The 57671-nt window shown below is 41.0% G+C and carries 56 protein-coding genes and 1 pseudogene (1 of these 57 running past the window's edge); 31 read left to right on the forward strand and 26 right to left on the reverse strand.

Annotated features, from left to right (window positions below; all coding sequences use genetic code 11):
* Positions 1-91 precede the first annotated feature (91 nt).
* From A1QC_RS07940 to A1QC_RS07965, 6 genes are all read right to left on the reverse strand, one after another.
* Positions 92-1048 carry a ParB/Srx family N-terminal domain-containing protein gene (locus A1QC_RS07940; protein WP_017024610.1) on the reverse strand — a complete coding sequence of 319 codons (957 nt, stop codon included), beginning with the start codon at positions 1046-1048 and terminating at the stop codon, positions 92-94.
* A 290-nt stretch (positions 1049-1338) separates the two neighbouring features.
* Entirely contained in the window at positions 1339-2781 is a 1443-nt protein-coding gene (locus tag A1QC_RS07945) for a sensor histidine kinase (RefSeq protein WP_017024611.1), read from the reverse strand.
* Between the two features lie 5 nt (positions 2782-2786).
* Positions 2787-3470 carry a response regulator transcription factor gene (locus A1QC_RS07950; protein ID WP_017024612.1) on the reverse strand — a complete coding sequence of 228 codons (684 nt, stop codon included), beginning with the start codon at positions 3468-3470 and terminating at the stop codon, positions 2787-2789.
* Positions 3471-3661: 191 nt separating this feature from the next.
* On the reverse strand, positions 3662-4042 hold the full coding sequence (locus tag A1QC_RS07955) for a diacylglycerol kinase (RefSeq protein ID WP_017024613.1): 381 nt from the start codon (positions 4040-4042) through the stop codon (positions 3662-3664).
* 67 nt (positions 4043-4109) lie between these two features.
* Positions 4110-5762 carry a phosphoethanolamine transferase gene (locus A1QC_RS07960; protein WP_017024614.1) on the reverse strand — a complete coding sequence of 551 codons (1653 nt, stop codon included), beginning with the start codon at positions 5760-5762 and terminating at the stop codon, positions 4110-4112.
* 135 nt (positions 5763-5897) lie between these two features.
* Positions 5898-6944, reverse strand: a complete 1047-nt coding sequence (locus tag A1QC_RS07965; protein WP_017024615.1) for a glycosyltransferase family 9 protein — start codon at positions 6942-6944, stop codon at positions 5898-5900.
* 207 nt (positions 6945-7151) lie between these two features.
* Between A1QC_RS07965 and A1QC_RS07970 the strand changes: the two genes are divergently transcribed.
* A complete protein-coding gene (locus A1QC_RS07970) occupies positions 7152-7940 on the forward strand; it encodes a ferredoxin--NADP reductase (RefSeq protein WP_017024616.1) in 789 nt (262 codons plus the stop codon).
* Between the two features lie 113 nt (positions 7941-8053).
* Here A1QC_RS07970 and A1QC_RS07975 read toward each other — a convergent pair whose 3' ends face one another.
* A complete protein-coding gene (locus tag A1QC_RS07975; protein ID WP_017024617.1) occupies positions 8054-9163 on the reverse strand; it encodes a BamA/TamA family outer membrane protein in 1110 nt (369 codons plus the stop codon).
* Between the two features lie 494 nt (positions 9164-9657).
* On the opposite strand from A1QC_RS07975, the gene pstS reads away from it, so the two are divergent.
* The 4 genes from pstS to pstB (A1QC_RS07995) all read left to right on the forward strand — a co-directional run bounded on the left by pstS (position 9658) and on the right by pstB (A1QC_RS07995) (position 13520).
* On the forward strand, positions 9658-10704 hold the full coding sequence (gene pstS, locus A1QC_RS07980) for a phosphate ABC transporter substrate-binding protein PstS (RefSeq protein ID WP_017024618.1): 1047 nt from the start codon (positions 9658-9660) through the stop codon (positions 10702-10704).
* A 100-nt stretch (positions 10705-10804) separates the two neighbouring features.
* Complete coding sequence (gene pstC / locus A1QC_RS07985) at positions 10805-11761, forward strand: phosphate ABC transporter permease subunit PstC (RefSeq protein WP_017024619.1); 957 nt, start codon at positions 10805-10807, stop codon at positions 11759-11761.
* Positions 11761-12630 carry a phosphate ABC transporter permease PstA gene (gene pstA, locus A1QC_RS07990; protein ID WP_017024620.1) on the forward strand — a complete coding sequence of 290 codons (870 nt, stop codon included), beginning with the start codon at positions 11761-11763 and terminating at the stop codon, positions 12628-12630. The genes pstC (A1QC_RS07985) and pstA (A1QC_RS07990) overlap by 1 nt, the downstream gene beginning before the upstream one ends.
* A 5-nt stretch (positions 12631-12635) precedes the next feature.
* Complete coding sequence (gene pstB / locus A1QC_RS07995; RefSeq protein ID WP_017024621.1) at positions 12636-13520, forward strand: phosphate ABC transporter ATP-binding protein PstB; 885 nt, start codon at positions 12636-12638, stop codon at positions 13518-13520.
* A gap of 131 nt (positions 13521-13651) precedes the next feature.
* Here the strand turns inward: pstB (A1QC_RS07995) and A1QC_RS08000 are convergent, their stop codons facing one another.
* Positions 13652-14434: an IclR family transcriptional regulator gene (locus A1QC_RS08000; protein ID WP_017024622.1), complete on the reverse strand. Its 783-nt coding sequence runs from the start codon at positions 14432-14434 to the stop codon at positions 13652-13654.
* Between the two features lie 148 nt (positions 14435-14582).
* Between A1QC_RS08000 and pta the strand changes: the two genes are divergently transcribed.
* Both pta and A1QC_RS08010 read left to right on the forward strand, forming a co-directional pair.
* The gene (pta, locus tag A1QC_RS08005) at positions 14583-15605 is read left to right on the forward strand and encodes a phosphate acetyltransferase (protein WP_017024623.1); all 1023 of its coding nucleotides are present in this window, start codon (positions 14583-14585) and stop codon (positions 15603-15605) included.
* 60 nt (positions 15606-15665) lie between these two features.
* Positions 15666-16424: a sulfite exporter TauE/SafE family protein gene (locus tag A1QC_RS08010; RefSeq protein WP_017024624.1), complete on the forward strand. Its 759-nt coding sequence runs from the start codon at positions 15666-15668 to the stop codon at positions 16422-16424.
* 78 nt (positions 16425-16502) lie between these two features.
* Here A1QC_RS08010 and A1QC_RS15815 read toward each other — a convergent pair.
* The 8 genes and pseudogenes from A1QC_RS15815 to xsc form a co-directional block, all read right to left on the reverse strand.
* Positions 16503-17419 (reverse strand): annotated as a pseudogene (locus tag A1QC_RS15815) (cache domain-containing protein).
* Between the two features lie 14 nt (positions 17420-17433).
* On the reverse strand, positions 17434-18774 hold the full coding sequence (locus tag A1QC_RS08020) for a TRAP transporter large permease (RefSeq protein WP_017024625.1): 1341 nt from the start codon (positions 18772-18774) through the stop codon (positions 17434-17436).
* A gap of 10 nt (positions 18775-18784) precedes the next feature.
* Positions 18785-19327 carry a TRAP transporter small permease gene (locus A1QC_RS08025; protein WP_017024626.1) on the reverse strand — a complete coding sequence of 181 codons (543 nt, stop codon included), beginning with the start codon at positions 19325-19327 and terminating at the stop codon, positions 18785-18787.
* A 230-nt stretch (positions 19328-19557) separates the two neighbouring features.
* Positions 19558-20502, reverse strand: coding sequence for a TRAP transporter substrate-binding protein (locus A1QC_RS08030; RefSeq protein WP_050990316.1), 945 nt, complete (start codon positions 20500-20502; stop codon positions 19558-19560).
* Between the two features lie 194 nt (positions 20503-20696).
* Entirely contained in the window at positions 20697-22160 is a 1464-nt protein-coding gene (locus A1QC_RS08035; protein WP_017024628.1) for an NAD(P)/FAD-dependent oxidoreductase, read from the reverse strand.
* A 30-nt stretch (positions 22161-22190) separates the two neighbouring features.
* A complete protein-coding gene (locus A1QC_RS08040; protein WP_017024629.1) occupies positions 22191-22601 on the reverse strand; it encodes a nuclear transport factor 2 family protein in 411 nt (136 codons plus the stop codon).
* A 19-nt stretch (positions 22602-22620) separates the two neighbouring features.
* Entirely contained in the window at positions 22621-23418 is a 798-nt protein-coding gene (locus tag A1QC_RS08045) for an FRG domain-containing protein (protein ID WP_017024630.1), read from the reverse strand.
* 251 nt (positions 23419-23669) lie between these two features.
* Positions 23670-25481 (reverse strand): sulfoacetaldehyde acetyltransferase, encoded by a 1812-nt coding sequence (gene xsc, locus A1QC_RS08050; protein ID WP_017024631.1) that lies wholly within the window; start codon positions 25479-25481, stop codon positions 23670-23672.
* A 300-nt stretch (positions 25482-25781) separates the two neighbouring features.
* Here xsc and A1QC_RS08055 point away from each other — a divergent pair, with 300 nt between their 5' ends.
* The 6 genes from A1QC_RS08055 (at position 25782) to pstB (A1QC_RS08080) (ending at position 32295) form a co-directional block, all read left to right on the forward strand.
* Positions 25782-26741, forward strand: coding sequence for an AAA family ATPase (locus tag A1QC_RS08055; protein ID WP_017024632.1), 960 nt, complete (start codon positions 25782-25784; stop codon positions 26739-26741).
* 18 nt (positions 26742-26759) lie between these two features.
* A complete protein-coding gene (locus tag A1QC_RS08060; RefSeq protein ID WP_017024633.1) occupies positions 26760-28475 on the forward strand; it encodes a cobaltochelatase CobT-related protein in 1716 nt (571 codons plus the stop codon).
* Positions 28476-28624: 149 nt separating this feature from the next.
* Positions 28625-29446, forward strand: a complete 822-nt coding sequence (locus tag A1QC_RS08065) for a phosphate ABC transporter substrate-binding protein (protein ID WP_017024634.1) — start codon at positions 28625-28627, stop codon at positions 29444-29446.
* A gap of 104 nt (positions 29447-29550) precedes the next feature.
* A complete protein-coding gene (pstC, locus tag A1QC_RS08070; RefSeq protein ID WP_017024635.1) occupies positions 29551-30522 on the forward strand; it encodes a phosphate ABC transporter permease subunit PstC in 972 nt (323 codons plus the stop codon).
* A gap of 23 nt (positions 30523-30545) precedes the next feature.
* Complete coding sequence (pstA, locus tag A1QC_RS08075) at positions 30546-31409, forward strand: phosphate ABC transporter permease PstA (RefSeq protein WP_026025758.1); 864 nt, start codon at positions 30546-30548, stop codon at positions 31407-31409.
* A 136-nt stretch (positions 31410-31545) separates the two neighbouring features.
* Positions 31546-32295, forward strand: coding sequence for a phosphate ABC transporter ATP-binding protein PstB (gene pstB, locus A1QC_RS08080; protein ID WP_017024637.1), 750 nt, complete (start codon positions 31546-31548; stop codon positions 32293-32295).
* Positions 32296-32635: 340 nt separating this feature from the next.
* On the opposite strand, the gene A1QC_RS15540 is transcribed toward pstB (A1QC_RS08080), so the two are convergent.
* From A1QC_RS15540 to narQ, 3 genes are all read right to left on the reverse strand, one after another.
* Entirely contained in the window at positions 32636-32797 is a 162-nt protein-coding gene (locus A1QC_RS15540) for a hypothetical protein (protein WP_017024638.1), read from the reverse strand.
* Between the two features lie 186 nt (positions 32798-32983).
* Positions 32984-33610 (reverse strand): response regulator, encoded by a 627-nt coding sequence (locus A1QC_RS08085; RefSeq protein ID WP_017024639.1) that lies wholly within the window; start codon positions 33608-33610, stop codon positions 32984-32986.
* Entirely contained in the window at positions 33597-35345 is a 1749-nt protein-coding gene (gene narQ / locus A1QC_RS08090) for a nitrate/nitrite two-component system sensor histidine kinase NarQ (protein WP_017024640.1), read from the reverse strand. Before narQ ends, A1QC_RS08085 begins: the two co-directional genes overlap by 14 nt.
* Positions 35346-35643: 298 nt before the next feature.
* Here narQ and napF point away from each other — a divergent pair, with 298 nt between their 5' ends.
* The 6 genes from napF to A1QC_RS08120 all read left to right on the forward strand — a co-directional run bounded on the left by napF (position 35644) and on the right by A1QC_RS08120 (position 40349).
* Positions 35644-36129, forward strand: a complete 486-nt coding sequence (gene napF / locus A1QC_RS08095) for a ferredoxin-type protein NapF (RefSeq protein ID WP_017024641.1) — start codon at positions 35644-35646, stop codon at positions 36127-36129.
* A 14-nt stretch (positions 36130-36143) separates the two neighbouring features.
* Positions 36144-36422 (forward strand): chaperone NapD, encoded by a 279-nt coding sequence (locus tag A1QC_RS08100; protein ID WP_017024642.1) that lies wholly within the window; start codon positions 36144-36146, stop codon positions 36420-36422.
* Between the two features lie 50 nt (positions 36423-36472).
* Positions 36473-38965, forward strand: coding sequence for a periplasmic nitrate reductase subunit alpha (gene napA / locus A1QC_RS08105; RefSeq protein WP_017024643.1), 2493 nt, complete (start codon positions 36473-36475; stop codon positions 38963-38965).
* Positions 38966-39060: 95 nt separating this feature from the next.
* On the forward strand, positions 39061-39546 hold the full coding sequence (locus tag A1QC_RS08110; protein ID WP_017024644.1) for a nitrate reductase cytochrome c-type subunit: 486 nt from the start codon (positions 39061-39063) through the stop codon (positions 39544-39546).
* A 65-nt stretch (positions 39547-39611) separates the two neighbouring features.
* The gene (locus tag A1QC_RS08115; protein ID WP_017024645.1) at positions 39612-40187 is read left to right on the forward strand and encodes a NapC/NirT family cytochrome c; all 576 of its coding nucleotides are present in this window, start codon (positions 39612-39614) and stop codon (positions 40185-40187) included.
* A 24-nt stretch (positions 40188-40211) separates the two neighbouring features.
* Complete coding sequence (locus A1QC_RS08120) at positions 40212-40349, forward strand: TIGR02808 family protein (RefSeq protein ID WP_017024646.1); 138 nt, start codon at positions 40212-40214, stop codon at positions 40347-40349.
* Positions 40350-40438: 89 nt separating this feature from the next.
* On the opposite strand, the gene A1QC_RS08125 is transcribed toward A1QC_RS08120, so the two are convergent.
* Positions 40439-40972 carry a glutathione peroxidase gene (locus A1QC_RS08125; protein ID WP_017024647.1) on the reverse strand — a complete coding sequence of 178 codons (534 nt, stop codon included), beginning with the start codon at positions 40970-40972 and terminating at the stop codon, positions 40439-40441.
* A 161-nt stretch (positions 40973-41133) separates the two neighbouring features.
* On the opposite strand from A1QC_RS08125, the gene nirB reads away from it, so the two are divergent.
* The 4 genes from nirB (at position 41134) to cobA (ending at position 45947) form a co-directional block, all read left to right on the forward strand.
* On the forward strand, positions 41134-43737 hold the full coding sequence (nirB, locus tag A1QC_RS08130) for a nitrite reductase large subunit NirB (protein WP_017024648.1): 2604 nt from the start codon (positions 41134-41136) through the stop codon (positions 43735-43737).
* A gap of 50 nt (positions 43738-43787) precedes the next feature.
* A complete protein-coding gene (gene nirD, locus A1QC_RS08135; protein WP_026025760.1) occupies positions 43788-44111 on the forward strand; it encodes a nitrite reductase small subunit NirD in 324 nt (107 codons plus the stop codon).
* Between the two features lie 151 nt (positions 44112-44262).
* On the forward strand, positions 44263-45078 hold the full coding sequence (gene nirC / locus A1QC_RS08140; RefSeq protein WP_017024650.1) for a nitrite transporter NirC: 816 nt from the start codon (positions 44263-44265) through the stop codon (positions 45076-45078).
* A 113-nt stretch (positions 45079-45191) separates the two neighbouring features.
* Positions 45192-45947, forward strand: a complete 756-nt coding sequence (cobA, locus tag A1QC_RS08145) for a uroporphyrinogen-III C-methyltransferase (protein ID WP_017024651.1) — start codon at positions 45192-45194, stop codon at positions 45945-45947.
* A gap of 97 nt (positions 45948-46044) precedes the next feature.
* Here the strand turns inward: cobA and A1QC_RS08150 are convergent, their stop codons facing one another.
* Together A1QC_RS08150 and A1QC_RS08155 are read right to left on the reverse strand one after the other, a co-directional pair.
* Positions 46045-46428 carry a cytochrome b562 gene (locus tag A1QC_RS08150; protein ID WP_017024652.1) on the reverse strand — a complete coding sequence of 128 codons (384 nt, stop codon included), beginning with the start codon at positions 46426-46428 and terminating at the stop codon, positions 46045-46047.
* Between the two features lie 85 nt (positions 46429-46513).
* Positions 46514-47884 carry an amidohydrolase family protein gene (locus A1QC_RS08155; RefSeq protein WP_017024653.1) on the reverse strand — a complete coding sequence of 457 codons (1371 nt, stop codon included), beginning with the start codon at positions 47882-47884 and terminating at the stop codon, positions 46514-46516.
* A gap of 483 nt (positions 47885-48367) precedes the next feature.
* Here A1QC_RS08155 and A1QC_RS08160 point away from each other — a divergent pair, with 483 nt between their 5' ends.
* The 5 genes from A1QC_RS08160 (at position 48368) to A1QC_RS08180 (ending at position 52584) form a co-directional block, all read left to right on the forward strand.
* The gene (locus tag A1QC_RS08160) at positions 48368-49375 is read left to right on the forward strand and encodes an ABC transporter substrate-binding protein (protein ID WP_017024654.1); all 1008 of its coding nucleotides are present in this window, start codon (positions 48368-48370) and stop codon (positions 49373-49375) included.
* Positions 49372-50202, forward strand: coding sequence for an ABC transporter ATP-binding protein (locus A1QC_RS08165; RefSeq protein ID WP_017024655.1), 831 nt, complete (start codon positions 49372-49374; stop codon positions 50200-50202). Before A1QC_RS08160 ends, A1QC_RS08165 begins: the two co-directional genes overlap by 4 nt.
* Before the next feature lie 15 nt (positions 50203-50217).
* Positions 50218-50991 (forward strand): ABC transporter permease, encoded by a 774-nt coding sequence (locus A1QC_RS08170; protein ID WP_017024656.1) that lies wholly within the window; start codon positions 50218-50220, stop codon positions 50989-50991.
* A 13-nt stretch (positions 50992-51004) separates the two neighbouring features.
* On the forward strand, positions 51005-51484 hold the full coding sequence (locus tag A1QC_RS08175) for a nucleoside deaminase (protein ID WP_017024657.1): 480 nt from the start codon (positions 51005-51007) through the stop codon (positions 51482-51484).
* Positions 51485-51594: 110 nt separating this feature from the next.
* Positions 51595-52584, forward strand: a complete 990-nt coding sequence (locus A1QC_RS08180) for an isopenicillin N synthase family dioxygenase (RefSeq protein ID WP_017024658.1) — start codon at positions 51595-51597, stop codon at positions 52582-52584.
* A 49-nt stretch (positions 52585-52633) separates the two neighbouring features.
* Here A1QC_RS08180 and A1QC_RS08185 read toward each other — a convergent pair whose 3' ends face one another.
* Genes A1QC_RS08185 through A1QC_RS15545 form a run of 3 tightly spaced genes read right to left on the reverse strand, consistent with a single transcriptional unit; the run spans position 52634 to position 53790 of the window.
* On the reverse strand, positions 52634-52918 hold the full coding sequence (locus A1QC_RS08185; RefSeq protein WP_017024659.1) for a GIY-YIG nuclease family protein: 285 nt from the start codon (positions 52916-52918) through the stop codon (positions 52634-52636).
* 4 nt (positions 52919-52922) lie between these two features.
* Positions 52923-53579, reverse strand: a complete 657-nt coding sequence (locus A1QC_RS08190) for a YceH family protein (protein ID WP_017024660.1) — start codon at positions 53577-53579, stop codon at positions 52923-52925.
* A gap of 34 nt (positions 53580-53613) precedes the next feature.
* Positions 53614-53790 carry a hypothetical protein gene (locus tag A1QC_RS15545; protein ID WP_158006024.1) on the reverse strand — a complete coding sequence of 59 codons (177 nt, stop codon included), beginning with the start codon at positions 53788-53790 and terminating at the stop codon, positions 53614-53616.
* 231 nt (positions 53791-54021) lie between these two features.
* Between A1QC_RS15545 and A1QC_RS08195 the strand changes: the two genes are divergently transcribed.
* From A1QC_RS08195 to A1QC_RS08205, 3 genes are all read left to right on the forward strand, one after another.
* Complete coding sequence (locus A1QC_RS08195) at positions 54022-54339, forward strand: DUF496 family protein (RefSeq protein WP_017024661.1); 318 nt, start codon at positions 54022-54024, stop codon at positions 54337-54339.
* Between the two features lie 82 nt (positions 54340-54421).
* Entirely contained in the window at positions 54422-55084 is a 663-nt protein-coding gene (locus A1QC_RS08200; RefSeq protein ID WP_017024662.1) for a DUF2057 family protein, read from the forward strand.
* 371 nt (positions 55085-55455) lie between these two features.
* Positions 55456-57243 (forward strand): polysaccharide lyase family 7 protein, encoded by a 1788-nt coding sequence (locus tag A1QC_RS08205; protein ID WP_017024663.1) that lies wholly within the window; start codon positions 55456-55458, stop codon positions 57241-57243.
* A 161-nt stretch (positions 57244-57404) separates the two neighbouring features.
* Here the strand turns inward: A1QC_RS08205 and A1QC_RS08210 are convergent, their stop codons facing one another.
* Positions 57405-57671, reverse strand: the end of a protein-coding gene (locus tag A1QC_RS08210) for a DEAD/DEAH box helicase (RefSeq protein ID WP_026025763.1). Its footprint extends 1068 nt past the window's final position; 267 of the gene's 1335 nt are visible here — the last part of the coding sequence; its start codon lies off the right edge, out of view; its stop codon occupies positions 57405-57407.

Consider the following 57671-nt stretch of genomic DNA (forward strand, 5'->3'; position numbering starts at 1 on the left):
TTCACGTAAATATCATTGATATGACTGATACTTACCCCAAGTAATCCAAATAAATATCGATTCCTAAAATTGCTAAAGGCGATAACCCTCTTTACTGCATTTCGGACTGCTTAAACGCCAACATCATTTTAATCTTGTTAATTTGTTTCTTTTCTTTCTTCTGTTTGATCTTATTAAGCTGCCCCATCTGCTGTGCAGTGAGCCCAGAACCACCTATATTTTCACCTTTCAGTGAAATGATCATATTATTAATCTGCTCAAAGGCTGCGATATAACCCGTTTCGGTATCTAGTTTGTTGATAAAATCAGGGGTATTGGGGGCATCTGTCAGCATTGGAGCTAACGCTTTGGCCCAATAAAACTCAAGAAATGGCACGGTAACATCCGGTTTATCCCAACTCACTCCTTTTGCAAAATACATCATGGAACGTAAAGTATCATCTTGGAATTTATCGAGGGCTAATTGTTTTGGTAACGATTCTGGTGAAATAGGCTCTCCGTTCACACCAAATAACCAGGTATATTTATCATCCTTCATCTGCTGCCAAAAGGTCGGCATATCTTTTAAGTTACGGTAATCTTTCGTCACAATAACGCGAATAGGAAAATTCGCACCGCCCTGTGGCATCGCCCAAAAGGTTGTGAATGTGTGATGGCCATCGGTGAGATATAGTTGATCATTAGGCGCAATCACTACGGTTTTAATATCTTGTTTTTCCGTTCCTATCGCTTCTAAACATTCAAACGTCTGCGGTTGATTCGCTTTAGAATTCTGATCAAAGGACTTCACCCCTTTTTGACCGTTCGCCTCACACACATCATCAAACATTTTCTCTGGATTTTTTTGGTAATTCGCCAACTTATACCGTACTTGGTCACCACCGATTAAGGCTTGGGTTGGGTAAAGATCACTAAGTGAAACTTTCACAACATCATGGGTTTTAAGCTCGTGAATATCTGGCATTGCAGCATAAGCAGGTAAAACAAGAAAACTATAAGTGAATACAATAAATAGAAAACGAGTAAAGAAACGGAGCAAAATAAACATAAGGCCGACAGTAATTAACGTTGGTGAATTGTAGAGTATATACGTATGCTCAAGATGAACGATATTTATTACTCTGGTAACCGGTGAGTCTTCGATTGCTCTATATCCATCGTCATTTGAACGTAAACCAATAAAAAACCTAGCTCATATGAACTAGGTTTGGATGTAACCATACATCAAGGGGGTATGAAGGTTGTCATCAGTTGGATGACTGACAACAACGTGATTATCCCCTATTCATAACAAAGAAAAAGAGCATTTTTTTACCTGTGCTTTTTCCTCTTTAATTATCATTTACACTCTGTTGGGATCGGCCCAATGATGAATTCAATTCTACACGGATTAGAATAATCAATACTTAACTGATAACCATTAAGTTGACATAAATTATCCACGATCGATAAGCCAAGCCCGTATCTATCATCGGAGGTTCGAGATTGGTCTGCTTGGTACATAGGTTCTAATATATGCGCCATATCCTCTGATGAAAGCGCTTTTTCAACCTCATTATTGATTTTTAGCTGTAAATTGCCATCTTGTTGATTCAATCGCACCTTCACTAGCGAATCTGCTGGGCTATAAAATAAAGCGTTATCAAGCAAGTTAGTCAAAATAGTATGAATTGAAAAATGATCCGCCAGAATGATGTCTGTAGTTAAATCAATATCCACTCTCGATTCGATGGAATCAAATTTAAAAGCGAGTTCATTAATGACATCTTGGATCAAATCATTAATGTCTACTTCGTGTTGTTCCACTTGTATCAATGAAGAAGATGTTCTTTGTAACAACAGCAAGTTATCAACGATCTTCTTCATCCGTTGAGATATTTTCAACATGTCTTCTTTGTACGTTTCGCCAATACGTGGATCATTGGGATAACGAATATACACTTCACTTAAACTCATAATTTCGGCAATCGGAGTTTTCAGCTCATGAGCAATATCACCGGTTAAGCGCTTCTCATTTTGCAAAAAAACCTGATTGGCTTTAATAAACGCATTGAGTTCTTGTCGAATTGGTTCAATTTCTTCTACGATTTGCACAGGCTCTGCAATCGTCATTGCTTGCTTTTGATCTAAATCGATTTTTTTAATTTCTTGGTTCAAATATTTAAGTGGTTTCAACCCCTTATCAACAATTCGGATTGCAATGTATCGCATCAAAAAAATAGAAATAAAGAATGTCACCACCAATAAAGCATCAAGCAAAGTCAGCATGCGCTCTAGCGAATCGGTAGATTGATACAAAGTAAGATAAGCAGGATGTTCGTGAATGGGGGAAAGCTGTTCAGACTCTGGTAAAAAATAGGAAATGGATGCTTTGCCTATTTCCCCATTTGGTAATTTTACATCCAACAATTGAGTAGTATTAAGCGGCAACACCACTTTCAGTAAGTTAATCTCAGGATGATCGGTTAAAGATGGTGAACGTTTGATCACTTCATCTTTAAACCACAACTCATAATAATGCATGTCACCTTTGTCTTGAAACTCACCCATCATTTCGTCATCAAAGTCGAGCGTATCACCCTTTACTTTTACCAATGACTTTAAATAATTGGTTTTGTTGGTAAGAGACTTATCAAATTGCTGATCCACCCAGCTGTCTAAACTTAAGTCGATAGACAAATACACAGCAAAAATGATCACACCAAAAACAATCGATATGGAGTTCACTAAATTGCGCTTAATTGAGGTCGTGCGCTTAGCTGGAATGTTGCGCTTCATCATCCAATTTATCCTTCTACGGGTTCATCAACATAGTAGCCGAAACCACGTTTGTTTTTTATCGGTAAGGTTCCACCTTTTTCACGCGACTTTTTACGAACAGAAGAAAGATGTGACTCAATGGTGTTTTTAGATAAATAATCAAAGGTTCCCACTACGGCTTCGCTGATCATTTCAACATTCACCACTCGACCTTTAGCCGCAAACAGACATTCAATGATCTTAAACTCATTTCGAGTTAGCTCTATTTCTTGATCAAGATAAGTAAATCGTTTGGTTTCTAAGTCCAAACAGAAACCGGCCGCTTGATGGCGGTTATCAATTTTCGTCATTTGACCGCGGCGTAAGATGGCAAGGATACGAGCATGCAATTCTTCAAATGAAAATGGCTTGGTTAGATAGTCATCTGCTCCTTGCATCAACCCATCAATCTTATCTTGTGGTAGAGTTTTAGCAGATAAAATAAGCACTTTTGTTTCAAGCGCCTGCATACGAATAGTGCGAAGAATACTCATACCATCAACATTAGGCAGCATCAGATCCAAAATAATTAAATCGTATTGATTCGACAATGCCATGCTCAAGCCCATCGAGCCATCGCCCGTTTCATCAAGCGTAAAACCTAAGTTATTTAAACCAACCACAATGCCACGACGCAGCGGCTCTGAATCTTCAATGATCAATAATTTCATGTGAATGCTATCCGTATATTTAACGCTATTATTAATGAACCTAACTTGCGATGGGTACTCGTAGCGGCAAAAAAAGAAACGATAAAAAAGGCCTACCTTTCAGCAAGCCTTTAAATTATATACCCAAAATAGTTGCAATGAGACGGCAAGTAAGAAAGGTATAGATGAATGATCACTTTGGTATTTAGTCGCTATCCCCAAAGCTGAAATAACACCACACCCCACACCATTACCGACATTAATAAACTCAATGTCACAATGCCTGAGCCGATATTTTTGGCAAGCCCAGATAAATCGTGATATTCCAAACCAATGCGATCCACCACCGCTTCTATGGCGGTATTGACCATTTCAGCAAACAAAACAAACATCATAGACAAAATTAAGCACAATGATTGAACCGGTGAAACATCTAAGTAACACGCCAAAGCCGTTAGCGGAATAAACAACATCAATTCTTGTTGAAAAGCCGCTTCATTTTTAATCATCCACTTAAAGCCATTGTAGCTGTGCTTTAAAGTGAAAATAATGCGCATAAACCCGGTACGTTTTACTATGGTTTTATCATTCATGTTTTAAGTCTATCTATCTTGTTATTTACCCCTTTCATTTGGGGTATCGATTATAAAAATAAGCAAATCACGTCTTCACCTGACACGTTGAGAAAACATCCATTTGAGTTTGTTTTTCTTGCGTATCCACACCATAAAACCCAATCAAGCTATGAAAGAAGTTATCTTGCGAGTAGTGCGTTTTTTGTGCTTCTCTTTTTAGGCAGTCGACGTCAATGTGTTTTTGAGTCGCATACTGCTGAGGAACCCACATCATCCAAGGAACCATTTTTTGCTCTTTTGGTGCAAGTGCATAAGGGGTGCCATGCAAATACATGCCGTTTTCACCCAAGGATTCACCATGATCCGACATGTACATCATCGCTACATTGTACTGCCCAGAATACTGTTGAAGCGTTTTAACTACCTGCGACAGAAAGTAGTCAGTATATACCAGTGTGTTATCGTAAACATTTGTTATTTCTTGGTCAGTACACTGTTCAATATCTTTGCTATTACACCAAGGTGCAAATTTTGCTTTTTCAGCTGGGAAGCGTTGGAAATAAGTCGGCCCATGACTACCAATACTATGTAATACAATCAATTTGTCTTTATTATTTGATTGAATGAATTTATTGGTGTGTTTTAGCATCACTTCATCAAAACACGTTTCCCCATTGCACAAGGTGGAGTCTTCTTTTGGATCAATCTTAATCAGCTTTGTTCTTTTAGCGACGCCTTTATCGCCACCGTCATTGTCCACCCATAAGGTTTCTACGCCCGATTTAGCAATAATATCTAACGCGTTATCTTGCGCATTAGCTTTCGCTTTATTGTAGTGAATGCGTTCCATATTAGAGAACATGCAAGGCACTGATAACGCTGTATAAGTCCCGCATGATGAAACATGATTAAACGACACCAAGCCCAATTTCTTCGTGTATGGCTGAGTATCACGATGATAGCCATTATCTTCAAAGTTCATTGAACGAGCGGTTTCACCCAATACGAAAATAACCAACGTTGGCTTTTTATTTTTACTTGGTGCGAGTTTGGCATCATCACCAAGGCTGACATAAGGCAATGGTTTTGTTAGGTAATTCTTTTGAATATATTGATAGGTGTTATACGCATGGCCTGGAATGATCATTTTATTCAAATATGAATTATTACGACCAACAGCAGCATAATCTTTATAAGAAGTTACTGCGATTAAAGACACGCTCACCAAGGCTAATAAAACTAAAATAATACGTGATGAGATTTCTTTCCATAATGTCTCTCTAAATTCGACTTTAACCCAACAGATTAATAATGATGGCGAAATACCAAATACTAAAATATACAAAAATGAGCGTAGATTTAAGTAAAAGGAAATCTCTGACGTGTTTGTACCGACCACGTTTTCGATCATCGAAACATCAAATAATATGTGATAAGTCAATTCGGCATACAAAGCAACCGCTGAAGATAGCGTGAGAATCACCATAAATGGCTTCATTAAATATGGTACAGCAAGTAACGTAAACACCACGATAAATGCGCAGAATAAAACTAATGGTGCCGTATACGGAAACCATACATCGGGAATATCGGAACTTAACGAAAATATCTTACTCACAATCGGATAATTCAGTACAAAGCCGTAATATAAAGAAAGTAAAACAATAAATGTGGTTACTTTGATTGTTGGTCGACACGATGAATGATCACCGAGTAAACCTGAAAAGAATTTGGTCATTTTTTATACCTGTAAACAGAATGCGGCTATGTTATGCACTGAAGTTGAAGATTTGCTGAAGATGAACTGAAACTTAGAGCAAGCCAAAGCTTGGCAAGATCTAAGCTCCTAATCTTATTGATTTGCTGTGAATGTTTAAAAGCAGTGCTGGAAATATCTCGGCGCATCAAACTCATCAATACCTTGAATATTGATAGAGGTTCGCCCCACCACACCATAAATATTTGGATCGGTGCGATTAAATAAACCAATGCAATTTGCCCCTGCCGCATCGGCTAAATGCAAAGGGCCTGTGTCGCAAGAAAGGAAAGCATCTGTATGCTTTAAAAAGCTCGCTAAGTGGCGCATATTTTTACTTTGAAATATTTTAGCTTCCGTAAGTAAAGGTTCCGTTATATCTGGGCTTAAAATTTCGACCCATTGCACTGGTTGTTGTGATTTTTGTTCAAACTTAAATAAAATTTCTTTCCATTCCGCATCCGAAAGTTTTTTGTTTCCTCTTGCGCCTCGAAAGTAAGCCACACATAAACGATCGCCGTTATACACGCTTTCTTTGGCTACACGACCTTCTTCTAACTCTTCATCGCTGAGTGCCATTTGATGACATATTGGCCAATCGGTTTTTCCCGTTAGCTTTTCAATCAGGTACAACTTGTTAAAGGCGGTATGCGTATGCTGACCTGATTGGTGGTAAGTATGAGTGAATGTGGCATCACGGCGCTGATGAAACGGCGACACTTTATTTTTAGCCGTTAACATTGAAGCCATTAACGTATCTTCAACTGAAGGGGTTGGGGTGAGAAGCAAATCAAAACAGGTTTCTTTCAATTTCTGAATATGGGAAACCGTTTTTATGCCTTTGGAAAATGAAAATTCTGAAAAACAAAATTCATCCACGCCCAATCCTTCAAATAACGATTGCTGCCATGGTTGAGAAAGTAAGAGTGTGATTCTTGCTTTAGGGTAAGCCGAACGTACCTGCTTAACAAATGGGATCAAAAAGAACATGTTGCCGATTCGCTTGTTATTACGAACGATAACGATGCTTTTCACTTCATCCACTGAAAGCAAATGGGATTGATTTTCCTTGTTATTATTCATCATGCGATACAACAACGGCTCTAAGTTTGCCATTTTGCGTCTGCGGTATCGATCAAAGTCACGCAGTGAATTCTTTATCATAATGATTGCCTCAAGTTAGAATCAGTATTTTTGTGGTACGTCGGTAAAATCTGTCAGTATTTTATTTTTCTAAACTGAAGATTGGCTGAAGACGAACTGAATCTTGCCGCAAGCATCATTATTTCGATGTTGAACGTTGGAGAATGTTTAGCCAAGGTGTACTCTAAATTGAAGGTTACAAATTAATACCAATGTAAGGAGAGCCGAATGAAAGAGATCCCTTTAGGTTTTGTTGCTGGCACCGTCATCAAACGCATTGATTGGGCTGAACATTTGTTTTCCCTTCATGTACACGCTCCCGCAAGTGCCTTCCCTTCCCCCCCTTTTACTGCTGGTCAATTTAGCAAGCTTGCCGTGAGAAACGAAAACGATGAATGGGTAAGGCGCGCTTACTCTATGGTGAATAAACCCTGCATTGAAGGTGATGACGCGGTATTTGAATTCTTAGTGATTGAGATCCCAGACGGAAAACTCACACCGTTACTGGGCGATTTAAAACCAGGTGATGACGTTTTGGTTGGCACACTACCCGCCGGTTTCATGACATTAGATGAAGTGCCCGACACCACCAAAGATCTATGGATGCTTTCAACTGGAACCGGTATCGGTCCTTTTATTTCCATTTTGGAAGAAGTCGAGCAATGCCAACGCTTTGATCACTTAGTTCTGGTGCATGCGGTCCGCACTCAAGAAGAACTCGTTTATAAAGACAAAATTATCGATTTAATGAAAGCTTATAAAGGCAAGCTACGCTATGTGCCTATTGTTTCACGCGAATCAGTTTCTGGTGCATTATCGGGTCGGATCCCTCAACAACTTCAAACGGGGGGCCTTGCCACTGCTGCACACGTTCCGCTCACAGAGCAAAACAGTTTCTTCTACTTGTGTGGCAACCCAAACATGGTTCACGACACGCGTGATGCTCTGCAACAGATGGGCTATAAGAAACATCTTCGCCGTGAAGCTGGGCATTTCAGCTTCGAAAATTATTGGTAAATCTTGACGTTATATGGCTTTCAATAAAAGATAAGCGCAATAAAAAAGTGCCACTCAATGAAGAGTGGCACTTCTTAATTTCAAACTATGAGTATAAGATACGGATCAATACGTTAGAACGATTCATTCACATTAAAGTAAGTCATGGATTCATTTTCACCTATCGCGAAATCTAGGCGTAAATTGACTCGATCCTTCACCCGAAAACGATAACCGACACCATAACTCATTAAAGCATCTTCACCTAAGCCATCCAATTGATCAGCCGAAGTGGCTGCGCCAATCCAAGTCACCATCCCAACTCGCCCGAACAAGGGCAAACGGTATTCTACTTGGGTATACACAACTTGGTTATCACGATAACGACCTTCAATGTAGCCACGTAAGTTATTCGCGCCACCGACTTCAGGCAAGTAATTCCAAGGTACATCACCATGAGTAAACTCCCCTTTTACCTGCCAAGCTAATACACCGGGGATCGGTTGCAGATCAATGTAATTCGATACCGTTGTGGTGTAAGTCGAAAACTCATTATCCCCTAACATATCCGAGTAATAACCGGCATCTAATTGCAGTAGCCAACCTGAATAAGGGTTCAATATGTAATCACGCGTGTCGTAAGTTAAGTTCATGGTTAACCCTAACGCTTGATTGTTTGTCAGCTCATTAGATTTAGTTACCGGTACGTCATTCATTTCAACATTACTGGCTGACACACTTTGGTAGTCAAAACCTAAACCAAACAATAAATTAGGACGTAACTTAAACGAATATTTAGGCGCGAATTGAAATGTCTTATTTAAAAAATCATGCTTATTGTCGTCATTTTGGCCGGCATCATAGCCTTTACCGTAATACACATCGGGCGCATTCAGGTACTTGGCTAATAACTCAAACCTTTGCTGACCATCATTTAAAAAAGTCGTATTGTTAAGCGTCACACCTACCGAAAGATTACTGGATACAAAGCTATTAATCGTGATGTTAGAAGGTTGATGGCTCAAATCAGCATCACTTGCAGTGTGGTATAGACCCACTGCAGACACCCCAATACCGAACTTCTTTTCAGGAGTATAAAACGGCCCTGGAAGCACTGAGAAATCAATCGCTTTAGAGCTATCATAATCACCACCAGCGCCTAAGCCATTCAAAATCCCATCGACTTTAGGCATATCGTGTTCAGGGATCTGCGGAAAGAGAGGAACAACAGCAAAGGCTGGCATAGATACCAACCCCAGAAGACCAAGTAAGTGTCGCATTATCCGCATAAAAATGAGTACCAGTGATTAAAGTCAGTATTGGAATGATGGATATATTTATCGTACTGAGTATATACCACACACAAAGCCGATGATTGTCTTACAAATACTTCCAAATAAAAAGAAAATCTTAATTCCTCTCATTATTCACCGTACCCATCAATCTCTGCCGGTAACTTAAACAAAACATACTCACCAAGATAAATGTAACAAAACACATCAAATAAAAATAAACAAAAAGTCTGAGAACACGGCTTACTAAAAATTCAGCCGCTTCCTCATCACTTCACAAAGCATGGGGAAATAACAATAAATAAAGCAAAAACAATCATTAAGTTACTCACTTCATATATGAAACTTATGATTCCATATTTAAACCCCCTCTGTAACAAAACTGAAATCTATTGCAGTTAACTTACCCGTATTGAAATATTTACTTACAAATTGGGATATTAAAAATGAAGAAATACGCTTTGATTTTAGCTTCGTTAACCGTGGTATCCGCTTCAACAATGGCGGCAACGACCATTAACGGTGCGGGTGCAACCTTTCCGTATCCGGTTTATGCCGAGTGGGCAAAAGCTTATAACCAAGAAACTGGAGTACAACTGAACTATCAAGCGATTGGTTCCGGCGGTGGCATTAAGCAAATAGAAGCAAAAACCGTAGATTTCGGCGCATCGGACGCCCCTTTAAGTAAAGATGAATTAGATAAAAATGGCTTGGTGCAATTTCCTGCGGTGATGGGATCGATTGTTCCGGTTATTCATGTCAAAGGCATCAAAGCGGGTGAACTCAAACTCTCTGGTGAGGCATTAGCGGATATCTACTTAGGCAAAGTGAAATACTGGGATGATGCTGAACTAAAATCGTTGAATTCAGACCTGACACTGCCTCATCAAATGATCGTGGCAGTACACCGCTCAGATGGCTCTGGCACCACTTATAACTACACCGATTACTTGCAACGCGTAAGCAAAACGTGGGCTGATCAAGTCGGCATGGGTAAAGAAATCGCTTGGCCAAAAGCGGCAACCAACTTGGGTGGTAAAGGTAATGCAGGCGTGGCGAACTTAGTCAAACGTACACCGGGCGCCATTGGTTATGTGGAATACGCTTACGCTGAACAAAACCAATTGGTTTACACCCAAATGCAAAATAAAGATGGCCATTTCATTAAGCCTGATTTAGCCGCATTCCAAGCTGCAGCAGCCAGTGCCGATTGGAAAAATGCACCAGGCTTCAAGTTAATGCTCAATGATCAACCCGGTGCACTATCTTGGCCACTGACAGCAGCAACCTTTATCTTAATGCATAAAGAACAAGCCAACTCTGACAACGCCAAGCAAGTATTGAAGTTCTTCCAATGGGGCTATCAACATGGCGATATGGCGGCCAAGTTAGGCTACGTACCAATGCCAAGCAATGTAGTTGATATGGTCGAAACCATGTGGTCACAAGACATTCAAGCGAGCGATGGTTCAGCGATTTTCACTAAAAAATAAATCATGGCCTTATCAATAAGGATGGTGTCGTTGCATCATCCTTACTTAACCTAAGTTACCTGTATTCATCCTATTTGTTCATTAAGATCAGGACACTACTTTGAGCGTTTCACACTTAGAAACTTCCTTAGCACCAAAATTCTTTACTCATAATCGAGTTGAGCGTTTATTTAAAAATGCCAGCTATACCAGTGCCTTGTTGATCATGCTGATTATGATCGCCCTCTTTGCATCTTTAGTTGGCGGTGCATGGCCAGCTATTTCTAAATTTGGTTTTGGCTTTATAACCAATACCGACTGGGATCCAGTTCAATCTTTGTTTGGTGCCGCCAATGCCTTATACGGCACTATGGTTTCCGCCATCATTGCCGTATTACTTGCCACCCCTGTCGGCATTGCCATTGCGATTTCGTTATCAGAACTTGTGCCTAAGTGGATTGCCAAACCGATTAGCATGGCGATTGAATTACTGGCCGCCGTACCAAGCATCATTTATGGCATGTGGGGCTTATTTGTCTTCGCTCCTTGGTTCTCAGAAAACATTCAAACTTGGATGCTCGATAACCTCAGCCCATTACCTGTTATTGGCGTGTTATTTGATGGCCCACCGATTGGTTTGGGCCTGCTTACCTCAGGCATCATCTTAGCCATTATGATTCTGCCAATCTTCACGTCACTCATTAAAGACGCACTTTCAACCGTGCCTAATGTATTGCGTGAATCGTCTTACGGTATTGGCGCGCATTCTTATGAAGTGATTTTAAAAGTGTTACTGCCTTCGATTAAAAGCTCAATTTTAGGCGCTTTTATTCTGGCGCTTGGTCGAGCACTGGGCGAAACCATGGCGATCACCTTTGTGATTGGTGGCTCTCAAGACATTAATGCGTCGCTATTTATGCCTGCGACGTCCATTTCAGCCACCATCGCCGAACAATTCAACGAAGCCACCGATCCAACCCACATTGCTTCGTTGTTAGAGCTCGGTTTGGTGCTCTTTGTGATCACCTTTATGGTTATGGGTTATGCCCGAATTCAGCTTAGAAAAGGCAACAAATAATGACTCGTTCTCAATGGCGTACAGCCAAAAGTAAAGCTTTTCGCGCTTTGTGCTACAGCGCAACCGGGCTAGGTTTAGTGATTTTGAGCGTCATCGTATACAGCTTACTGAGCAAAGGATTACATGGCTTACATCTCACCACTTTTACTGAATCCATGCCAAGCCCGGGCGGGGAAGGTGGCCTTGCCAATGCCATCGTAGGCAGTTTGATGATCAGTGGTATTGGCATCCTGATCGCGATCCCCATTGGCTTGTTAGCGGGAACCTGGCTTTCTGAATACGGCAAGCACTCAAAACTGGCCGATACTATCCGCTTTTTAAATGGCATGTTAATGAGCGCCCCCTCGATTCTGATTGGCTTATTTGTATACCAAATTTGCGTGAAACCAATGGGCAGCTTTTCTGGTTGGGCAGGCTCAATTGCCCTTGCCATGATCGCCCTACCCATGATCATTTCCACCACTGAAGAAATGCTCAAGTTGGTGCCAAAGAGCATTCGTGAAGCCGGTGCAGGGCTTGGCATGCCTAAATGGCGCGTCACATTATCCCTCAGCTATCGCAGCGTAGGGGCTGGCATCTTAACGGGTGTGCTGTTGTCGTTCGCCCGCATCTCTGGTGAAACTGCGCCACTGCTGTTTACCGCGCTTAATAACACCTTTATGTCGCTGGATATGAATGGCCCAATGGCAAACTTGCCTGTCACTATTTATCGCCTTGCCATGAGCCCTTATGACTCGTGGAACGATTTAGCTTGGACCGGTGCGTTGATCATTACGGTCGCCATTTTAATGTTAAATATTACTTCCCGAGTGCTGCCTGCCATGTTGGCGAAACGTTCGCACATTAAAAGCTTGCAGAAGAGAGGATAAACCTGATGAAAGCCATTAAATCAAATCCGACGATCACCACAAACGGTCCATCAATTGTGATTAACCACCCTGCCATGAATAAAGACATGAAGACTGAAAATACTATGACCTCACCTATTGATGTAAATACGCTCGCAAAACGCATGCACGTTCAAGGATTGAATTTCTTTTATGGCAAAGGCAAGCAGGCATTATTTGATATCAATCTGCCCATCTATGACAACCATGTCACTGCGATCATTGGGGCTTCTGGCTGTGGAAAATCGACTTTACTTCGCACCATGAACCGCATTTATAACCTGTATGATGAGCATTTCGCAGAAGGCTGCATTGATCTTGATGGCGATAATATTCTATCTAATGATGTCGATTTATACGGACTTCGCAGCAAAGTGGGTATGATCTTCCAAAAACCTACGCCATTTCCAATGTCGATTTACGAAAATATTGCCTTTGGAATTCGTTTAAATGAAAAACTGTCTAGGGCCGAAATGGACGAACGTGTGCAAGATGCTTTGGAACATGCTCGACTGTGGAAAGAAGTGAAAGACAAATTGCATGCCGATGCGATGGGGCTGTCTGGCGGTCAACAGCAACGTTTATGTATTGCACGCACCATTGCGCTAAAACCAGAAGTCATTTTAATGGACGAACCTACTTCTGCGCTTGATCCTATCGCCACTCAAGGGATAGAAAAACTGATCAGCAAACTCAGAAAAACCTTCACTATTGTGATCGTGACCCACAACATGCAGCAAGCCAAACGCATTTCAGATTTCACTGCGTTTATGCACATGGGAGAATTGGTCGAATTTGACCAAACAGAGCAACTCTTTCATCGCCCGGCTCAAACCATGACCGCAGAATATATCGGTGGTGAGTTCGGTTAAGTTGAATTTTCTCAACACCATCATAAATAGTGGTTATTTGCTCACCCAAACAATACCGAGCAAATTACCTTCAAAGACAAAAATGGCGACGAGTGTTAAGACGCGTCGCCATTTTTAAATTTTATTTCAAGTTATTTATCCCAACATTCTTCTTCTATTTGAGCTAACGCTTTTGCAGCCTTCAATAAAGCCGGTAAGAATTTTAATGCTTCATCTGGCTTGACTCGGATCACTGGGGCTTGAATCGCTAGACCCAAGTTGGAATGACCTACCGATGACGGCACTAAGACTGCAATACAGACTAAACCCGGTAAATACTCTTCATTATCGATGGCGTAGCCTTGAATTTTCGCGCTTTCAATATCTTTTTCTAAAGACGGATAATCAGTAATGGTGTTAGTAGTGTATTGCTGTAACTCGGCATTGCCGATTAAACGACGTCGTTGGGATTGCGACATATGGGCCAAAAATAACTTACCCGATGCTGAACAGTGAACCGGCACTCTTGAACCGGGGTGTAAATAAAAACGTAATGGTGCATCCGTTTCAACACGGTCTAGGTAGATAATTTCACCACCAGAGAGTGCCGTCAGATTACAGTTTTCACCGACTTCTTCTCGAAGATTTTGTAAAATCGCATGCCTTGCACTGTGCATGGTGCTATTAAGAAGAAGATTTTCGGCCAGCTTTCTCAGCCTAACCCCTGAGCTGTAATGTTTATCATCACCATCTTTTTGAATAATGCCTGCCGATTCCAATTGTTGCAGCATTCGATGCAAAGTCGGCTTTGGAAAGCCTGTTTCCTCAACCAGACCTTGCAAAGAAATAAACTCATCCTTCTGAGCAATTACTTCCAATAAAGAAAACAATCTTAACGTAGGGGTTTCTTTTTGTTGTTCTAAAGTCTCATCCATATCGTTTTCTCTTTCTGTCTCTTTTACTGGAAATTGTATCTCTGTATCAAAATAATTTCCATTTATTGAATATAAATTGATCTTTCCATGTTAACAACATAACATAAATTTAATTTATGGAACTATTTATTCCGAAAATGGAGTTTAAATGAAGATTCTGGATAACATCATTCAAAAAGCCCAAAGGCAAAATAAAACCATTGTATTAAGTGAATCTCAAGATATTCGTATCTTAAAAGCGGCATCGACAATTACGAAACGAAAAATTGCCAATATTGTGTTAATTGGCGATGAATCCCTCATTCTAGATACTGCAAAGCAACATCAGATTGAATTGAATGACACAAAAATCGTTGATCCAGCCACATCACCTTTAACAGAAGCACTGGTTCAACAGCTTTTTGCTTTAAGACAACATAAGGGGCTCACTTATCAACAAGCGACTGAGCAAGCCGCTAATCCACTGTGCTTTGCCAACTTAATGGTGCATGTTGGATTAGCCGATGGCACGGTCAATGGCGCTGTTTATACCACTGCTGACGTTGTTAGAAATGCCATTCAAATCGTCGGCATGGATGAGAATAGCGATCTTGTATCTAGTTTTTTTCTTATGATGTTATGTAAACCCTTTCACAATTTACAAGGCGGCTTAATTTTCAGTGATTGTGGCCTTGTCGTCGACCCTAACGCAGCTCAATTAGCATCGATCGCTATCGCCGCAGCCAATAGTGCTCAATGCTTATTGGAAGTGGAACCCAAAGTGGCCATGTTGTCTTTTTCAACCAATGGCAGTGCCAAACATGCTTCGGTTGATAAAGTGATTGAAGCCGCCAAGCAGGTACAACAACAATGCCCGAACCTTGCTATCGACCAAGATGTTCAACTGGATACCGCCTTGGTCTCTGAAATTGCAGAACGAAAACTGCCAACATCCAAAGTGAAAGGACGTTCCAATGTACTCATTTTTCCCAATTTAGAAGCCGGTAACATTGGCTATAAATTAGCTGAACGCTTAGCTAGCGCCGTGGCAATTGGTCCTTTATTACAAGGACTCAAAAAACCGGCCAATGATCTCTCCCGCGGATGCAACGTTGAAGACATTATTAACGTTGTTGCGGTCACGGCTGTACAAAGCACCCATGACCATAGCACGACAGATATATCCAAGTAATTTTGAGTATATCCAGGATATGAAAACAAATCATAAACTCAGCCAATAATCAGGATAATTATGGATATCATCGACTTAGTTTTTTCTTTGCTCGCTATCTGTTTAGGCGCTTACTTTCAAACGATCACAGGGTTCGGGCTTGGTATTATTGTGATTGGCCTGTGCACCTTGCTTCATTTGGCACCCATTTCGATCATGGCCGCTGTCGTCAGCATCATTACTTTACCTAACTGTGTTAGCGCACTGATCGGTAAAAAAATCGACATCAATAAATCCATATTTATCGCCATTGTTGTTGGCATTCTCCCTGGAACATTATTTGGGCTTTATCTTTTAAATACCTTGTCAGGTTCTGCGACCAACCTATTAAGTGGCGCGCTGGGAGTTATGATTTTACTTTCTAGCTTAACCTTTATTTTCCAGCCGAAATTGAAAGAACAGCCATCAAATTCAGCTTCTTTTATCGGTGCAGGCTTTGCTTCTGGTTTCTCTGGTGGGTTATTTGGCATGGCAGGCCCACCGGTTGTCTACCATTTGTATAAACAACCTATTGCGATTGAAGCGATTCGAACCATTTTGTTATTAGTCTTTACCTGCACGGCTTCATCACGAACCGTGATTGTGTACTTGCAAGGTGGGTTAACTCAAAATATTGTTATTTTATCGCTCATTGCTGTGCCGTTGGTTTATGTTGTCACCACTTTGGCACGTAAATATCCACCACCATTAAAGAACACCACGTTACGAAAAATTGTTTTCATTACGCTGATCTTAATCTCTATTCAATTGATTCTTAAGTTTGTTTTGTATTACTTCTAAACAGTAAGAGGAATAGAACATAGGTTTTGCGATGTTTAAATACCATTAAATCATTGATTTAAACATCGCATTGGAACACTAAAACGAACTCACTTGTCGAGTGTAATACCCAACTGCGATCACTTTATTATCCAGCACTCGGTAGAAGGTCGACTTGGTTTCCACTTTCCCTGATGTCGGATTAACCCAACGATAACGATACTCACCTTTGCCGTTTTCTTTTGCTTGCTGCAGTATGTTTATCAACGTTGGTTTGTCATCTGGGCCTAACACCTCTGAACCCAATTTCCCAACCAATTCAGCCGAAGCACCATGCGCTAAAAATTTACCCGTATTGATATCTAGCACAAACACATACAAGTCACCTTTTACAAATGGCCCTTTAGGATCATTAAAGACTTTTATGGTTGCCTCTTCATTGGTTAACATTGCTTGCATCGCTTTATCAAGTAACGCTTTCGCTTCAACTTGGGTAGAACGTATTGGGTTATAGCCAACGGCTAAGATGATATTTTCAACACGCGTATAAAAAGTACGTTGGGATCCCCGCTTCTATCGACCGGGTTGTTCCAAAAATATTCAATCATATCGACTTTATCGTTCGCCGCAGTATCGATCATTTGTTGAAAGAAAGGCTTTCCTTGGGTATCGACGGTGTTACTCACATTTGAACCGACTAAGCTCACAGAAGAGCCGCCACTGGCAAGAAATATCCCTTTGGTATTCAGTGCAAAGACATACAATTCATTATCAATAAATTGATCATCTTTTGAAAAGTCTTCAACCGCACTTAGTCCATTGTCCTGAACATAGCTCACCGCTTTGGTTAATAACGCTTTTGCCCTCATTTCGTCTTGGCTTGCAATATGTGGCCTGTCGATATTCAACACATTGTTAGCATCAATACTCTTCGTTTCAGCCAATGCCGTATGGCTGCCCCCCCAAAAGAGCAGGGCGGCACAAAGCATAGTGATTATTTTTCGTTGTTTTTCCATCATTTAATTCCTCATTAATAACCCAGTAGCGAAGGTAGCCAAAGGGTGATTTGTGGAAAGAAAGCGATCAGGAACACGCCAATGATCGATGCCAATACAAACGGATGTATTTTAGCGGTGATCTGTTCCACCGTGGAACCACCAATACCAGATGCCACAAATATATTTTCACCTAATGGCGGGGTGGCAAAGCCTATCGACAACACACAAACAATCACAATACCCACATGAGTCGGATCCGCGCCTAGCATGTACATGATAGGTAAAAGCACCGGTACAATAATCATGATTGCGGCTAACGTTTCCATAAACATGCCAATGAACAACAATAACCCTATGGTTAATGCCCAAACCAAGTACATGTTGTCGGTAAAGCTTAATAATGATTCTGCAACAACCACTGGGATTTTTTGCTCAATCAATAAGCGACCGAAAACCGTGGCAGCAAACAAAATTAGCAATACGCGTCCAGTGATCCACGTTGTTGTGGTTAGCGATTTCATAATGCTTTTAAAGACAAGTTCTCTATGAATAAACAAACCCACAAATAAAGAATAAAAGATTGCCACTACGGCGGATTCTGTTGGCGTGAATACCCCAGTATAAATCCCACCTAAAATCAAAAGTGGTGCGAGTAATGACCAAATTCCTTTACGCAGTGCTTGCCTAATTTCAGAATATGACCATGTCTCGGTTAAGCCTTTGTACCCTTTTCTTTTCGCAATAATATAGTTCGTCGTAATTAACGTCATTGCCATCAATAAGCCTGGAATCACGCCAGCAATAAACAACTTAGGAATAGAAACAGAGGCAAAAATACCATGTAGAGCAATCGCTTCTGGTGGCGGCCTAAGCCCCATAGCAGAAATACCAAAAATAACGATAGGGATTGAAGGCGGAATAATAATGCCTAACCCCCCTGATGCTGCAGTGACCGCCGACGCATAACTTTTATCGTAATTACGTTTCACCATTGCCGGGATCATTAACATCCCAACGGCTGCAGTAGTCGCAGGCCCAGAGCCAGAAATCGCACCAAAGAACAAACAAGCCACAACCGTTGCCGCGCCCAACCCACCCGTTACGGGGCCAGCTAAGCTTTCTGCAATATCGACTAATCGTTTAGAAATCCCTGCTGCTTCCATTAAAGCCCCCGCCAAAACAAAAGCAGGAAGCGCCATTAAAGGAAAGTTACCTACCGAAGTAAACGCAATCTGAACAAGGGCAATCGGGTTTTTATCCAAAATCATGTACGCTGCCATGGATGCGCCGGCCAAAGAAACCGTAATAGGCGCACCTAAAATCAACATGATCAAAAAACCACCAAAAAGTATAAGTGTTAGATATTCATCCATTATATTATCTCTACTCCATTGATTTCTTAGCTGTTGCTTTTTTTAACTCTGCGGTTTCAATATCTTCAGTTTCTATGCCTTTAAATAACCGTTCGTAGTTATTCCATAAGATACGAATTATCATTAATGAAAAAGCGATAGGTAAAATAAAGTAGAAATACTTCATTGGAATGCCTGTTGTTTGAGACTTCCAAAACAGGTTCATTTTATTAAAAACAAAGTCGTAGCTTAAGTAGACGAAGTAACCATTAAATAAAATCCACAAGCCATCTGCGATGGTCTCGCAAACTTTCTTCACTATGGGTGGGAAAAAATTAAAGTGAAAACTGACTCGGTTGTGCGCTGAATATTTAGCGGCCACTACCGCGCCAAGGTAAGCAAACCAAATAAACATATAAGTGGCAATTTCATCGCCCCAAGGGATGGAGTAACTGAAAAATTGACGTGAAAGAATCTGCGTAAAAAGAAGCATGACAAAACTAGCTAGCAATAAACAACATGTATATTCTTCAATATTGTTTAAATGCTTCTTTATTGATGTTACGACTGGCATACAGCCTCCTGCTTTACCATCACAATGAACGCCATTTACGTGACACGAACATCTGTGCTATGGATCAAAGTACCGTTTCAATCGTAATTTTCTGTCTAGATATACATCATTAAACTGTCATGTTTACAATGTACTCTTAGGATTGAGATACTTTATGGTTTGTTTAACTGGGGACGCTAAAAATACCTTCATCCCCAGCCAAACACATGTGGATCAATAGAGGGTTAAACTTACTCTCTACCTAACGCCTTCAACACATGGTCGAATTTATCTTGACCGCCAATACTTTTATAAAATTTCGGCCAAACATCCGCTTTAACCGCATCGATCCATTCTTTCTCGTTATTGTCTGGATCAACAAAAACCATGCCTTTTTCTTGCAGATCTTTACGGATAGAACTTTCGGTTTTTTGCAGGTAAGTGAAACTATAAGCGGTCGCTTCTTGACCTGCTTCTAGGATGTTTTTCTGCATCTCAGGAGTTTGTTGTTTAAAGACTGATTCACTCACAATCAGTGGCTCTAAAGAAAAGATATAGCGGATATTTGTGACGTATTTTTGTACTTCATTAAATTTCATCGCATACACCGTGGTGTATGGATTATCTTGCCCATCAACCACACCTTGTTGCAATGCAGTGAATGTTTCCGACCACGCCATTGGTGTTGGGTTAACGCCCCATGCTTGATAAGACGCGATCATAATTTCGTTACGAGGAACACGAATGACCATGCCTTTTAGATCGGCTGGTGTTTTAACTGGGCGCTTTGAATTGGTTAATACTCTAAAACCTGAATATGCCCAACCCACAATGCGTACGCCAGCATCACGCACGGTATTATCGACTAATTCTTTACCAATCGGCCCTTGCGTTAATAATTTAGCTTCATCGGCGCTTTGAATCAGGTATGGCATGGTTAGTACACCAACGGTAGGGGAAAATGGCGTCACGTTGTTGATCGCCAAAACTGAAAAATCCAACAAACCGATCGCAGCATCATTTACCGTGTCTTGTTCATTACCTAGTTGCCCATTCGGAAAGAGATCGATATTTACTTTACCTGAGGTTTTATCTTTCATAATTTCAGAAAACTTAGTCGCAAGTTCCCATTGTGTTCCCCCAGCAGCATCACCTATCGCCATTTTAAAAGTTTCTGCGAACGCATTACTGGACATTAAAGTGACACTAATAGCAGCAAAGTAAGCTGTTAATTTTTTATTATTCATAGTCTTAACCTTTTTATAATAGAGTACATCATGTACATTTCTTGGTAGTAATAAGACCTGGTACAACAATCCTGGTCGTTGATCTTCCTTAGTTGGAACTCAAAATCATTCACAATAAATGATTGGATATCGCTCGATTTCCGTTACAGCACTTCATCTTTCAATGAATACCAACGGTATAAAAATGTTTGCCCTAATCGTCTAAAAGGTGCGAAAGATTCGGATTCAATCACCTCTCGAATATTTGGAAAGGGCAGCTTGGATTGGAAAATTGGCAAGTCCAATGTATGCCCTTCTCCGGCTATCCATTGCGCCAATCGTTTACCGGCTTGCGCTGAGTACATCACGCCGTTGCCGCCATACCCCATGGCATAAAAAATACTTTCTTTAGGGTTAGGTTGGTAAATTCTCGGCATCATGTCATGGCTTACATCCACCCATCCCCACCAAGAGTAATCAATCTGAATACCCGCTAGTGCTGGGAACTTACGAATGAGATCGGCACGTAACATATCTTCATATTTTTTCTTCGGTGCATTCTTGCCTGTGATAGCGCTACGCGTACCAATTTGAATCCTATTATCAGGAAGCAAGCGGTAGTAATGGCGTAAAATGCGAGTGTCGGTTAACACTTGATGCGTTTTAAAATTACACGCTTCAAGTTCTTGAGGCGTTAATGGTCGAGTCACCATTGAATTCGATAGAACTGGCAACAAACGATTCTTCGTTTCTTTATGTAAATTTTGCGAGGTATAGCCACCCGTACATACCGCGACAGAACCTGCTTTCACCGTTCCGCCAGGCGTTTTTAAATAATGCACGCCATTGCGTGTTTCCCAGCCAAGCACTGGACTGGCAGGGTGAATTTTCACACCTAATGCGCGCGCTTTATTAATATAGCCAAACGCTAATTTGCCCGGATGAATACCGATACCTTCTGGCTCATGCATGGCACCATAGGCTTCTTTGTCATCGACAAAGTCACGCTTGACCGTTAGTTCATCTAAAATCTGCGCGTCGTAATCAAAGGTATTACGTAATAACTTGGCTTCTTTTTCTAAGCCCGCCATGACTTTTGGACGATGAGCAATGTACAAATGACCACCCGGTTGAGGTTGGCAATCAATATCTTTAATCAGATCTTTAAAGGTTTGCATACCATCAACACATTCACGATGCATCTTTAATGCAGTTTCAAGCCCCCAGCGTTCAATCCATTGTGAACGTTTAAGTCGCCCTGAAGCACATTGTGCTTGACCACCATTGCGAGTACTGCAACCCCAACTTACGCGGTTCGCTTCTAATATCGTGGCTTTAATGCCATAATTTTCCGCTAAATGAATCGCCGTAGTTAGGCCGGTAAATCCTGATCCAATGATCACAACATCGGCATCCGTATCACTTAAAATTGGACCATCATCTGCTGGCGGTTCCCCTGCCGTTCCAACCCAATAAGTCGGTGCGTAGTCTCGACCATGTCCGGGATTTTTGTCTTTTAGTGGATCATAAGATGGATCATACGCCTCTCTTGAAGACGTGATGATAGGGCTAGCGCCTTGAGATAAATCCACGATATTTAGATTAGAGTCATTCAACACATTATTCATTTTCCACATCCTAAAATCACAATGGATAAATTAATTTTGGCTTGGCTGAATTGCTGGTCTGTTCTTACGATAGGCATTTTTGACCAAGATTTTGCCGCCTTTCAACGTGAATACATCGACCATACGAGCTTCAATTCGACTTCCATCTGGATTGGTTGCGGTAAAGGTTGACTCTGATACCGCACGATCACCACACACAAAGTGCACAGGATCTTTCCACGCCACATCTGGGAAGTTTTTCCATACCGCAGCAAAACTTTCTCTTACTGATTCTTTACCTTGAAAAGACACGCCAAGTTCACCGTCACCACCCGCCGTATGAAATACACAGTCATCTGCCATAAAAGTCATTAAGGCATCAACATCATGGTTATTCCAAGCATCACTAAATTCTTGTAAAAAATTCACATCCACTTGATTTTCATTGTGTTTAAAATCCATTCTTTCTTTCCTTATTTACTTAATCAAAATCGAAATCAACATGATACTTCTTGCCATATTGGTTTAAGTCATTCATGGTCGGAGACATAGAATCAGAAAATCGTTCTATTATTTTCTGCCTATCTTTTTTAACAAAGTCCGAATGAAATTCTTTATTAAAAGATTTGGTTAAAATAGACAAATTAACGGTGTCATTATTTAACTTAAATCCATAACTCACTAATTCTTCTAATATTTTAGAGCATGAAGACTTTGAAACTCGAATTACTATTAACTCATCACTATTTAGAAGTTCTTCCTCAAGAGGTAAAATTTCATTATCTAAATGAGCCATAATAGGGTGAAGCGTACACCAGCGTTGTTCATCAGCGCGCTTAAACGTGATATCCGACATTTCAAATACCACTGTCTTATTCAAAGTGGCGGTTACTGTTTTTATATCTACCTTACGATCTTCATTGGCGTTAAGCACAAAAACAGCTGGATGGTTGTGTTGTGGTTGACATGCAAGCCATAACGCAACCAGTGGGTTTACCATCCACTCCATTAATCGAGTCGGTAAACCTTCATCCATTGCCTCACAAATCAAAGACCAACTATTGGTTTTTAATGCTTGGCTTTTATATTTATGCATTGTCGATAAAAGTTCACTTTCAGACAGAGCAACATTAATAAATTCAGGTCGAGCAATGCTCGGTAATAAATCAGGCTTACTGTCACTTGGCCCTCGAAATAATAATGGAACCTTTGAATAATTAAGGCTATCAACAGCATCAATATATGTACTCACTGAATTTATTTCATTTATTTCCTTCATAAATTATCCCTATTAATTCATCCCTGTTCATTTATCTAAAAAAGATAAACCTTATGTATAGACCGTCAATTTCTTACAAAAATGGCACATAAAATTATTCCTTTAAAATCAACAATAAAAACAAACATGAATTATTAATTCTTTAAAATACAGACTTTATAGAAGTAAACCTTTAACTAGATCACTATTAAAAACTTAAATATCGTTGATTCAGTCGCACCTAATAAAGTCAGCTAGGTGCGACTACAGTTTTAAACGAAGTCTTTATATTTATCTAAGAATCTTACAGGCGTCGACAAGGCATCACGACGGAATGGGTCACCCAATTCTTGAGTACACATGATCTCAATAATGGTGGTTTTTCCTTCGTTCATTTGCATGTCGATGGCTTTTTTCAAACTTGGGCCCACATCTTCTAAACGATCAACCGTGATCCCTTCTGCGCCCATTGCTCGTGCAATTTCAGCAAAACTTTGGTTGTCCAACTCACCCGCGACAAAGCGACGATTATAGAAATCCACTTGGTTTTTCTTCTCAGCGCCCCATTGACGGTTATGGAAAACCACAGCCGTTACTGGAATGTTATGACGAACACTGGTCATGGTTTCCATTAAACTCATCCCCCATGCTCCGTCTCCTGCATATGAAATCGCAGGGCGATGAGGCGCAGCTACTTTCGCGCCAATAATGGTTGGGAAAGCATAACCACAATTACCAAAGCTCATTGCAGCAAAGAAACTACGTGGTTTTTCAAATCTCAAGTAACTGTTTGCAATAGAGTTAATGTTACCGATATCGGTTGATACCATGACATCTTCTGGCATTGCTTTTTCTAGTTCACGTAACACTTGGCGTGGGTGCAAGTATTCACCACCAGAAAATGGCGTTTCGTTCTTATTTTGCTCAATCATATCTAAGCTAAATGGGTCACGTTCATGAGTCCATTCGTCCAACTCTTTTTCCCACTGCTCTTTTTCTAGCGCTACTTTTTCTAAACGTTGACCACGATTGTCATCGCAATCTAAAACGCGATCCGTTAATCGTTCCGTTAATGCCACTGCCGAAGCTTTCGCATCACCACAAATACCAACCGAGATTTTCTTCACAAGGCCAAGCATTTTGTTGTCTGCATCAATTTGGATAATTTTGGCGTCTTTAGGCCAGTAATCCATACCGTGTTGAGGCAAAGTGCCGAATGGACCTAAACGTGTACCTAGCGCAATAACCACATCCGCTTGTGCCATCAGTTTCATTGCGGCTTTTGAGCCTTGATAGCCCAATGGTCCACACCATAATGAATGGCTTGCTGGGAATGAATCGTTATGTAAATAGCTATTCACAACCGGTGCACCTAAACGTTCAGCCAATGCAATACATTCTTCAACGGCATCGGCCATCACCACGCCGCCACCAGAAATAATGACTGGGAATTTAGCTTGCGCGATTAAATCTGCTGCTTCATTCAATGAACGCTCACCACCTGGACCGCGATCTAATCGCGCAGGTTGTGGGATTTCCGCTTGAATTTCGCCATAGAAATAATCACGAGGAATATTTAACTGAGTTGGCCCCATTTCGCTCATTGCGCGATCAAAACAGCGACCTGTGTATTCTGCCATTCTCGCAGGGTGAGTAACATGGCCTTGATATTTGGTGAACTCTTGGAACATTGGCAATTGCTGACATTCTTGGAAGCCACCCAACCCCATTGTTGTAGTCCCAGTTTCTGGCGTCACAATAACCACAGGGCTGTGCGCCCAATATGCCGCCGCAATAGACGTAACACAGTTACTAATTCCGGGGCCATTTTGACCAATCACCACACCATGACGCCCAGATACACGAGAGTAACCATCGGCCATATGTCCTGCACCTTGTTCATGCACAACAGGAATTAAACGAATACCGGCGGGCGCAAAAATGTCCATGGCATCCATAAAGGCAGAACCCATTATCCCAAACATATCAGTCACATCATTTGCCACTAAGGTTTCAACGAAAGCCTCAGATGGTGTCATTTTTGTGCTGCCTGAAACAACGGTACGCTTTTCTTTCTCGCTCATTCTACTTCTCCTTGGAATTGTCATCATTCCTTTAAATGGAACATGTTATTGAAATCTTTTATTCGTCTTTACCTTAGGCTTCACTTTTTATTTGGTCAAAATATTTTCAATAAAATGGAACAAATTATTCCATTATTAAATTATAGATCACAAATAAGGCCATATTCTGTACAATAAATATCGTTTATTACTTATTTTGAAGAGGCGTCGTCATCAAAGGTGACTCTGTGATGCCATAAGAGAGGCACACAGACACATAGTTGACACGTAAAATGAATGACATTTAAGGAGCTATTCGTCATGGTTGAAAACACAACACCACCCACCATTCAGGTGTCGGTAAGAGAAATGTTCGGCATTGACTCCGACTTATGGGTACCGGCTTTTGCTGAGAAAAGTGATCTTGTCCCGAGTATCGATTCGACCTATCAATTTGATCCTGAAGTCACTTTAGCGATCTTGGCCGGTTTTGCGTTTAATCGCAGAACCTTAATTCAAGGCATGCATGGAACAGGCAAGTCTTCTCACATCGAACAAGTCGCTGCAAAATTAAATTGGCCATGTTTAAGAATTAATCTCGATGGGCATTTAAGCCGAATGGATTTGATTGGCAAAGATACCATTTCCATTAAAGAAGGATTGCAGGTCACCGAATTCAAACCGGGAATATTACCAAGCAGCTTGCAGCGACCCATTGCTTTAGTATTTGATGAATATGATGCAGGTAAACCCGATGTCATGTTTGTTATTCAGCAACTGCTGGAACAAAATGGCAAATATACGTCGTTAGAACACAATACCGCCATCACGCCTCATCCTTTGTTTCGTATGTTTGCGACTTGTAATACTGTGGGTTTAGGCAATATTTCGGGGTTATATTCTGGCACCCAAATTTTAAACCAAAGCCAGCTAGACCGTTGGAATATCATTGCCAACTTAAACTATCTTTCCCCGAACCATGAAACCAAAATCATCTTGGCAAAAGCCCCTCACTTAGATAATGAACACGGGCATTTGCTTATCGAGAAAATGGTCGCAATGGCAACACTAACCCGACAAGGCTTTGCCAATGGTGATATTTCAACCTTAATGTCACCAAGAACCGTCATAACCTGGGTCGAGAATCTCACTTTCTTTAAAAATATCGATACTGCCTTTAAATATTCGTTCCTAAATCGTTGTGAAGAAATGGAAAAACCCATTTTATCGGAATATTTTTTACGCTGCTTTGATCAAGAAATCGAAGATATTAATGATTAATCGTGCGGGAGAGTAGCAATGTCAGAAAGAACAGCGCGACAAAAATCGTATTTAGATAAGAGCTTATCTGCCGCCAGAGCAATTAGCCAAGTCAGTGCATTAACGTATCAAGATCAACGATTTTATGTCGGTGATCAGCCCGTTTATTTTTTAGGGGTGCATGTGAATGATCTCAGCTTTCATTCTAAATTTGATATGGAAAATGATTTATTTAGTTTGCGAGGAAAAGCCGATTCCATTTCCTTAAGATTGCGATTTTCCGATCAAACTTTGCATCTTGAAAATCGACCAAAACAAGATATCGAACGGTTAATTTTTGATTTTTGCGAACAAATGAGAGTTGAACGATTATCTCCTGACTCTCTACCCGGAATGAAAACCAATTTGCGCAATAACTTCTTTTATTGGTGTCAATATCAGCATCAAAATGGCTTTACTGAAACGCGTATTGGTATGCTTCTTTTCACTTGTTTATTGGTACTCCGGTCACGATTATTTGGCGAAGCGGTTCACCATAATTTTGAAGATCTTATCGAATCAACTCGCGCCGGTATTGTCGCCTTGATTGGACATGAGCTTCGAACCTTGCCTAAATGCCGCCTTAACCAAAGCGAATATTCAACTCATGCGCGTGAATTAGCTCTAAAAATACATCGGATGGTCGATGAACAACAAGCCCTTCAAGCAGATCAATCTCAAAATAAATTTGAAGAAGATATAAAAATACTCAGCCAACTTGCGCTTATTGTGGATGACGATATTGAGCCAAGTGATTTGGAAATCTCATCGTCCCGCCAGAATAAACCCATTGCCGAGTCTCAAGACCAATATCGAATCTTCACACAAGAATTCGACCAAGTCATTCAAGCTCAAGCACTGGTGCGAGACGCTCAATTAGATACCTTTCGGCTCTCATTAAATCATTCACTTACCCAGCAACATATCAATCAATATCGTTTAGCATCAATACTATCTCATACGGTAAAAACCCTTGAAAATACTGGCCATGTTTATCAACAGGAAGAAGGCACCATTGATGGAAAGTCGCTCCATCAACTGATCACAAGCCCAATGAAACGACAGTTATTTTATCAACCGTCCCTTCGCCCGGTGAATCATTGCTCGATCTCTTTTTTACTCGATTGTTCAGGCTCAATGCAAAAGCATGCTTCAAGAACCGCTATGCTTATGGACACCCTCTTAACCGCGACAGGCTTATCACATATACCATGTGAAATTCTTGGATTTACCACGAGCCACTGGAATGGTGGAAAATCTTATCAATCATGGTTGAAGAAAAAACCCTCGAACCCCGGCAGATTGAATGATGTGCGGCATATTATTTTCAAAGCAGAAAATACACATTGGCGTAAGGCCAAACGATCCATTGCGGCGTTAATGAAGGCCGATATTTTTAAAGAAGGCATTGATGGTGAAGCGGTTAACTGGGCATGCCAGCGTTTAAAAAGCCAAACCGCTGAGCGAAAAATTCTCGTAGTCCTTTCAGACGGATGCCCAATGGATACCGCCACCAATACCAGCAATCACCATCTGTATCTAGATAATCATCTAAGGCGAACCATTGCACATTGGAAACAAAATGAATCGATAGAAATTTATGGGGTTGGAATTGGCATTGATCTCTCTTCTTACTATGCTAAGAATATCATTATCGATGATCACGAAAATGACATATTCAATGTCTGTCGTCACATCATTGGATTATTCAAATAATTCCCTGCCATACCAATAACATTCACTACACTAATATCTTCTGTCATCTATGTTTCAAATTACTGTAACACAACTGTCATATTTCAACCCTAGAGTGGCACTCGTCAACTGAACAACTTAACGGCATGAAGCCACTAAAGGATAAAGGTATGAAAAAGACAGTAATAAGCACTCTAGCAATTCTTGGCGCACTTAGCGTAAACCCAGTATCAGCCAAAGAAACCATTTCTGCGGTAGGTTCAAGTAGTGTCACGCCATTGATGGAAGTGTTTGCTGAAACTTACATGAAATCAAACTCAGATGTATTTATCGAAGTTCAAGGTCCGGGCTCTTCTGCAGGTATTAAAGCTGCGAAGAATAACTCTGCCGACTTAGGTATGTCTTCTCGTGATTTAAAAGCAGAAGAAAAAGAGCCAACACTTAAGGAAGAAGTGGTTGCTCGTGACGGTATCGCTATCGTCGTTAACCCTAAAAACACGCTTAAAGGTTTAACTTCAGAGCAAGTCACAAAAATCTACAAAGGCGAAATCAATAACTGGAAAGAAGTGGGTGGTGAAGACAAGCCAATCGTTGCGATTACTCGTGATACCGCATCTGGTACTCGCGGTGCATTTGAAGACATCATGGGTCTAAAAATGAAAGTAAACGATATTAAAGTATCGGCTATCTCTCAACGTGCTCAAGTAGCAAACGGTAACGGTGGTTTAAAAACCATGGTAGCAAGCAACCCATATGCGATCGGTTACATTTCTTTAGGTACTGTGGATAACACAGTTCACCCTCTTGCGATTGATGGTGTTGAAGCAAGTGTTGCGAACGTTAAGAACAGCACTTATAAAGTCGCTCGTCCTTTCCTAGTGCTTTACCACGAAGGTAAACCTACGCCAACGACACAGAAATTCCTAGATTGGATGCTAACTAAAGATGCACAAAAACTAGTCTCTGGACAAGGTTACATCGATATCCACTAAGTAAGACATTTTATTATTGCTCAGCTCGCAAGGGCTGAGCTTATTTCCATCTCGGTATTTTTCTTGTTCATTTCACAAGAGCCATCGACATGTGAGTTTTGATTATGACCATCGCCACTTATAGTGACAAAACAAGTAGTAGTGACAAGCTTATGAATAATGTCGCAAAAACTGAATCAGAAGCCGAAGTTTCCGTATCAAATGGAAACCTACGCCAGAAAAAAGGCATCGACTGGAAAGAGAAGATTTTCCATGCGTTGTTTTTTGGCAGTGCCATTATCGGCATTGTATCCCTTGCTCTTATCGCCTACTTCATCATTGCCGAAAGTATTCCAGCGTTTCAAGCCGTTGGTGTCTCTGGCATTGTTTTAGGTGATAACTGGCTTCCACCTGCGTTGTATGGTGTTTACACCATGATCATCGCATCCATAGTGTCTACATTTGGTGCGGTTATTATTGGTGTACCTGTTGGACTGCTCACCGCCATTTTTATCGCAGAGATTGCACCAAAACGTATTGCTGATGTGATCCGTCCTGCGGTTGAATTGCTCGCCGGTATTCCTTCTGTGGTTTATGGCTTCTTTGGTTTGGTCATCATTGTTCCTTTAATTCAACAAATCTTCAATGTACCAGCCGGTAACACCATTTTAGCCGGTATTATTGTGCTAGGTGTGATGATTCTACCAACCGTAATTACCGTCTCTGAAACGTCTATTCGCGCCGTTCCTCGTGCTTACAAAGAGGCATCTCTAGCATTAGGGGCATCAACGACGTTTACCATTTTTAAAGTGCTCGTTCCTGCCGCTCGATCTGGGATCATGACAGGGGTAATTTTAGGAATTGCTCGCGCATTAGGTGAAACCATGGCCATTATTATGGTGATGGGTAATGCACCCGCCATGCCAGAAGGCATCCTAGATTCTGCTCGTACCTTAACCGCCAACATTGCCATTGAAATGTCTTATGCAAGCGGTATCCACGCTAATGCGCTTTATGCAACCGGTGTGGTGTTATTGGTATTCATCATGATGTTAAACGCAGCTCTTCTGTACTTTAACCGTCAGAAAGCGAGGTAATGAAAATGAGCACAATAAAAACGATGGATTTAGTCAAACTAAAAAAACAACGCCAACAAAAAGATTTAATGCTGAATATCTTCATTGGGGCATCAGCAGCCTTAACAGTTGGTTTCTTATTCTGGATTATTTGGTACATCCTATCCAACGGCCTACAGCATGTGGATTGGAACTTCATCACCGATGACTACACTCGCACTGGAGATGAGCATGGGATCTTCCCTATGATCATCGCGACCATTTATATGGTAATAGCGTCGATTTCAGTCGCTGCCCCATTGGGTATTATGACGGCCATTTATTTGACCGAGTATGCCAAGCCAGGCAGTAAATTAGTCAAGGTTATCCGTTTTTGTACGGAATCACTGGCGGGCATTCCATCGATCATCTTTGGTTTATTCGGTATGACTTTCTTTGTTGCGGTATTAGGACTTGGGTTCTCGATTCTATCTGGCGCATTAACGCTGAGTATCTTGATCCTTCCAGTCATCATCCGTACCACAGAAGAAGCATTAATGGCGGTATCCCAAACCTATCGTGAAGGTTCTTATGGTTTAGGTGCTTCTAAAATTTACACCATCTGGCGCTTAATTTTACCAAGTGCAATGCCAGGTATTTTAACGTCGGTCATTCTGAGTATTGGTCGTGTCATTGGTGAATCTGCCCCGGTGTTCTTAACCGCAGGTATGGTTGCGCGTATTCCTGAATCCGTTCTAGATTCAGGTCGTACCCTCACCGTTCACCTTTATAAACTCACGACAGAGCTGTTCAGTGTTGAGGAATGGAATCAAGCCTATGGTACTGCCACCGTATTGATTGTACTGGTTCTGATCATCAACATGCTAACAAAGTTCATTGGTAGCCGCTTTAACCGAGCCAGTTACTAAACGCTTACAACAAAACGTTAGCAACACAACACTTAACGACATTACTGACTATGACAGAGCGGCAATTGGATTCATCGATGGCTACCCATTAATTGTAGCGATGACCAAGCGGCTCCGACGATAAAGAGATATTAAAATGAATAAATTCAACATTGAAAACCTAGATTTGTACTACGGCGACAACCAAGCTCTAAAAAGCATTAATTTGCCTATTCCACAAAAGAAAGTGACCGCTCTTATTGGCCCTTCAGGTTGTGGTAAATCAACGCTGCTTCGTTGTTTAAACCGCATGAATGACTTAATTGCTGGGGTAAAAATCACCGGTAAAGTCACTATGGATGAACACGATATTTACGGCAATATTGATGTGTCTGATTTGCGTATCAAAGTTGGTATGGTATTCCAAAAGCCGAACCCATTCCCAATGAGTATTTATGAAAACGTGGCTTACGGCTTACGTGCTCAAGGCATTAAAGATAAAAAACACATCGACTCAGTGGTAGAGAAATCGCTACGTGGCGCCGCACTTTGGGATGAAGTGAAAGATCGCTTAAAGTCTCACGCGTTTGGTTTATCAGGTGGTCAACAACAACGTTTATGTATTGCACGTACCATTGCGATGCAACCGGATGTGATTTTAATGGATGAGCCTACCTCAGCACTTGATCCAATCGCAACACATAAAATTGAAGATCTCATGGAATCTCTAAAGAAAGAGTTCACCATAGTGATCGTCACCCACTCCATGCAGCAAGCCCGTCGTATTTCCGACCGTACCGCTTTCTTCTTAATGGGTGAATTAGTGGAACATAACGACACGCAAACTATCTTTAATAACCCGCAAGATGACCGTACACAAGGTTATGTAAACGGTGACTTCGGTTAATCAACATCAAAGAATAACTATAAAAAGCGATGAAACTTTTGCCCCTTACTGAGGGGCTTTTTTGGTTTGATTTTCCAATTAAAAAACTATCGCATCTTCAAATTAGAAATAAAGTGTAATTCGTAGGAAAGCACCCGGTTATTCACCACCACTTCTTCATGAGTTAAATCCATATCTTTAAAAAGGAAATTGCTGTACTTTACAAACAAGAAATAGAAAACAGACATAGAAATACCAGTCTGATAATGACTATCTACTATTTTCATTCTAAATTGGTGTAAGTCATCATTGTCGCGAGCAACAAAATAATACAACGAAGGAATTTTAGGGTTATCTTTCGTTAAACGTAACGCTTCAGAATTTGCAGGGCCGCAGAAAGAGCAGTACACAATAAGCTTAGATCTTCACTTGAATACGACGCCACATCACCACGCCCCATCAATACGCCATCATGGGTATCAATCTCGCCTGAACGCAGCGTTTTACGGTTAGCAAACTCCATTGTACTTGCGTTGGTAATGATATTATCTAAGCACTTACTGACATTGTCTGGCTTTTCATTAAGAGGATTGTATTGATCAGTAAGACAATCATGGTGAACGGAAGTAAATTAATACAAAAAAACACCATAAAAACATCTTCATTTACATTCTCTTGTAGGTTTAGGCGTAGGGTCACCCAAGTAGCGTTATGCACCCAAAGCATCTAAATATAAGACCGTAGCTGCCGTTCTAGAAGGCACTTTCAGCTTTTTCAGTAAACTTTTCATGTGTACTTTTACTGTCGATTCTGAAATAAACAAGTGGTCAGCAATTTGCTTATTACGGTAACCCTTTGCGACTTCTTTCAAAATCTGCATTTCTCGATCAGTGAGTTGATCAAGTACATTTTCTTTGTCGCCTCTCGTGGCTAAATATTCTTTCACCACATCACTGTATACTTTCTCTCCTTGCTGAGCTTGTTTTAACAATGCGATTAAATCATCCGGTTCCGTATCTTTTAGTAAATAACCGTCCGCACCAGCTTTAACTAACGTATCAATATCCAGAGAGCTGTCTGAAACGGTTAGAATAATAATCTGGCTATCAATCCCTTCTTTACGCAACGCTTTTAAAGTATCAAGCCCAGACATGCCTTTCATATTCAAATCAAGCAAAATCATATCGGGTTGCAGTTCATGAGCAAGCGCAATTGCTTCCACTCCATTACTAGCTTCACCGACAATATCAACACAATCTTCTAAACTGAGTAACTGACCAATGCCTCTACGAATTAGGGGATGATCATCAACCAACAGAATTTTATTTACTGTCATCATGCTTTTCCTTTGTATCAATATTCATCGTTAACGTTACTTGGCTGCCTTCTCCTAATTGAGAGAAGAAATAACATTGAGCTTCTAACCGTGAAGCGCGCTCTTGCATAATACCTAATCCATAATGATTAAGTTTAGATTCACTTGGATCAAATCCAACCCCATCATCATTAATACTCACCATTATATGCCTTTGTTGAACATAACACTTAACTTGAATGGTATTCGCACTGGCATGCTTAATCGCATTTAATACAGCTTCACGAATAAATTGTAAAAGGTGTACTTGCTGTTGGGCGTCTAATTCGATTGAAAGTAATTGATTATCCACCAGCAAGTTGGTATTCGTTTGCGCTTTGAGTGGCTTCAACATTTGTTGTAAAGCCTCACCAAAATCGGCCTCTTCAATTTGCAGTCGAAACGTGCTGAGCAATTCTCTCAATTGAGTATACGCTTGCGCCAACACCTCATCGACTTCCTGGATAATATCGGTAGCAACCAAGCAACGCTGCTGACAAATATCTTTATTCAAGTTACGTTTGAGTAATGTAATTTGGATTTTCAAATAAGACAAAGACTGAGCGAGCGAATCGTGAAGCTCACGGGCAATTGTGCCCCGCTCTTCCATTAAAATAAGTTGCTCGGTTTGTTTTTGATTATGGTTAAAGAAAAGCGCGCGAGCGATAATGCGCCCCAAACTCTCCATCACTTTCCATTCAGGGTTATTTTGTTGCTGCCATTTCAACTCCCCCAGCTGCATACCACCTTCTTCTAATGAATAGGAAGACCAAGGTAAGTCATGCTCGGTACCGGCCAACAATTCGATATGACCACCACCTTTTTCTTTAATCCATAATTGGCAAGCAACCACCCCATCAATATGCTCAAAATCATTTAATACATGTTGGAAATCTTGAACGTTTAAGCGAGCACTTGATAACGATTTCGAGCAGTTATACAAGATTTTTAACGCATTATTCGCTTGCTGTAATTCAGCCGTTTTTTTATCGACAGCTTGCTCCAAATCTTGATATAAAACCGCCAATTCTTTCGCCATGCTCTTATAGGATAAAGCCAACACATCTAATTCAGTATCGTTGTTAATATTTAATTGAATATCAAATTGGCGATATTGGATCTTCTGGCTCGCCTCCACAAGTTGAGCGAGTGGTTTCACTACTTTATTTTGAGCAAAACGGACTATCAGAATCGTGATCAGAAAAATCAAACCCAAACAAATGCCACCAACCCAAGCCAACATTTTTAATTTATTTTCGGAAAAATGCTGTAGAGCTAAAACGAATTGATCTATTTGTTGTACCACACCTTCGACTTGGTCTAGGTAGTCATGCTTATTTTGTGATTGCAGTTGCTCAGACAATGTCCCCCACCGTTCAAGTATCGATTGATACTGTTGCTTGATCCCAGCAGGCACTAGCACATTATCCAACGAGGCCATAACCGGTGAGCGTAAAGATTCATCGAAGTTAGCGATGTGATTCACCAGTTGGGGAGATTTCACCTGCACATCGTATGCTAAGCGATAACTTTGCATTCTTAACGAACCAGCGACGTTCACCACTTCAGCATCTTTTAAACTATAAGATAAGGTTAATAATGAGACTCCAATCGTCAATACTGCCAAAACCAAAATAGAGGTGAGCCCTTTCGCTATCGTCGAGGCGATTGGTTTTTTCGGAGTAGAAAATCGATTTGATTTTAGAGTTACATTCACTTGATCACCATTATGAAACGCTTCTGCGAATCCATCTCCATTTGCTCATTCATTTTTGTCACTCAAAACCAATGTTACTTGAAGCAATCTAAAATGTGTGAGGTTTGTATGATTATTTAATTGATCTAAAACAAGTTCACCCACCAATTACTCCTTTAGGGGTATTTATGGTTTACCGATTAAAACTACACTTTCCATAAGGTTAATAAAGCATATAATTTGTAGGCTTTCATAACCTTTGGCTATGGAATAATTAAACTCTTGCAAGTAATAATCTATTTTCGACAAGGATTTTGGTGTGGCTCATTCTTCGCTCAATCTTTCAAGGCGCCAACTTTTCACCCGTCGAAATACATCGGAGCATCCTTCTCTGCCTTGGGTAAAAGAATCCCAGTTCAGCGATTTATGTACTCAATGTGGCGAATGCATCAAGCAATGCCCAACGAAGATCATTCAACCATCCGATGGTGGCTTTCCTCGTGTCGATTTTCAACAAGGTGAATGCACCTTTTGTTATCAATGCGCAGAAGCTTGTCCAGAGCCTTTATTTCATCCAAAAACTGAAACTGCATGGCAAGCCAAAGCTCACATCAGTGATGCCTGCTTGGCCAAGCAGAATGTCGACTGTCGAAGCTGCGGTGACAGCTGCGAACCGTTTGCCATTAAGTTCAAATTGGCGATTGGAGCTGTAGCTCAACCACACATTGAACTACCAGATTGTACTGGATGTGGTGCTTGTGTGTCGGTTTGCCCGACCTCTGCCATAACCATCAAACACACTTAACATAGAGAACACTAATGTCACTTAACGAAGTTCATATTTCAAGTTTAGTCGTTCATGTCGTTCCGCAATATTTAAACGCCACCAAACAAACCATTGAGTCGTTTGATGGCGCTGAAATTTATGGTGAAAGCGAAGATGGAAAACTCGTTGTGGTCATTGAAACCCAAAATCAGGGCTACATTACCGACACCATTGATGCAATTAACCAGCTCGATCACGTATTAAGCACCGCTTTAGTTTTTCATCAAATCGAAACTGATCTCGATGATGAAATAAGTACAACAGAAAAATAAGGTACCCACGCATAGGGTATAACACTGGATTTGAAACCTGAGGGTGATGTATGAAAATAACAAGACGCGCGTTTGTAAAAGCAAATGCAGCCGCTTCTGCCGCTGCGGTAGCAGGGATTAGCCTCCCAGCTTCTGCAACCAACCTGATTGTCAGCTCTGATGAAACAGCGATTAAATGGGACAAAGCCCCTTGCCGCTTTTGCGGTACAGGGTGTTCTGTTTTAGTCGGTACTCAAAAAGGCCGAGTAGTGGCGACTCAAGGTGATCCTGAAGCACCAGTAAACAAAGGCCTGAACTGCATTAAAGGCTATTTCTTATCAAAAATCATGTACGGTAAAGATCGTTTAAATACCCCTTTGCTGCGTATGAAAAACGGTCAATATGATAAAGATGGCGATTTTGCTCCTGTGTCTTGGGATCAAGCTTTCGATGTGATGGCTGAAAAATTCAAAAAAGCCCTAAAAGAAAAAGGCCCTACCAGTGTAGGAATGTTTGGTTCAGGCCAATGGACAGTCATGGAAGGCTACGCAGCTTCTAAGTTAATGAAAGCGGGTTTCCGTTCCAATAATATCGACCCTAACGCACGTCACTGTATGGCTTCTGCGGTAGTAGGCTTCATGCGTACTTTTGGTATCGATGAGCCAATGGGTTGTTATGATGACTTCGAACACGCGGATTCTTTCGTGCTTTGGGGATCGAACATGGCTGAAATGCACCCTGTTCTTTGGACTCGTATCACTGACCGCCGTTTAAGTCACTCCCATGTTAAAGTGAACGTTCTATCCACTTACTACCACCGTAGTTTTGAATTAGCAGACAAGGGCATGATTTTCCACCCTCAATCTGATCTGGCTATTGCTAACTTTGTCGCAAACTACATTATCCAAAATGATGCTGTGAACTGGGATTTTGTTAATAAACATACCCACTTTAAGCAAGCTCAAACCGATATTGGTTACGGGCTTCGTGACGATAACCCACTTCAAATGAAAGCCAAGCACCCGAACTCAGGTGACATGACCAACATTTCATTTGAAGAATACAAAAAGTCAGTTGCACCTTATACCGTTGAAAAAGCCGCTGAAATGTCAGGTGTATTACCTGAAGATCTGATTGCATTAGCCAAACAATACGCCGATCCAAAAACGAAAGTGATGTCGCTTTGGACTATGGGTATGAACCAACACACTCGTGGTGTTTGGATGCAAAGCTTGGTGTACAACCTGCACTTATTAACCGGTAAAATCTCAGAACCTGGTAACAGCCCGTTCTCACTGACTGGTCAACCGTCAGCTTGTGGAACCGCGCGTGAAGTGGGTACATTCTCACACCGTTTACCGGCTGATTTAGTGGTAACCAACCCAGCTCACCGTAAAACGGCTGAAAAAATTTGGAAACTGCCTGAAGGAACTATTCCACCAAAACCAGGCTTCCATGCGGTACAACAAGATCGCATGCTGCACGATGGCGTACTAAACGCTTACTGGGTCATGTGTAACAACAACATGCAAGCCGGTCCAAACATTAATACTGAACGTTTACCGGGTTACCGTAACCCTGACAACTTCATTGTATGTTCAGACCCATACCCAACCGTTACCGCGCAAGCATCAGACCTCATTTTACCAACTGCAATGTGGGTAGAAAAAGAAGGCGCTTACGGTAACGCAGAACGTCGTACCCAAGCATGGTATCAGCAAGTGTCTCCTGTTGAAGGCGCTCGCTCTGACCTTTGGCAAATCATGGAATTCTCTAAACGCTTCAAAATTGAAGAAGTGTGGGATGAAGAATTGCTAGCAAAAGCTCCTGAGCTTCGTGGCAAAACCATGTACGACATTTTATTCCGCAACGGTAACGTGGACAAATTCCCACTGACTGAAGCACAAGAATTAAACGATGATGCAAAATCTGCAGGCTTCTACGTACAAAAAGGTTTATTCGAAGAATACGCGACCTTTGGCCGTGGTCATGGACACGATTTAGCCCCATACGATGTTTACCACACGGTTCGTGGTCTACGTTGGCCAGTGGTAGATGGTAAAGAAACCTTATGGCGCTTTAATCCAGAATATGACCCATACGCCAAACGTGAAGGTCGTGATTTCTATGGCCAATCCGATGGTAAAGCGTTGATCATCTCAGCACCTTACGAAGCGCCACCAGAAGTACCAAACGAAGAATACGATATGTGGTTATGTACTGGCCGTGTCCTTGAGCATTGGCATACTGGCACCATGACGCGTCGTGTTCCTGAGCTTTACAAAGCCGTACCTGATGCGCATTGCTACATTCACCCTGATGATGCGGAGTCTCGTAACCTACGCCGTGGCGATGAAGTACTCATTCAATCGCCTCGTGGTGAAGTTCGAGCTCGTGTTGAAACTCGTGGTCGTAACCGCCCGCCGCAAGGCTTGGTATTCGTACCGTTCTTTGATGCTCGCATCCTAGTTAACAAATTAATTTTGGATGCCACCGATCCGCTATCAAAACAGACTGACTATAAAAAATGTCCTGTGAAGATAACCAAGATCGCCAGTGTGTAAACCCATTTACTGAGTTTACCAATTCAGCATTTAGACCGAAGGCTGCCTAAACCATGAAGGCAATATAGGCAGCCAACAAAGAATCGGAGAGTATTATGAAAAAAATCATCATGGCATTGATAGCAGCAAGTGCGCTGATCATCGGTGCAGCACAAGCAGAAGATGCAAGCGACGCTGTTACACCTGTCGCCACTAACCCAGGCGGAATTGGTGGTGTTGAATCTCTACGTGGTGCGAGTGAAATAGAATCCACTCGTCCTGCTGACGACTTTAAACGCTTCCCTAAAGATCACCAATTAGACAGCAACTATGTGTATCAACCACCCTTGATCCCACATACGATTCGCAACTATGAAGTGTCTTTAAACGCGAATAAGTGCCTTGCTTGTCATAGCTGGAAAAATGCCAAAGAAATGGGCGCAACCAAAATCAGTGTAACTCACTATGTGAATCGCCAAGATGCCGTGTTGTCAGATGTATCGCCTCGTCGTTACTTCTGCTTGCAGTGTCACGTGCCGCAAGCTGATGCAAAACCTTTGGTTGATAATCAATTCCAAAGTGTTGATTCATTACAGAAATAAAACGCTAGGCTTAGGCGAATTTCCACTCCCTAAGCCATTCAAAAAGTGAATTAAGAGTAAAATCTATGAAAATATTAAAAAACTTTTGGAAGCGTTTATCGACCCCAAGTAAAGCCGCAGCAGGTGTAATCTTGTTCATGGGCTTTATGGGTGGTTTACTCTTCTGGGGTGCATTCAACACCGGTATGGAAGCGACCAACACTGAAGAATTCTGTTCAGGATGCCATGCACCCATCGTAAAAGAGATCCGTGAAACCATTCACTACTCTAACCGTTCTGGTGTTCGTGCTATCTGTTCAGACTGTCACGTACCGCATCAATGGACCGACAAAATTGTTCGTAAGGTTCAGGCATCAAAAGAGTTGGTTTACAACTTCATTGGTACGATCGATACGGAAGAAAAATTCAAAGCACGCCGTGGGCATTTGGCACATCGTGAATGGCAACGAATGAAAGACAACGACTCAAAAGAGTGTCGTAACTGTCACCAATTCAACTATATGGATTTCTCAGAGCAAGGTCCACGTGCGGTTAAGCAGCATTCAACTGCATTGGCAGACGGCGACAAAACCTGTGTAGATTGTCATAAAGGGATTGCCCATAAACTGCCTGATATGAAAGATGTCGAAGGCTGGCAATAAGTCACCAGATAAGAAGGAAGAAGCATGAGTACTTTAGAATACGTTATCTGGCATATCTTAGGCTATGCCGCCATACCAACCATTATTTTGGGTGGCTTTGTGGCCGTGGCAGTGATTTGTATTTGGCTTTTATCGCTGACTAAAGATAAGACGCTAGATTAACACTTAATTAAAATTACAAAGAACCTCTCCGCTTTAAAAATATGCGAGAGGTTCTTTTTGTATATATTCAAATTAATACAATTTATTTGTTACAGTAGCCCCTCAACATCACCCGACATCTCTTCCGGTAAAAAGGTCGGTGAAAAACGCTCCACTACTTCCCCATCTTGATTAATCAGAAACTTGGTAAAATTCCACTTCAACTCGCCATCTGGAAACACTTGTCCAATGGATGTCAGTTTCTCGACTAACCCTTGTGTTGCATCATTGCTTTTATCATCATGACGTTGCGATTTTAAAAACTTAAACAATGGATCAGCATCAACACCATTCACTTCAATTTTGGCAAAATTAGTGAAACTCACCCCATAGTTAATTTGGCAAAAATCTATAATGCCTTCGTTATCTTCCGGTGATTGCTCTAAAAATTGATTGCATGGAAAGCCCAAAACTTCGAAACCTTTGTCTTGATAAGTTTGATACAGCTTTTCTAGTCCTTCCAATTGCGGGGTTAAACCACATTTGGTCGCAATATTGACGATCAATAAAATCTTCCCTTTATATTGAGCCAGATCCACTTGCTCACCCGTGATTGATTGCACTTTAAAGTCATAAACATTCATTAAAATCATCCTTTTATTACGGTTATTGAGTTCCACATAAATTACTCTTTAGTACTACCCCTTTAGGGTAAGACTGGAGTAAAATTGATTTGCATCAGTATTCTTGATCACAGTTTAGCGATGATAAGCCTAGTTAATTTAATTTTATGGGCGAAATAAATATGAGTAAGATCAAACTCGTCATTATCGGTAACGGCATGGTTGGCCACCGCTTTATCGAAGACATTGTTGAAAAAGGTGATTTAAGCCAATACGACATCACTGCTTTCTGTGAAGAACCACGAATTGCCTATGACCGTGTTCATCTTTCTTCATATTTCTCTCACCATACTGCCGATGAATTATCTTTAGTTAAAGACGGTTTCTACCAAAAACACAACATCAATGTCTTAATTGGTGAACGCGCGATTAATATTAGCCGTGAAAACAAAACCGTTTATTCAAGCTCTGGTCGTGAAGTGAAATACGACAAACTGGTTATGGCAACCGGTTCATACCCCTTTGTACCACCGATTAAAGGCAATGAAAGCAAAGATTGCTTTGTTTATCGCACCATTGAAGATCTCAAAGCCATTGAAGCGACGGCGAAAAAAAGTAAAAGCGGTGCCGTCATTGGTGGTGGTCTACTTGGCCTTGAGGCGGCTGGCGCTTTAAAAGCATTAGGCGTAGAAACGCACGTGATTGAATTTGCTCCAGTTCTCATGGCGGAACAACTTGATCTACAAGGCGGCCTAAAGCTTCGTAATAAAATCGAGCGTATGGGCGTGAAAGTTCATACCAGTAAAAATACTCAAGAAATCATCCCTAAAGGTGAAACCGCACGTAACACCATGAAGTTCGCTGATGGTACTGATCTTGAAGTAGATTTCATCGTATTTTCTGCCGGTATTCGTCCGCAAGATCGTCTGTCTCGCCAATCAGAACTCGACATCGGCCCCCGCGGCGGCATCGCGATTAACGATAATTGCCAAACTTCCGATTCAGATATCTACGCCATTGGTGAATGTGCTTCTTGGAATGGTATCTTCTTCGGTCTTGTGGCTCCGGGTTATAAAATGGCTCAAGTCGCGGTTGATCATATTTTAGCAAGTGGTACTTCACAAGAAAGTACAAGCCAATTTACAGGCGCGGATATGAGCGCAAAACTAAAACTTCTTGGCGTAAAAGTGGGCAGTATTGGTGATGCCAATGGTCGCACGCCAAACTGTAAAAGCTTTGTGTATCAAAATGATGAAGACGATACTTATAAACGCTTAATTGTATCCGAAGATGGTAAAAAGCTACTGGGGGCTGTGCTCGTTGGCGACACCTCTGATTACGGCAATTTATTACAACTTCACCTTAATGATATGGATCTGCCAGAGCACCCTGACACTCTGATCCTACCGGCTCACGCAGGTGGCGAAAAACCATCAATGGGCGCGGAGGCATTGCCAGATTCAGCAGTCATTTGCTCTTGTTTTGATGTGACCAAAGGCAAAATTGCCACCGCAGTTGCCGAAGGCCACACCACACTAAGCGATATCAAAATGGTCACCAAAGCTGGTACAGGTTGTGGTGGCTGTGTTCCTATGATCACTCAAGTCTTAAACTCAGAATTGGCAAAAGCCGGTATTGAAGTGAAGAATCATATTTGTGAGCATTTTGAGTATTCTCGCCAAGAGTTATTTCACCTATGCCGCATTGAAGGCATTCGCTCATTCGATCAACTTCTTGAAAAACATGGCCACGGCTACGGCTGTGAGGTATGTAAGCCAACCGTAGGTTCAATCTTGGCTTCTTGCTGGGGCGACCATGTATTAAAACCACAACACGTTGGCTTACAAGATACTAACGATAACTTCCTCGGCAATATGCAAAAAGACGGTACTTACTCTGTCATTCCACGCATGGCAGGCGGTGAAGTTACCCCTCAAGCCTTAGCGGTTTTAGCTAATGTCGCAGCAGAATATAACTTGTACACCAAGATAACAGGCGCTCAACGCATCGGTTTATTTGGTGCACAAAAAGATGATTTACCTGAAATTTGGAAAAAACTCATCGCAGCGGGCTATGAAACCGGTCAAGCCTATGCCAAAGCATTACGCATGGCGAAAACTTGCGTAGGCAGCACTTGGTGTCGTTTTGGGGTTCAAGACAGTGTTGGCCTAGGTTCTTACCTAGAAAACCGTTACAAAGGCATTCGCACCCCTCATAAGATGAAATTCGGCGTATCTGGTTGTACTCGAGAGTGTGCGGAAGCCCAAGGTAAAGATTTAGGCATCATCGCAACCGACGCAGGCTGGAATATGTATGTGGGTGGTAACGGCGGCATGAAACCTCGTCATGGTGATTTGCTTGCCTCAGATTTAGACAAAGAAACGCTGATCAAATACATCGATCGCTTCATGATGTTCTACATTCGTACTGCCGATAAACTACAACGTACTTCAGTCTGGTTAGAAAACCTAGAAGGTGGCGTCGATTACCTAAGAAAAGTGGTGGTTGATGACACATTAGGCATCAATGAACAGCTTGAAAAAGACGTACAAATCTTAGTAGACGGTTTCAGCTGTGAATGGACAGACACCATAAATGATGAGAGCCAATTAACTCGCTTTGCTCATTTCATTAACTCAGATCTACGTGATGACAATGTGGTGTTTACACCAGAGCGCGATCAACATCGCCCAGCAACATTCACAGAAAAATTCCCCCACTTAAAAGGGGACATTCTACACACCGATTTAAGCGACAATAAAAAAATGCCAGTGGAGGAAGCGTAATGACCACTCAAACGAAAAAATCACCAGCGAAAACCGCTTCAATAAATAAAATTGAATGGACTAAAGTCTGCCAATTGAGTGACATTTCTCCAAAAACGGGGGTGTGCGCGTTAGTGAATGGTAAGCAAGTTGCGATTTTCCGCCCACGTTTTGATGAACAATTATTTGCCATCAACAATATGGACCCATTTGCACAATCAAATGTGTTATCGCGCGGTATTATTTGTGAGCATGACGGTGAACTTTGGGTGGCAAGCCCACTGAAAAAACAACGTTTTAACCTAGAAACTGGCTTATGCATGGAAAATGAAACCATGAATATCGAGACTTATGAAATCAGAGCCAACGGCTGTGAGATTGAGGTGAAGGCGTAAGGTACATATAAATTTTACCCTCAATGAGTCATTCCGTACCTGAACCTAGGCGAAGAGATACGGAATGACGATTTTCTAGTTTCAATATCCATAGCGATTCCCATGTTGAATCGCTATCAATATTCAAACTTTCATTTTATAGGTACTCATTATGTATACAGACACCATTAAAAAGTGTTCTAACACCGCAGAACGTATCGTTAAGCTTGCTGACAATAATCCATTGGGGTTTTGGATCAGTTCAGCCATGGCAGGGGCTTATGTCGGTATCGGCATCATTTTAATTTTCACTTTTGGTAACCTTGTCGACCCTTCTATTCGCCCACTTGTGATGGGGGCAACCTTTGGTATTGCGTTAACCCTTGTGATCATTGCCGGTTCAGAGCTCTTTACGGGCCACACTATGTTCCTCGCTTTTGGCGCGATCACCGGTCAAATCACCTGGAAAGATAACTTACGCGTGCTACCACAAACTTGGATGGGTAACTTACTCGGCTCCGTCTTTGTGGCTTACCTTTTCTTCCTAGCCGGTAGCGGTAATCTTCTTCCGGATGCTTCAAGCTTTCTACACAAAGCCGCATTAGGAAAAACGATGGCTCCAGCAAGTGTTTTATTCTTTAAAGGCATTTTGTGTAACTGGTTAGTGTGTTTGGCGATTTGGATGTGTCAACGTGTTGAAGGTACTGGCAAATTCATTGCTATCTGGTGGTGTTTATTGGCTTTTATCGGCGCAGGTTTTGAGCACTCCATCGCTAACATGACCATCTTTGCTTTGTCTTACTTTGGTCAGCATTCTGATGCCTTTACACTAGCGGGTATTGGTCATAACTTACTTTGGGTATCGCTGGGCAATATCGTATCAGGTGCGATCTTTATGGGCTTTGGTTACTGGTTTGCGACTCCAAAAGCAGAACGCCCTGTGTTTAAGAAAAAAGTGGCAGAAGAACGAAAAGAAGTAGAGGCGTAATCGCTCAAACAAACTAGCCCCTAGGCTTTCCCAAGAAGCTAAAATCTAGGGGCTAGGGGCTAGAAACTCGCTACCCCATTTAATCTCCACGCTTACAATTCTTAAGGTCTTTTATGTCTTTATCTTCTACCGCATCGAAGTGTTTTGTTTCTCTTGTTGGCGCTGGCCCCGGTGATCCGGATCTTCTCACCATGAAAGCGTATCGCCTTATTCAAACGGCAGATGTAGTGGTTTACGATCGTCTAGTGTCTGAAGAAATCATGGCACTGGTGAACCCAAATGCGGAATTACTGTTTGTAGGCAAAAAACTCAATCATCACTGCGTGCCACAAGATCAGATCAATCAGATTTTGGTGGATAAAGCGAAAGAAGGGAAACACGTAGTACGCTTAAAAGGTGGCGATCCATTTATCTTTGGGCGTGGTGGTGAAGAGTTAGAAACCTTAGTCGACAACGCCATTGCTTTTGAAGTGGTTCCCGGCATTACCGCAGCGTCCGGTTGCAGTGCTTACGCAGGTATTCCCCTCACCCATAGGGATCATGCGCAAAGCGTGCAATTCATTACTGGGCATTTAAAGAAAGACGGCCAAGATGTTCAATGGCAAAGCCTTGCCCAAAATAACCACACTCTCGTTTTTTATATGGGTTTAAAACAGGCCCCAACCATTCGCCAAAACTTAACCGAACATGGTCTATCAATTGACACGCCATGCGCCATCATTGAACGTGGCACAACGACCAAACAACGAGTACTCACTGGTGTATTATCCGATCTCGATAACCTAGCGGAACAAGCCATTAGCCCATCATTAATTATTGTGGGCAGTGTGGTGAGCTTGCATCAGCAGTTAAGTTGGTTTGGGGAGTGATTTAGGGGGGATTGAATGTGTGACCAAGTATTATTGGCCACAACATAATTTGAAATGTCGGGTTCCAGCATCAGATATGACAGGCGATTCATGCACCTTAACCGAACAACTTACTCCAGATGCTTGGGTTACGTTTGTCATGATATTCGATACGAAGATCATCAACTTTACGTAACTCTTCTTTCGCTTGATCAAACTCCCCTGCTTCTAGATGGGTTTCGACACTAGCCAACGTAACAGTGAGTTTATTAAAGCCTTCCAAATATAAGCTTTGTTTTTCTGGTGGATAAACACCCAACTTGGCTTTATTGATCAGCTCGGTCATGTTTGTAACTGGCTTTTTCATCTCATCGATATTCTGCGCTTTAGCCGCCTGATTGAATTCGACTTTCATCTCTTTCATGGTGGCTTTCAGATCAAAACCTGCAGCATATACATTAGCGGTGACTAATAAGGCAATAAACGGAATCAACTTTTTCATAATACAACTTTGTTTGTCATTGGAATGATGGTAGCAGTGTAACGAAAGCTATCGATTAGGCACAGCAGAACCTGCATTCACAATTTTATATAAACAATGGGTTAAAATGGTTTACTCTTTTTAATAACTCAGAAAATGATTGCTGTGCATGAATGATGAGAGCCTCACGATCAACCAAACAATTATCATTTTGGTAAATGATCTTACCGTTAACTAGAGAGTATTTAACTTGAACTGGTTCCCCACATAAAACAGGGCTATATAATATTGAATGGCACCCTTGATAACGAACTTGGCCAATATCATATAAAACAATATCTGCCGCAGCACCTACTTCAATTGTACCGACGTTTTCTAGGCCTAATAGTGCCGCACCATCACGAGATCCCCACTCAACAACTTCCTCTAATAAGGTGCTATTAGCCCCATTAATTGCACGATGTAATAACCACGTTAGATTAAGCTCTTGTAACATTGACCCAGATTCAGAAGAGGCAGAGCCGTCAACACCAATACTGATTCGCATTCCTTTTTTATACATATCAATAACTGGTGCGATACCACTACCAAGTCGGCAATTGGATGTTGGACAATGCGCAATTCCGGTTTTGGTTGAAGCTAATATTTTAATATCACACTCATTAGCCTTAACTAAATGCGCAAACCAAACATCATCTCCTAGCCATTCACATTCTTCTGCAAACTCCACAGCACTCTTTCCGTATTTAGCTAACGACTGCTGTTGATCAAAATCGACCTCTAGTAAATGAGAATGCATTTTTAATTGTCGAGAACGTGCATATTGAGAGAGTTGTTTTAAATCTTGAGCAGATGATGAATGTATAAGGCTTGTAGGAGCTACAACCAGCTTCCTCATAGGTGCACTGCCTTTTTGATGATATTTACTATAGCTATCATCTAAGCGCTTTAGCATTTGATCAATAGATTCAGGTTCAACACCTGCTTTAGCTAATCCTTTATGTGTACCTTTACTAGTTGCACCACCTCGACACAATACTAAGCGAATCCCCATATCTTCAGCCGCTTGCCAAACTGCCGCTTCTAATTCAGGAGATGTTTTTGAATGATAAAGATAATGATGGTCAGCACATGTGGTTACGCCAGAACGAATTAAATCATAGAATCCGAGGCACGCTGCGTTATACATAATTTCCGGAGTAATTTTCGGCCAATATTGATAAGGCACACTGGCTAGCCATTCTCCTAAAGGTTGGTTTAACCCTGCTGGAATACCTTTTAATATAGATTGCGCCAAATGATGATGAGTATTCACAAAACCAGGATATACAACACATTGGCTAGCATCGATAATACGTTCTCCTGCCATGGGCTCAAGACTTGTGCCCAACTCATCAATAAGGCCATCTTTAATTCTGATGTCAGACACGAATTCGTTACCGACAACTCCTCTTGCATCTTTAATTAAATAATTCATAGTTGCTTCATCACTGTTATTAGGTGATATGAGCAATGTTTCAGTGCATTTCACACTTAACTGCTTCTACTCATCCAAACGTTATTTCCTAATGCACTAAGCAATAAGTAAGCCAACACAAACCAACATGAAAAACACCCTATAAAGAAGAACATTCAATGGTCAGCGCACCAAGTTAGATGCAAATTTTCACGCCTGCACTGTTTTATTGCGTCAATTTGCACTGTATTTCGCGTAATTAATTTAAAAAGTTAGCAGTTAAACACTTGTTAAATGGTTGTTATTTTCGTGAATATTTAATCATGCTTTAATTTGGCACACTGCTTGCTTTTATAATTACGTAATACAAAATCTGTGAGTAGAAGCGGTTAGATGAATAGAAACATCGGGACATTGCTCACCATTGCCAATCAATCAGTTAACTAACGTATGAATCAATACACAGTTAACTGCAAGATGTTCGATTTAGTAAGGGAGTACCTAATGAAACTGTCACTCAAGCAATGGATTCAATTCACCCTATCTAGCACCGCTTTAGTCACTAGCGCTAATGTTTTTGCTGTTGATAAAATAAACTTTCAACTCGATTGGTTACCAGGAGGGGATAAAGCACCTATTTATGTCGCGGTTCAACAGGGCTTCTTTGCAGAAGAAGATCTAGAGGTCACTATTCGTCAAGGGAAAGGCTCAACAGATGCTATTACTAAAGTCGCAACTGGTACTGCAGATATTGGCTCATCCGATTTGGTATCCTTATTAGTTGCCAAAGCTAACGATGACGTACCAGTCAAAGCAATTTACTCCGTTTTTAATAAAGCACCTTATGCTTTTTATGTTCTAGATGATTCCGGAATTAATTCCGTTAAAGATGTTGCTAATAAATCGATAGCGACTTCCCCTTTTACATCGGCTAATGTTTTTCTTCCTTTATTATTAAGAAAAAATAATGTCGATGAAGATAGTGTCACTGTAACGAAAGCGGATCCTGGTGCATTAAATCCTATGCTTATCACGGGTAAATCTGACGTTATGATTTCATGGGTAACGGATACCGTCAAAAATCAAAGCCAAGCAAAAGCAGTTGGCAAAGAGTTAAAAATATTACCTTGGCATGATGCGGGACTAGACTTCTACTCCTCCTCTCTTATTGCAAGTGACCAATTTCTAACGGAAAAACCTGATGTAGTAAAACGATTTGTTAAAGCTTATGCCAAAGCCATTGCTTACACTTGGGCGCAACCAGAACAAAGTGCAAAGGACGTACACAAAATGGTACCTGAAGTTGACCCTCAACAAGCTTCCGACACCATTATTTCAATTAAAGGGTTAGTGATAAATGAAGTTAGCGATAACGATGGTATTGGTACTTTCACTCCTGAGCGCTTAAAAGAAACATGGAAATGGACGGCTGAAGCTCAACAACTTGATCCATCGAAATTTGATCCAGAAACTGCCATCAGCCGTGATTACCTACCAGGAGGTCAATCATGAGCCCATTTGTCACCTTTAAACAAGTTAGCCACACCTACCACAGCGATAATGGCTCTGTAAAAGTGCTAGACAATGTCAATTTCGATGTTGAAAAAAATCAATTCATTTCAATTGTAGGTCCATCGGGTTGTGGTAAATCAACCTTACTTCGATTGCTATCAGGATTACTTCAATCAACGGAAGGTGAAGTAGCAGTTTTTGGTCGAAAAGTCAGAGAACCACGAGAAGATATTGGTATCGTATTCCAGAAACCAACGTTACTCCCTTGGAAAAATATTCTCGATAACGTGCTTTTTCCTCTAAAACATAAATTCGGCCACATTACTGACAAAGAAAAACTTTTCGCCAAACAGTTACTCGAAAAAGTTGGATTAAACGACTTCCATAACAGCATGCCCGATCAACTGTCCGGTGGTATGCAACAGCGAGTAGGAATCGCACGTGCGCTACTACTCGATCCTGACATTTTAATCATGGATGAGCCATTTTCTGCTCTTGATGCATTAACACGAGAAGAAATGGGCTTTGAACTCTTACGGTTATGGAATGACAGACCTAAAACCGTCTTATTCATTACTCATTCAATTTCTGAAGCAGTATTACTTTCAGACAAAGTATTGGTGATGGGCCCAAGACCAAGTACGGTCATTGAAGAAATTAACATCGACATTCCTAGGCCAAGAACTCTTGAAAGCATGCAATCATCTAATTTTGCTAATTACACCCGTAGGATTCGTAAACATTTTTATCAGCCACCTTCCACTTCAATGACAGACGATCACACGAAAAAAAAGGGTAATGTAGCTCCAATTCGCACCGTGGCATGAGGATAAGGAAAAAATATGTCGATTAAAAAATTATATCAAAACAGTCTACCGACTCTCGCAATGATCGCTATTTTGCCAATATGGGAAATTGTTTGTCGTGTGTTTTCGATACCAAGTTTTATCTTGCCTTCACCATCAGCGATTGCCGACGCTTTTATGCAAGTTTCTGCCGAACGATGGTTAGACAATTTATGGGCAACATTACGTATAGCACTGCTAGGCTTTGGATTATCTTTACTGATCAGTATTCCGCTTGCAATCATGATGGTTAGCTCCAAATTTTTAACTAAAGCGGTATTCCCATTACTGGTTATTGTTCAATCAACTCCAGTTGTTGCTATAGCACCTTTATTAATTGTAATCCTTGGAACTGGCGATGCTCCTCGCTTAGTAATTACTTGTTTAATTACCTTCTTTCCTTTAGTTGTTTCCGCCACTACAGGTATGTTATCTACACCACCTGAATTAATTGAACTGTCTAAATCACTCAATGTTTCTTCTACTAAAACAATCTGGCAGATCCGACTTCCTTATGCTATTCCACATATATTTAGTGGTATAAAAGTAGCGATAACACTAGCCGTTATCGGTGCTGTTATCTCTGAATTTGTAGCTGCAGAAAAAGGATTAGGTTATTTCGTACAATTCTCAACATCTTATTTCAAAATTCCACAAGCATTTGCAGCCCTAGTATTTTTATCTGCAGTAAGCATGCTGTTATTCAAATCAACTCATTGGGTACAAAAAGCATTTTTTGCTTGGAGTTTGCCACAAGAAAAATCTCATTAAGGACAATATAACTATGGGCTCGATTAATAATGATGATCAAATTTACCTAAAACAATGCTTTGAATTAGCAGTGCAAGCAAAAGAGCAAGGAATTCATCCATTTTCAGCTATTTTAGTGAGTGCTGAAGGAGAGGTATTACTAAAACAAATTAATGGTTATCTACCGAATAAAGATATGACGGGCCATGCCGAACGATTAATTATGACAGAGGCAAGTCAAATGTATCGACCTGAGTACTTAAAAGATTGCACGTTATACATTTCTGCCGAACCTTGTGCTATGTGTGCCGGTGCGATTTATTGGGCAGGAGTCGGTAGGGTTGTTTATGGTTTGAGTGAAAGCAAGCTTAAACAAATTACAGGTAACCACCCAGAAAACCCAACACTTGATTTACCATGTCGAACCGTATTTTCTGCAGGGCAAAGACCTATGGAAATCATTGGACCTATCATGGAAGCAGCAGCAGCCCGTATTCATGACGATGTTTGGTAAAAAACCAAAGTAGAAATTTTAACAGGAGTAGAAGCGGTCTGTAATGGAAATAGCATTACTGGGCATTGCTCCAATAACCAAGCTAAATGCTTATTAATTGGAGATAAATAATGGCTACTACAGCTTATGAATTAGATGAATTAAAGTTTGAAAGCACCATCGGTGGCAAAGGTATTGATGCCGAACACACTAAAATTCCAGTAATTGATATGAGTAATTTTGAATCTTGCCGAGAAGAAATCACTGAACAATTATGGCAAGCTGCAACCGAAGTTGGATTTTTTCAAATTAAACATCATTCCATTGCTTTGAAAAAGATAGAACACGCTTTTGATCTCACTGAGCGTCTATTTAATTTACCAAAACCAGATAAACAAAATCTTTCTTTAAAAATGGGGAAAAACGCAGGTTGGGAGTTTAAACAACAAGTCAGACCTTCAACTGACAGTGCAGATCAAAAAGAATCTTACCAAATAACGCGCCCACATATGGATGGTATTTGGCCAAGTAAATTATTACTTCCTCACTTTCAAAACGATATGTTAGATTTTGAAGCCCAAGCTTGGCAACTTGGTATGAACATTTTATCTTGCTTTGCCGATAAACTGGGATTTGAGCGACATTTCTTCGCTCAAGCTCATCAACCTAACTCAAATCAATATCAAAGTACCTTACGTTTATTGCATTACTTGCCAATAGAGCAATTAACAAAAAGTGAGGAACATTGGCGCGCTGGAGCACATACTGACTTTGATTGTTTGACAATGGTATTCCAACAACCCAATCAAGGTGGTTTACAAGTAGCAGCTGGTAAGACTTCAAAGCACCAGCAAGTATGGAGTAACGTAGAACCTCAAGCGGGAGTGATCACTTGTAATATTGGAGATATGTTGATGCGTTGGAGTGATGATAAATTAAAATCAACACTACACCGTGTCCGAATGCCTTACCCTACAGAAAACCAAGGCTCACGCTACAGCATGGCATTTTTCTGCCAAGCCAATAAAGACAAAATTATTCAAGGACCCGAAAAAAAATATCAAGCAATTACTGCGCAAGATTATTTGGACATGCGCATTAATGCCAACTTTTCTAAATAAGCTATTATTGGAATAAAAAACTGTTTTAAGCTGGATAACTACTATCCAGCTAACACCCACTCACTAACCTCTCTTTCTGCACTTTCGACAACTTCTTAATCCGTATTTCTTCTTTTAATGCTGCACTCTTATCGGCTACAACTTGTGACCATTCAAGGTTTAATGGACCTTTTCCGCGTAAATACTTGGCGCCTTTACCAATTTGGTGTTGCTCGAATCGGCGCTCAAGATCATTCGTAATGCCGCAATAAAGAGTATTGGTACGTGTACGAATTAAGTACACATACCAATCTTTGCTTGGTGGCTTACCTTGTTGAAGGTCAGGATCAGACATGGTCTTAATCAATAATTAAAGCTTTGAGCTCTTCCACTTGCGCGCTTAGCTGCGCCACTTGTTGTTCTAAAGCGCTAATGCGTTCTTCTTGTTGATTATTGGTTGGTGCAGAAACCACTGGAGCGGCACTAGCGTACGCTTCTACATTCACTTCACCGCAAAAAAGATGTTGATAACGAGATTCACGTTTCCCCGGCTCACGAGGAAGTTTTACCACCAGCGCCCCTTCTTCGCGACTTGCCATTTGATCTAATAACGCTTCCACTTGCTTCACATCCGTAAACTCACACAAACGGTTAGTACGAGTACGGATCTCACCGGGAGTTTGAGCACCACGTAACAATAAGCTACAAACAATGCCGCGTTCTTGAGGCGTAAATTTTAACGACCCAAATTCAGTATTACAGAAACGATGGCGAAATTTAGACACACGGCTATTAAAACTACTTTCATCTGTCATTAAACGGCGATCAATCAAAGCTTGCGCAGCATCCATCACTTCAGCTTCAGATAAAGCCATCACAGGTTCACGGTTACTTTTTTGGTTACAAGCCGTCGTCAGGCTATTTAAGGTCAGTGGGTAATAATCTGGAGTGGTCACTTCTTTTTCGATCAGACAACCAATAATTCGAGCTTCAATTGCGGTAAGTTCAATATTCATTATTCTTCTATTCCTCGTTGCGGTCACTTGGGTATTAATGATCCCAGCGATACGGGCGATAGATTTTCCGTCCATTATCGGTGACAACAATAATTTGGCTTCGATTTAAGTCTAGTTCTAATTTATGTATCCCTTGCCTTGAATCAAGGTAAGCACGTTTAAAACGCTCTTGAACACTTTGGACAACAGTGGATGGTTTTTTCTCTTTCATAGTTAAGAAGAATTCACTTTCTAAACAATCTTGTCAATAGCTTATATTGGTTTGTCTGCTTACTAATCAACAAGAAAGCTGCACCTTTATGTCATTGTTGGCTATCTAAAACTCTGGTTTTGCCTTAATCGACTTTTATTTTGATTTTAAGTCTGTTTTGTCGGTTTGGTATATGGTTTAATTTACTGAGATGAAAGTATTTAGTGAATCACTATAAATTAAGGAACAACTATGGCTAACGTATTTGAGATCGTAAACCAAGCTCGTCGTAAGAATAAATTAAAACGTGAAATTCTTGATAATGAAAAGAAAATCCGCGATAACCGTAAACGTGTTGATTTGCTTGAAAACTTACTGGATTACATCAAGCCAGAAATGACACACGAAGAAATCATCGCTATCGTGAAAAACATGAAAGCCGATTATGAAGACCGTGTTGATGACCACATCATCAATGGTGCGGAAATTTCAAAACAGCGCCGTGAAATCAGCCGTAAAATTCGTGAACTAACAGAAGCTGACAAACTTCAGCATGCTGCTAAAAAATAATTAACGACATGATTTTAAGGGCTCTTTATGGGCCCTTTATTTTATCTGCTTGCCGATACATTTGATTAAAGGAATATGAACAATGACTTTCAAACATTCTCTTTTACAACCTTTCGCTCTAGTAGCACTGTTTGGTTTTAGCGCGTCTGCTTTGGCGAGCGTAACCATTAGCGTTCCTTCTGATGTTAAAGTCCTTGCCGTAAATAGTGAAGAACCCGAACTCAGTGGCGGTATATTTTCAAGCAGCAAAAGTGTGACATTACCAGATGGTGAAAACCAGATCGTATTTCGCTATTCACCAGTATTTCAACAAGGTGGCGATCAAACAACCGTCAATACTGATGCGATTATCACAAAATTCACCGCATCCAATACTGAGTTAACGCTTGAAGTCCCAGAATATCGTTCAGCAGATAAAGCCCAAGACTTTGATAATAACCCTGCTTGGAAATTAGTTGATGAAAAAGGTAATGCCGTTGACGTTCAGCAAGATAAGCTCATTAAAAATGGCATACAGCTTGGTAGACAATACGATGCTGAGTCTATCGCTTATAACAAAAAGGGTGGCATTGCCGCCATCGCACCAACAGGTGCTTCTGTAGCGGCCGTATCAGCAGCCAATGTCCAAGTCCCAGTCAATAGCCAGTACAAAACAACCGAAGAACAAATGTTGCATTATTGGTACGACAAAGCGGATAAAGAAACCAAACAACGATTTATTCAGTCGATCATTCAAGTTAAATAACCACTAATATCGATATCCAAACGGACAACCACAGCATTACGGTTGTCCGTTTTCTCGTTTTGATTATTTCGATTGCTTATACGCTCTAATTTATCTCTTTATTACCCTCTATTTCGCTTCCCACATAGCGCATATTTCCCCTTTTTCAAGCCTGCTTTCATTCTCTCTGCATTTTTTTATTCAAACTCACATTTTGTATTATTAAAACACAAATTTAACTGAGAATAATTTACATCTAGGAAATTAGTCCCTATAACCAATTCGGTATTAAATATTTATGATTTTATACAGATAAAAGAATTATTCATGAATATTCATTATTGAAACCCCTACATTTCATTATAAATAGGACGAGAATCCAAGGATATAAAATGAAAATAAATCATACAAAAACAAAATTATCCGTTGCCATTTTAGCTATCTGTGGCATTTCATTAGCTCAAGCTGCCACAGTCAATAATTCAAGTTTTGAAAGCGGTTGGGATGGCTGGAACGATAGCGATCCAAGTTCGCTATCCTCTGTTGCATACACAGGTAACCAGTCTGCAAAATTATCCGGTTCAAGCGGTAAAATAGAACAAACCATTACCATTGAAAAGAATGCCACGTACGAGCTTAGTGCTTATGTTAAAGGTGCAGGAACCATTGGGGTGACTGGCTCTGGAATCAGCCAAACCAAAAATACAAGTGCATCAGATTGGGAAAAAGTCACGTTAACCTTTAATTCTTCCGACGCTAACTCAGTCACTATTTACGGCGCATACTTTAGCGGTGAAGGTCGATTTGATGACTTTACCTTAACTAAAGTCAGCGAAGGGAGCAGCGAACCAACCGATCCCGGAACCGGTACCGCCGTACAATGTAGTGGCAATAGCGCACTGACAGTGATTGCAGCAACGGATGACGGAAGCCATGATGGCCATGGCCCAAGCAATGCCATTGATAATAACTATGGAGCGGAATCTCGTTGGTCTTCAAATGGTCAAGGTAAAGCCATTATTTTCAACCTAGGCGTAGTCGCCAATGTAAAAGAAATGTCTGTCGCTTGGTATAACGGAAATAGCCGTAACTCTTATTTTGATATTGAAACCTCTGCTAACGGCACCGATTGGAACAATGTATATTCTGGCGGTGTTTCAAGTGGTAGTAATTCAGGCTTAGAAACCTATGATATTGCCGATTCTGATGCACAATATGTGAAGGTCATCGGTCAAGGGAACTCAGTAAACACTTGGAATAGTATGGTTGAAGCGGTGATAAAAGGATGCAGCGATGGCTCGACGCCAACCATACCAACCCCCCCTACTGATGGGCTTGATCCAGATGTTGCACCTTCAGGTAACTTTGAACTGATCGATTGGACATTAGGTGTACCAATTGATGAAGACGATAACGGCAAATCCGATACAATTAAAGAAGTCGAACTCAGCAGTGGGTATGAACTGTTCCCTTATTTCTATACCGGCTCTGATGGCGGCATGGTATTTCGCAGCTATGTCAGTGGTCCTAAAACGTCAACAGGAACAAGTTACACTCGCTCTGAACTCAGAGAAATGCTGCGTCGAGGTGATGACAGTATTGGTACTCAAGGCGTAAACGATAATAACTGGGTATTCTCAAGTGCGCCTTCTTCTGATCTGTCTGATGCCGGTGGCATTGATGGCGTATTAGAAGCGACCTTGGCCGTGAATCACGTAACAACAACTGGGGATAGTGGACAAATTGGCCGTGTTATTGTTGGGCAAATTCACGCCAATGATGATGAACCTGTGCGTATCTATTACCGTAAACTGCCAAATAACAGTAAAGGTTCGATTTACTTTGCCCACGAACCTCGCACTGGTAGTGAACAATATTATGAGTTAATTGGTTCAAGAAGCAGTTCGGCTAGCAATCCTTCCGATGGTATCGCGCTTGATGAGAAGTTCAGCTACAAAATCCAAGTAACAGGCAATACGTTGTTTGTAACGATTTCTCGTGAGGGGAAAGCCGATATTACTGAAGAAGTGAATATGGGCTCAAGTGGTTATGATGAAGGCGGTCAATACATGTACTTCAAAGCGGGTGTTTACAATCAAAATAACACTGGTGACAGTGACGATTATGCTCAAGCAACGTTCTATAGCTTAAGCAACAAACACACAGGCTATAGTCATTAATCGCTATAGATATTCGGTAATGACAACACATCAATGCCGGTAGTGACGAGATCAGAAGTTTTATAATAAAAAAGGGTTTAACGATTGGAGAAATGATTCCCTCTACGTTAAGCCCTTGTTTTCAAATTATTCTCTTTGAAAATAAATCAAATAGTAAAACCTTACTCGTCGTCTTTAACCACCGGATTCTTTTTCTTTTTCGGCATAAATACTTGCTCACCCACTGCCACATTTTTGTAGAAGCTATTATCGCGTTTAACTGGTTTCTTCGGTGTTGTTGCACCTTTGCTTGCCGCTTTTTTCGCTTTAACTGGGCCTTTCTTATTGAATGGCTGACGTGGTTTAATGCCTTTAAATTTACCTTTCAAACCTTCCAGTTCAGAGAAAGTAAGATCTTGCTGTAAATAGGTTTCAATGTTCTTAAAGCT

It is taken from the genome of Vibrio rumoiensis 1S-45 (assembly GCF_000286955.2).
GTDB classification, from domain to species: Bacteria; Pseudomonadota; Gammaproteobacteria; order Enterobacterales; family Vibrionaceae; genus Vibrio; species Vibrio rumoiensis_A.

Coding starts and splice junctions, on each gene's coding strand:
- A1QC_RS07940 (WP_017024610.1), bottom strand. CDS start 1,048: ATGTTTATTTTGCTCCGTTTCTTTACTCGTTTTCTATTTATTGTATTC.
- A1QC_RS07945 (WP_017024611.1), bottom strand. CDS start 2,781: ATGATGAAGCGCAACATTCCAGCTAAGCGCACGACCTCAATTAAGCGC.
- A1QC_RS07950 (WP_017024612.1), bottom strand. CDS start 3,470: ATGAAATTATTGATCATTGAAGATTCAGAGCCGCTGCGTCGTGGCATT.
- A1QC_RS07955 (WP_017024613.1), bottom strand. CDS start 4,042: ATGAATGATAAAACCATAGTAAAACGTACCGGGTTTATGCGCATTATT.
- A1QC_RS07960 (WP_017024614.1), bottom strand. CDS start 5,762: ATGACCAAATTCTTTTCAGGTTTACTCGGTGATCATTCATCGTGTCGA.
- A1QC_RS07965 (WP_017024615.1), bottom strand. CDS start 6,944: ATGATAAAGAATTCACTGCGTGACTTTGATCGATACCGCAGACGCAAA.
- A1QC_RS07970 (WP_017024616.1), top strand. CDS start 7,152: ATGAAAGAGATCCCTTTAGGTTTTGTTGCTGGCACCGTCATCAAACGC.
- A1QC_RS07975 (WP_017024617.1), bottom strand. CDS start 9,163: ATGCCAGCCTTTGCTGTTGTTCCTCTCTTTCCGCAGATCCCTGAACAC.
- pstS (WP_017024618.1), top strand. CDS start 9,658: ATGAAGAAATACGCTTTGATTTTAGCTTCGTTAACCGTGGTATCCGCT.
- pstA (WP_017024620.1), top strand. CDS start 11,761: ATGACTCGTTCTCAATGGCGTACAGCCAAAAGTAAAGCTTTTCGCGCT.
- pstB (WP_017024621.1), top strand. CDS start 12,636: ATGAAAGCCATTAAATCAAATCCGACGATCACCACAAACGGTCCATCA.
- A1QC_RS08000 (WP_017024622.1), bottom strand. CDS start 14,434: ATGGATGAGACTTTAGAACAACAAAAAGAAACCCCTACGTTAAGATTG.
- pta (WP_017024623.1), top strand. CDS start 14,583: ATGAAGATTCTGGATAACATCATTCAAAAAGCCCAAAGGCAAAATAAA.
- A1QC_RS08010 (WP_017024624.1), top strand. CDS start 15,666: ATGGATATCATCGACTTAGTTTTTTCTTTGCTCGCTATCTGTTTAGGC.
- A1QC_RS08020 (WP_017024625.1), bottom strand. CDS start 18,774: ATGGATGAATATCTAACACTTATACTTTTTGGTGGTTTTTTGATCATG.
- A1QC_RS08025 (WP_017024626.1), bottom strand. CDS start 19,327: ATGCCAGTCGTAACATCAATAAAGAAGCATTTAAACAATATTGAAGAA.
- A1QC_RS08030 (WP_050990316.1), bottom strand. CDS start 20,502: ATGTCCAGTAATGCGTTCGCAGAAACTTTTAAAATGGCGATAGGTGAT.
- A1QC_RS08035 (WP_017024628.1), bottom strand. CDS start 22,160: ATGAATAATGTGTTGAATGACTCTAATCTAAATATCGTGGATTTATCT.
- A1QC_RS08040 (WP_017024629.1), bottom strand. CDS start 22,601: ATGGATTTTAAACACAATGAAAATCAAGTGGATGTGAATTTTTTACAA.
- A1QC_RS08045 (WP_017024630.1), bottom strand. CDS start 23,418: ATGAAGGAAATAAATGAAATAAATTCAGTGAGTACATATATTGATGCT.
- xsc (WP_017024631.1), bottom strand. CDS start 25,481: ATGAGCGAGAAAGAAAAGCGTACCGTTGTTTCAGGCAGCACAAAAATG.
- A1QC_RS08055 (WP_017024632.1), top strand. CDS start 25,782: ATGGTTGAAAACACAACACCACCCACCATTCAGGTGTCGGTAAGAGAA.
- A1QC_RS08060 (WP_017024633.1), top strand. CDS start 26,760: ATGTCAGAAAGAACAGCGCGACAAAAATCGTATTTAGATAAGAGCTTA.
- A1QC_RS08065 (WP_017024634.1), top strand. CDS start 28,625: ATGAAAAAGACAGTAATAAGCACTCTAGCAATTCTTGGCGCACTTAGC.
- pstC (WP_017024635.1), top strand. CDS start 29,551: ATGACCATCGCCACTTATAGTGACAAAACAAGTAGTAGTGACAAGCTT.
- pstA (WP_026025758.1), top strand. CDS start 30,546: ATGGATTTAGTCAAACTAAAAAAACAACGCCAACAAAAAGATTTAATG.
- pstB (WP_017024637.1), top strand. CDS start 31,546: ATGAATAAATTCAACATTGAAAACCTAGATTTGTACTACGGCGACAAC.
- A1QC_RS15540 (WP_017024638.1), bottom strand. CDS start 32,797: ATGGAGTTTGCTAACCGTAAAACGCTGCGTTCAGGCGAGATTGATACC.
- A1QC_RS08085 (WP_017024639.1), bottom strand. CDS start 33,610: ATGACAGTAAATAAAATTCTGTTGGTTGATGATCATCCCCTAATTCGT.
- A1QC_RS08100 (WP_017024642.1), top strand. CDS start 36,144: ATGTCACTTAACGAAGTTCATATTTCAAGTTTAGTCGTTCATGTCGTT.
- napA (WP_017024643.1), top strand. CDS start 36,473: ATGAAAATAACAAGACGCGCGTTTGTAAAAGCAAATGCAGCCGCTTCT.
- A1QC_RS08110 (WP_017024644.1), top strand. CDS start 39,061: ATGAAAAAAATCATCATGGCATTGATAGCAGCAAGTGCGCTGATCATC.
- A1QC_RS08115 (WP_017024645.1), top strand. CDS start 39,612: ATGAAAATATTAAAAAACTTTTGGAAGCGTTTATCGACCCCAAGTAAA.
- A1QC_RS08120 (WP_017024646.1), top strand. CDS start 40,212: ATGAGTACTTTAGAATACGTTATCTGGCATATCTTAGGCTATGCCGCC.
- A1QC_RS08125 (WP_017024647.1), bottom strand. CDS start 40,972: ATGAATGTTTATGACTTTAAAGTGCAATCAATCACGGGTGAGCAAGTG.
- nirB (WP_017024648.1), top strand. CDS start 41,134: ATGAGTAAGATCAAACTCGTCATTATCGGTAACGGCATGGTTGGCCAC.
- nirC (WP_017024650.1), top strand. CDS start 44,263: ATGTATACAGACACCATTAAAAAGTGTTCTAACACCGCAGAACGTATC.
- cobA (WP_017024651.1), top strand. CDS start 45,192: ATGTCTTTATCTTCTACCGCATCGAAGTGTTTTGTTTCTCTTGTTGGC.
- A1QC_RS08150 (WP_017024652.1), bottom strand. CDS start 46,428: ATGAAAAAGTTGATTCCGTTTATTGCCTTATTAGTCACCGCTAATGTA.
- A1QC_RS08155 (WP_017024653.1), bottom strand. CDS start 47,884: ATGAATTATTTAATTAAAGATGCAAGAGGAGTTGTCGGTAACGAATTC.
- A1QC_RS08160 (WP_017024654.1), top strand. CDS start 48,368: ATGAAACTGTCACTCAAGCAATGGATTCAATTCACCCTATCTAGCACC.
- A1QC_RS08165 (WP_017024655.1), top strand. CDS start 49,372: ATGAGCCCATTTGTCACCTTTAAACAAGTTAGCCACACCTACCACAGC.
- A1QC_RS08170 (WP_017024656.1), top strand. CDS start 50,218: ATGTCGATTAAAAAATTATATCAAAACAGTCTACCGACTCTCGCAATG.
- A1QC_RS08175 (WP_017024657.1), top strand. CDS start 51,005: ATGGGCTCGATTAATAATGATGATCAAATTTACCTAAAACAATGCTTT.
- A1QC_RS08180 (WP_017024658.1), top strand. CDS start 51,595: ATGGCTACTACAGCTTATGAATTAGATGAATTAAAGTTTGAAAGCACC.
- A1QC_RS08185 (WP_017024659.1), bottom strand. CDS start 52,918: ATGTCTGATCCTGACCTTCAACAAGGTAAGCCACCAAGCAAAGATTGG.
- A1QC_RS08190 (WP_017024660.1), bottom strand. CDS start 53,579: ATGAATATTGAACTTACCGCAATTGAAGCTCGAATTATTGGTTGTCTG.
- A1QC_RS15545 (WP_158006024.1), bottom strand. CDS start 53,790: ATGAAAGAGAAAAAACCATCCACTGTTGTCCAAAGTGTTCAAGAGCGT.
- A1QC_RS08195 (WP_017024661.1), top strand. CDS start 54,022: ATGGCTAACGTATTTGAGATCGTAAACCAAGCTCGTCGTAAGAATAAA.
- A1QC_RS08200 (WP_017024662.1), top strand. CDS start 54,422: ATGACTTTCAAACATTCTCTTTTACAACCTTTCGCTCTAGTAGCACTG.
- A1QC_RS08205 (WP_017024663.1), top strand. CDS start 55,456: ATGAAAATAAATCATACAAAAACAAAATTATCCGTTGCCATTTTAGCT.